The organism is Kiloniella sp., assembly GCF_965205715.1.
In the GTDB taxonomy this organism is placed as follows: domain Bacteria; phylum Pseudomonadota; class Alphaproteobacteria; order Kiloniellales; family Kiloniellaceae; genus Kiloniella.
In genome coordinates, this window is sequence record NZ_CBDBHW010000013.1 from 573,410 (window position 1) to 629,375 (window position 55,966).

Genomic DNA, 55,966 nt, shown 5'->3' on the forward strand with positions numbered 1-55,966 from the left:
GCGGGAGATCCTATCAATATCCCCAATGTAGAAAAATTAGAGCCTAACATTCATGCTGGTACTAAATATCTAGCCCATCTACGGGATCGTTATTTTGATGATCCGGAAATAGACGATCAGGATAGATTAGACTTTATGCTGGCGGCTTATAATGCCGGTCCTAACAAGGTTCAGTCTATGCGTAAAGAAGCTGCAAAAGAAGGCTTGGATCCCAACAAATGGTTTTCCAATGTCGAGCAAATTGCCCGCCGGGTTATCGGCCGGGAAACCGTCGACTATGTCGCCAATATCACCAAATATTACAGTGCCTATCGATTGGCTGTAGATTATCATCGTAATGATAAGACTTCGAAATAACTTATCAGACTACATCCGTTTGATCTTTAGATGATCGAGAGCCCGAGATTATTGGTAAAGTTGTGCATATTGATATTGTGTTGTGGTGAAATTTTAAGTGCCCAGTTTGTGAATTCTTCCAAAGCTTTAGTGTGGAGTGTAGTTGGAGGATGGACCAAGTAATAACCTCTTCCTGTTTTTAGGACAGGACCAAAGGGAACACAGAGCCTTTGTTTTTCAATTTCCTCTGTAATTAATGCAAGATCTCCCAGAGAAATACCAAACCCGTTTTCCGCAGCCCTTACCGCGAGATCAAGCGTTTCGAAAGCTGGTCCCGTAATGTCCATGACACCGGTGTGACCTGCTTCTTGTAACCATAATTTCCAATCTCTTTGATCGGCGGTGGTGTGTAAGAAAGTAAGAGTTTTAAATGCTATTTGAGGGGTAAGGCTATGAGCATTCTCTTGGTGTTGCGGAGGAAGGATTGGTGCCAAATATTCGTCAGAGAGTTTGGTTGAAATTAAATCTGGCCACTTTCCGTCGCCATAAATGATACCTGCATCAAAACTGTATCTGTCAAATTGATTGCCAAGTAGAGTTGTCGTCACCCGTACATCAAGAGAAGGTATGCTTTTGCGAAGTGCCTCTAGTCTGGGCATAAGCCATCGGATAGCAAAGCTTGGAGCGACTTGAAGTCTGATACGGGTGCGATTTTCTTGTGCTTGGGAAATTGTTTTATCTATCAAATCAAGTGCTGTGGAGAACTCTTTTGCGAGTTCGTCGCCAAGTAAGGTTGCTGATATGGCTTGGTGATCACGTCTAACAAGAGACAGTGATAGTACTTCTTCCAGCTTTTTTATCTGACGGCTGACGGCACCTTCTGTAACACAGAGTTCTGCCGCAGCGGCCTTCACGCTTCCAAGTCGAACCGTTGTTTCAAACGCTCTAATCGCATTGAGCTGGATTCGAGAGTTACGTGGCATTTATTACTCTCCCTTAAACTCTTAGTTAAGCTTGAGAAAAACTCAATTTATTCTGGAGAAATTCTAATTATCTAAAAAAATACAACTGATTAAAATGAAGAGGAAGTTATTTGTTTGAGAAAATATCAATAATATAAAATGTCTGAGAGTAGGAGCCATGATGAGTGACGGGATAAAACAAGATCATGAAAAAGTCATGGAGGCACTTTATTGGTGGGGAGTGCCGACTTTGTTTCGATGCCCTCATATTCCAGATCCAGAGGGGTGCGAGATAGCTTTGATTGGGGTGCCACATTCATCTGGCAATGGAACGACTGAAAAAGATCAGCACTTGGGCCCTCGGTCGGTTCGGGATGTCTCTCCAATAGGTCGGAGGGTCCACGCAAAATACAACTTGGACCCATGGGCAGAGAGTAAAATATTTGATCTGGGAGACGTACCGCTTCCTGAGGCCAATGATAATGAAGCCTCTATTCAAAGGATCACAGATTATTACGCCCGCTTAGCGCGCCAGGGAGTTTCAACAGTTTCTGTCGGGGGGGATCATTCTGTAACGGGGGGGATTTTACAGGGGTTAGCCTGCGAAGGCTCAAAATTAACGGAGGGCAGGAAAGTTGCCCTTCTTCATTTTGATGCCCACACGGATGCTTTTCACAATTTGGATCACTGGTTGGGTGCCAAAAAATCAGCTGCTCACTGGGCCAGTTACCTTGTTCAGCAAGGACAAGTAGATGCTGACTTGAGTTCGCAAATAGGTATTAGGGGAAACTTGAGGACGCTGGAATGGACTGAAACGAGTGATGAACTCGGGTATCAATTGATCACAAAGGATGAATTTGACGACATTGGGGTTGTAGAAACTATTCGTAGATTTCGAGAACGAATTGGTGACGATCCCGTTTATATTACCTTCGATCTCGATTGTCTTGATCCTTCAATCGCACCAGCCGTTTCCAATGTCGAAGCCGGATCGACAGGCTTTACAATGAATGAAGCCAATAAACTGTTGCAGGGAATTAGAGGATTAAATGTGATTGGAGGAGATGTCGTTTGTTTGATGCCAACCAAAGACAACCCCAACAAGATTACCTCTATGGTTGCGATGTCGATAATGTTTGAGTTGATTAGTCTGGTGTCTGATCGACAAAGAACGGACAGGCATAAAATGCGAGGTGGCAGCTCAAATTCACAAGGGGATAATTTGGTTTTTTAATCTCATTACTCTATATCAACACTAGTCGAGCACGTTGGGCCAATTAGCATCGCCGCGTTTTATATTACCAGAGATGTCTCTTTCCCAACGTCGCTGGATACCTGCGCTATAGTTGAGGTAAAGTTTGTTGTTTACGATTCTCCAGGCATAGGGATCAGCTGAAGCCGTGTCCCCTTGAGCAACGGCCCAAGAACAGTATCCCCCGTATTGTGGAGCATAACTTTCAGGATTTTCTTTGAAGGTCTCGAGGTTGCCTACTGAAGCGAAATGCCAACTTGCCCCCATCCATTCGTATGCGAATTTTTCAGAACCTTCGACCGGTTTGTTCTGGGTAAAGTAGGCAACGGGGTCATAACCATCTATCGCCACCGAAGAGAAAAATCCAGTATAGATTGGGTCTTGAGCAGCATAAGACGCCGTAGGTAAAGCTGAGGCAATTGTGCCTGTCGCAAGGGTGAAAAGTAATTGTCGGCGGCTGATTAACATAGGCATCTTTCTGAATGTTGTTCCTCTAATATAAGGGGGGGTATTGTAAACTGCATATCACATTCAGTTGAGCAGTTTGTGCTCTGGAATTCCCAACGACGTCTATCATACTAAATGTACTCTCTTGATCTTTGTGGGTAGATTAAGGCATTGTCATTATTGAAATTTTCCATGTTGTTAAAGGGTAAGGCATATGCCATCTCAGCGGGCGCGTCTTCGCGAACTCGGTCTCGAAATTGGTGATTTACCAACTGGTGAACACAATGCCATCACCGATGTGTCTGGAGTGCAAGTGGGGCACAGTACCATTATTCAAGAAAGCCCAAATGTCTTGCGAACTGGCGTTACAGCAATTCTGCCTTTAGGGCGTGAGAAACTGTGGAGCCATGGAGCTTTTGCCGGCTCCAGTGTCTTTAATGGCTATGGCGAAATGACTGGACGAGGTTGGTTGGAAGAGGCGGGGCAACTGTCTTCTCCAATTTTACTTACATCCTATTATGGCATTGGTGCCGTTCACCGGGGCATCAACCAACTTTGTGATGATATCGACATCCATAGCGGGACCCATCCAATCGTCGCAGAAGCATGGGATGGGTGGTTAAGTGATCCCAATGCGTTTGCTCTTGGAACCGAGCATGTGGAACACGCTCTTGAAGGTGCGAAGGGTGGCACCGTAAGCGAAGGCTGTGTCGGTGGTGGGACAGGGATGGTTTGCCACGATTTTAAAGCCGGAATCGGGACTTCTTCACGTAAGGTCGAGATTAATGGCGAGATCTATACTGTAGGGGTTCTGGTTCAGGCGAATTACGGGGATCGGGCGGACTTTAGAGTTAATGGGTCCAATGTGGGCGTAAAAAGGCACTTCTCCGCTTTGTTGAGTAGATTTAGGATTTCAAATAGAGCATAGATTGATTATCTGGAATGGATGATTGTCTAATTTTGAGTTTGAAGTATTCGGTATCCTTGATGCCTCTGGCTCGCTTACGGATCATTCCTATACTGACATTACCAGCCTCTATCCTGGCGCTTGTGAGCTTGTGTTTGGCGTAGTTGCAGATGCCCACACAATGTTTCCGTAGGGATTTCGCGAACTTTTTTAGATAGAGCATCTGTGACTGATCTGCTATCAGGCACCAACGTTCCAGTTGCTCCGCCATCGCCTCAAATGAAGCGGCACTCCACAGCAGCTGAAGCTGTTCTTTCAAGACGTAAAGTGCATTCAGGTTGCTATTGCTCTCCAGCAACCTTTGCAGCTTGTCACTTTGTTTTTCACTCAACTTATCCGCATTTTTGAGCAACAGATAATGTGTCCCTTTCATCAACTCTTTACCACTTGGATCGGCCTTTCTGAACTCAAGTCGACGCTGATTATGGATAGCTTTGCTGTAGTTTTTCATGACGTGGAAACGGTCAAATACTATGTCGGCCAACGGCAAGGACTCTCTGACAGCCTTTTGGTAGGCAGGCCCCATATCCATCGCTACGGCCTTTATTTTGCAGGCTGTATCTGGTTGCAGTTGTTTCAAAAACCTTGAAAAAACCTCGGCAGTTCGGCCTGCTTCAACCCAGATCAGATGACCGCCAACCATATCGTAGACCACCGTCATGTAGTCATGACCTTTCGCCCGGGCAACTTCATCTACACCAATATATTCCAAGCCAGTTAGCTCTGCAGGATCAAGCGTAGGGAGAGTTTCAATAAGGTATGCCCTGTCGATATTCTTGACCGTTTCCCATCGTATATCCAAATGTCTGGAAACCGCTTGAATAGACATATGCCGACATAATCCACTGATCAGTCGGCAAAATCGGTGAGTGAAACGGCACCCTTTATCAACAAAATCACACCCCTCAATGCGGCGTTCGCCCTTGTTAATATAAACCTGCGCCAGCTCAATCTCGACCACACAAGGATACCCAAAAAGGGGGATGTCGTTTACTTGTCGGCGGACATGCTGGTTGATGCTTCCCTTCTGGCCTGTAGCAGGGTCTATAGCCCTCCTACGCGCGTCTCGGCTGCAGTGAATGACAATCTTAACACCGCCGTCATCCAGTTTAATTTCATTTACACGTTGCCCTTTGAGGCCTAAAATATGCTGCGAGATGTTGATTGTCATATACCTGCTCTATGTAAAGTTATCAGAAACCATACATATCAACAGGTTACTTGGCGGTCGGCATCTTTTTCTACTCAACAAAGCGGAGAAGAGCCCGTAAAAATTCCGGGTTCAGAGGTACCTGTTCCTGATCGAAAAGCTGTACCTCACACGGAAGACGGCTCGATCATTATCGTGGTTGCAACCGATGCACCTTTGCTTTCGAAACAATGCGATCGCCTCGCGAGAAGAGCTGTGCTCGGGCTGGGCCGTACAGGAGGTTTCGGCCACAATGGCAGTGGTGATTATTCGATCGCTTTTTCTACGGGGAATGTTCTTAATCTCCGTGACGGCGATTTGCATCAAGGTATCAAGGCGCTGCCAGAAAAAGACATCAACCCACTGTTTCATGCCGCCGTTGAAGCAACAGAAGAGGCCATTGTAAATTCGATTTGTAAGGCGACGACGACGACAGGTTACAAAGGGCGTGTTGTTTATGAGCTTCCTTTGGAGACTCTTAAATCTGTTATGGCAGCAGATTGAATGTTGGCTTAAGTATCTAAAATTGAATCTTCATTTAGAAACAACGTAACGAATGCTTCTCTAAACCGTAATAATGAGCCGTTACCGATCACACTGTAAAAAACGATATTTGATCGCGTTAGTCACAGTGTGAGGTTTTAATGTTTGCGACGCTTAGATCCCGGATTGATTTCAAACTGATAATCGTTTTGATTTCTGTTCTTATCCCCTTGATGGCTGGTTTACTATTTGCCTTTGATTTTCTCTTAAAAGAAATAATGACAAAGCAGGATGATCGAACTCAGTTGCTTCGGGAAATGAACCAAACACTGCGGGCTGAAATTTCTGAATTACAAACTCAATACTTAGCTATTGGTTCTCACTTGGAAGTTGATGCGATCAAGGAAGTTGAAAGTTGGGCGATAGCCCAGGGTGGGGTTGTGGTTGTTCACGATGGACGAGCAGGGATCAAAACCCGGTATCGAAAACGAAGCCAGCGTAGAGATTTATCCAAACGCGGAGTTTTTGTGGTTGATGACGGTGCGGGTAAATCTGCAATTTCGCTAGGGGTCTTTGATGGAAATGATTTCAAAGATCAAATTAAAGAAATCAGGTTCGATAATAAGAAATTGCCTGAGCTGAGGAAGTCCGTATCCCAAATTACGGCTGAAAATACGGGCCCAGATGCCTTGGGGCATAAGGTCGCTTCGCTCAAAGGGATATTGGCAGATGCAACTCTTGATGCGGAACGCAAGCGCATAGCCATTCTTAATTATGTTGATGTGATAAAGCAAAAAGACGAAGAGGTTCAAAGTTTTGCTAACCGAGTTTTTGCTATTAATGGTGTTCTTGGTGGGGTCGCTGTTCTCCTTATTCTCAGTGTCGTTTATGGTGTGAGCCGCGGCTTAGTGACAAAGGCACTCGTCCGTCTTCAGAGCGCAACGCGAGAAGTTGCCGACGGCGGTTCTGTTGCGTTGGCTGAAGCCGATCGCCTAGATGAAATCGGTTCGCTAGCACGAGGAATCGAGCGGTTTCAGCAAGCAAGAGATGAAGCCGATATCCTTCGCGAAGAGAATGAAAAAGAGCGACTTCGTAATCAGAAGGCGGTAGAGAACCGTTTGGCCTCTGTTGCAACTCAATTGGAAGGCGGTATGAACTCGAGCGTAAAAAGTGTGTCGGAACACGCTGATCTTTTGGTGACGATGTCCGATCAACTTCAAGATTTTGCCGCCAATACCAATACTCAGGCTGGTGAGACAATTGAACTGGCGGACATTAACGCCGACATGGCCAAGGAAATTAAAGAGCTTTCAGAGAATCTGGTTTCTTGTAGTTCTGAGATGACAACGGCTGTGGATCAGCAGATTAAGCTCACGTCTCTTGCGGGTGAGGATAGCAAAAAGGCACATAAAACCGTTGAGCACTTGTATGGAACTGCCGACCAGGTCGGGGATATCATTGAGATGATCCAAAAGATTGCCGGGCAAACACATCTCCTTGCCTTGAATGCAACGATCGAAGCTTCAAGAGCAGGTGTTGCGGGAGCAGGTTTTGCGGTTGTGGCAGAAGAAGTGAAAAAGCTATCAGGAGAAACATCAGAAGCGGCGGACGCGATCGCTGTTCGGGTTAGATCAATCCGAGATGTTTCAGAAGAAGCCGCCCAGGGGATTACCTCAATCGAGGGGCGGATTGATGAAGTTGATCAATCAATGCGTGGCCTGGTTCAGTTGTTTGATGTTCAGGTTAAAGCATACCATAGCATTGCCAGCTTTGTTGAAAACTCCGTAGACAATGCCAACAAAGTTTCCGGCAGTAGCGCTGCTATGAGAGATGCTTCGAAGACGACGGGAGATGCAACAGCGCAGTTGATGAAAACATCGGGTCGAATCAAATCCGCATTGGTTCACATGCAAGAAGAACTCATGATGATTTTAAAATCAGCATCTGCCCCTGTTTGAGGGAGAATCTTTATATTGGGGTTTATTGGTCTGTGGCAATTAGACGGAACGCTGGACGTATTCTTCGATCATGGGGTGGGCAGCCCGTTTTGAATAACCGGGGTCAGTTATTCCCTTGAGGACAAAATCTGCCGTCGTTCTGTTACAGGCAACGGGTGTTTCATAAAGAGTGGAGATTCGAATTAGGGCTTTGACATCGACATCATGTGGCTGTGGTGTCATTGGGTCGACGAGGAAGAAAAGCGCATCCAGCTCATCGTTGGAAATCAAAGCGCCGATTTGAAGATCACCACCGAGGGGACCGCTTTTGAAAGCCTGAATTTCATGCTCGGGAAGGTTTTCTGAAAGGAGGCGGCCCGTTGTTCCCGTTGCAACGATTTTGAAATCTCTTAAGGCTTCTTTGTTTTCTTCGGCCCAATCCAAAAGAACTGGCTTCATTCGATCGTGTGCCACCATTGCTATCGTGCGCTTGGAACTCTCACTCATAAACTATCTCCCTGATTTGTTTTTATAATATCGCTTTAATATTGCGCTCTGTCCAAGGGTTCTTGATGTGAAATCAACCAATCTCGTACTTTTTGTGCTTGAGGACTAAGTGGCTTGTGGCTTGGCCAGAGCACCCAGAAATCGCCACCAAAGTGAACGGGTTCGTCGTCCAATAGTTCAAGAAGGCCATGATGAACAAGGTGATCAACGAGATGCCACCAGCCCAAGGCGATGCCACCGCCTGCAAGGGCAGCCTGGATTACGAGGGCATAATCATTGAGCCGAAGCCCGTCGCCATTATCTTGCCAATCCAATTCTTTAGCTCTGAACCAGGTATTCCAGTTGGGGCGGTCTCGATAGGGCTCTTCAAGGTGGAGAAGGCGACGTTGTGAAAGCTCTAGCGGGGTTTTGGGCATGCCAAAATCGGCAAGATATTTTGGGCTTGCGACGGGATAGACCACTTCTTTTGCAATCTGTATTGCTTCATGGCCGGGCCAACTGCCATTGCCGCGTCTAATCCCTAATGGAATTTCCTCAGCAGCTGGATCAACATCTTTGTCTGTTGTTTGTAATCGAATATCTACTTCGGGGTGGTGTTGGCTAAACGACGCCAGGCGCGGGACGAGCCAATAGTTTGCAAAGGCTGTGGAACACGAAAGGGTGACATGGCTGTCAGGTTCCGATCTTGATAATTCTTGAGCGGATCTATGGATATGCCCCAAACCCATGGTGACATCATTATGAAAGCGGACACCGGCCTCGGTGAGTTGAACTGATCGATGTCCTCGATAGAACAACTGGGTATTTAAGGCGGTTTCGAGTTGCTTAATCGCATAGCTTACCGCGGCTTGGCTGACGTTCAATTCCTCTGCTGCACGAGCAAAAGACAGGTGTCTTCCCGCGGCCTCAAAAGAGAAAAGGGCTGTGGGAGATTGAATCAGAGTTTTAAGTTTTCGCATAAATATAACTTAGGCAAAGAGTAAGAATTATAAGCAGTCACAACTCTATTGCATAAGTATACCATTTGCCTATCCCATTTTTAAGAAGGATGTTGGCATCATGGTCAGGGAAAACGGAAGCGTTATTGTTGAGCGCACACAATCGTCAGCGAAACCGCGAGGCCGCGCTGCACGACGGGCAAGTCGGCAAGGGGGCGCAGAGCAGAATAAACACCTCAAGGTCCCATATATTACCCGTAATATTCCGACCTATGATTTGTTGGATGAGGAAAGCTTGATCAAAATTGAACAGGCTGCAGATACAATTCTTGCCGAACTTGGGATCGAGTTTAGAGATGATCCCGAAACAGTTGATCTATTTAAAAAGGCAGGTGGCGATGTCACTCCGATATCTGATGGTGTCTGGAATATAAAGTTTGAGCCCGGCATGATCCGGGAAATTTTAAAGACGGCTCCTGAACGCTTTACCCAGCATGCGCGTAATCCAATCAACTCTGTCGACATTGGCGGGGATGCAATGGTTTTTGCCCCTGCTTATGGGTCACCTTTTGTTATGGATATGGATCGGGGACGGCGATACGGGACTCTCGATGATTTTGAAAATTTTGTGAAACTGGCTCAATCCAGTCCTTGGCTGCATCATTCCGGCGGAACGATCTGTGAGCCGACAGATATTCCGGTGAATAAACGTCACCTTGATATGGTGTTGGCCCACATGCGCTATTCTGATCGTGCTTTTCTTGGATCGGTTACGGCTCCTGAACGTGCGGTGGACAGTATCGAAATGTGCCGCGTTCTTTTCGGATCCGAGTTTGTCGATCAGAACTGCGTTATCATGGGGAACTTCAATTCTACCTCTCCTCTGGTTTGGGACGGGATTTCGACCCAGGGAATCCGGGCCTATGCAGAGGCCGGCCAGGGATCAATTTTGTTGCCTTTCTTACTCGGCGGCGCGGTTACTCCTGTGACGATGCCTGGGGCTGTTGCGCAAGGGCTTGCCGAATCCATGATTGGTTGCGCTTTGACACAGCTTGTGCGTCCTGGCGCTCCGGCAATCCTGGCTTCGTTCTTGTCTTCACTATCGTTGCGATCTGGAAGCCCAACATTTGGAACGCCGGAACCTGCGCTTGGCAGTCTTGTCATGGGACAGTTGGCGCGACGCTTAAAACTACCATTGAGGTGTGCGGGAAATTTTCCGACTTCCAAGTTACCAGATGCCCAGGCAACTACGCAGGGGATGATGTCGATGATGTCAGCGGTCCAAGGGGGCGCGAATTATATCCTCCATTCCGCAGGTTTCCTCGATGGTCTTCTGTCCATGTCTTATGAGAAATTCATCATGGATACGGATATTTGTGGGGCTCTTCATGCTTACCTTAAGGGGCTTGAAGTCAATGACGATACTCTCGGACTTGATTCCCTACGTGAAGGCGGACCGGGGCAACATATGTTTGGATCGGCCCACACTCTTAGGCACTATGAAACGGCTTATTGGGATACCGACTTTAACGATGATCAACCCTACGAGAGCTGGTTCGAGCAAGGTGGAGATGATGCGACGACGAGGGCCAATCGAAAATGGAAACAAATTCTAGCGAATTATCAGGCTCCACATATGGACGTGGATAAAGAAGAAGCCTTGCTGGATTTTGTTGCGCGGCGCAAAGCCGAGATGAAAGACGCCTGGTATTGATTCCTGAGTCTGATGGGAGATAGTTATGAAGATTACAGATGTTAAAATAACCCATGTAAATGTTCCTTTTGATGCCCCGTTTTGGTGGACCGCTGGGCTTTACCCTGGTGCTTCAAAATCGATCATTGAAGTCTTTACCGACGAAGGCGTGGTGGGTTTGGGCGAAGCGCCCTGGTGGCATTTCGGTGAGGTGATCAAGCAAGAAATTGCACCGCTTTTGATCGGAGCAGATCCCCTGGATCTCGCGGACTGTGAATCTCGCTGTGTGCCTCCGTGGCAAATTACCGCCAACACTGGGGAAAATGCGATTACAATTGCCTTTGGCGCGCTTGAGCTTGCACTGTGGGATATTCGCGGCAAAGTCATGAATATGCCGCTATACAAAGTCCTGGGTGGGGCTGTTAGAAAAGATATTCCTTTTACGGAGTACTTTGCCTTTCGTCCCGAAAACGATGGTGCGGGTGGCGAGATGACCCCGGAAGCCATTGTCGATTATTGCCTTCAAATGAAAGAAGAGCATGGCTCTTCATATTTTGAAGGCAAGCTCATTCAGGGCGATCCTCAGCTGGAAATTCGAACTGTTAGATTGCTTCGTGAAGCTTTGGGGCCGGAGGCGATGTTACGGCTTGATTCGAACATGCAGTGGTCCCTTACGACAGCGCGTTGGGTCCTGCGTGAGCTGGAACAATACAACATTCGAAATTACGAAGACCCGGTTGCAACTTTTGAAGAAATGGCTGAGCTGCGTAAGCATTCCATCATTCCTTTTTCCACACATATACCAGATTTGCGTCGTGCTGTTGCGCTTGGGGCTCCAGATTATTTTGTCTGCAATTTTGCCGCTCTTGGTGGTATTGCCAAGACAATGAAATTTGTTGCTGCGTGTGAGGCTATGGGCAAAGGGTTTTGGTGTTACTCAAACGATCTCGGCATTATGACTGCTGCCTACTTACACGTTGTTGCCGCCACGCCTTGGATAACCGAACCATCGCAATCCTTATTCCGTTGGCAAATCGGGGATGTCATTCAAAACGGCCCCTTCCGTCAAACAAATAACACAGTACGGGTTCCAGAAGCCCCCGGCTTGGGCGTGGAGTTGGATCAAGATTCCATGGTTCGCTGGCATCAACACTTTATCGATCATGGTCCCATGAGCCATTTCAATGATCCCAATAATCCGGGGCGCTTTCGTCAGTTGCCCCTGAATTGAGCCCAGAATTAACTCTGAACTGATGCCTGTTCTCAGGCATTATTGTATCGTTACTCAAAAGACCCGGACAGAGATCAATCCCGTACCGGGCGATGAAGAAAACAGGAGAGAATAAAATGGCCAGCAATGATCCTTTGTTGCAGCCTTACAAGCTGAAGCACCTCACGATTAAAAACCGGATCATGACCACAAGCCATGAGCCTGCCTACCCTGAAGACGGGATGCCGAAAGATCGTTATCGCGCCTATCATGAAGAGCGTGCAAAAGCGGGCGTTGGATTGACCATGACAGCTGGATCCGCCGCGGTATCTCGAGATAGTCCTCCAGTGTTTAACAATGTCCTGGCCTATAAGGACGAGGTCGTTCCCTGGATGAAAAAAGTCACCGATGCCTGCCATGAGCATGGCTGTGCGGTGATGATCCAACTGACCCACCTTGGGCGGCGTACAGGCTGGAATAAGGGCGATTGGCTACCAGCAGTATCCCCTTCTCATCATCGGGAGGCTTCGCATCGCGCCTTTCCTAAAAAACTTGAAGACTGGGATATCGAGCGGATCATACGGGATTACGCTGATGCGGCCGAGCGTATGCAAGCTGCAGGTCTGGATGGTATTGAACTGGAAGCCTATGGCCATTTGATGGATCAATTTTGGTCACAACGGACCAATACACTGGACGGAGAGTACGGTGGATCTTTGGAGAACCGGATGCGGTTTTCAATGGATGTCTTACAGGCCATTCGTAAACGGGTTGGTGAAGAGTTTATTGTTGGCATTCGTTACACTGCTGATGAAGCGGATAAAGAAGGGATCTCCGAAGACGAAGGGATTGAGATTTCCAGGCGTTTAAAAAACTCCGGTCTTGTGGACTTTTTGAACGTTATTCGCGGACACATTGATACCGACCCAGGGCTAACTGATGTTATTCCCGTACAGGGAATGAAGTCAGCGCCGCACCTTGATTTTGCCGGTCGGGTGAAAGAAGCGACAGGGATGCCGACATTTCATGCTGCACGCATCCCCGATGTGGCGACAGCTCGGTATGCCGTATCTGAGGGTTTGATCGATATGGTTGGTATGACACGTGCCCATATGGCTGATCCACATATCGTCAGGAAAATTGTTGAAGGGCGCGAGCACGATATTCGTCCCTGTGTCGGCGCGACCTATTGCTTGGATCGGATCTATCAGGGCGGTGATGCGCTTTGTATTCACAATGCTGCGACGGGGCGTGAGTTAACCATGCCGCATGATATTCCACGTGCCGAAACCCAAAAGAAGGTGGTGATCGTCGGTGCAGGACCTGCCGGTCTGGAAGCCGCCCGTGTCGCTGCTGAACGGGGACATTCTGTTAAAGTCTTTGAAGCAGCGTCAGAACCCGGAGGTCAAATTCGTCTAACCGCGCAAAGCCCACGGCGATCTGAAATGATATCTATCATCGATTGGAGAATGGCTCAGTGTACAGCAAAAGATGTGGAATTTCGCTTTAATACCTGGGCTGAGGCGAGTGATATCCAGTCCGAAAGTCCAGATGTGGTGATTATTGCCACAGGTGGTTTACCCCATACCGAAGTTCTTGAATCTGGAAACGACCTCGTTGTTTCAAGTTGGGATATTATCTCAGGAGATGTGAAGCCGGGTCAGGATGTGCTGGTTTATGATGACGCCGGGGATCATGCGGGGCTTCAGGCCGCGGAAATAGTTGCAGCGACAGGGGCAAAGGTGGAAATCATGACGCCAGATCGCAGTTTTGCCCCTGAAGTCATGGCGATGAACCTCGTGCCTTATATGAGATCAATGCAGGAAAAAGACGTTACCTTTACTGTAACTTACAGGCTTAAATCCGCTTCGAAAGAGGGCAACAGGCTTTCTGCCGTAATTGGCACTGATTATAGTGATCTGAAACAAGAACGAGACTTCGATCAGATCGTGGTTAACCACGGGACGCTTCCCATGGATGATATTTATTTTGACTTAAAGCCGCAGTCATCAAACTTCGGAGAGTTAGATCAGGCTGCCTTCATCGGGGGCTTCCCCCAAGAGATTAATTCTAATCCTGATGGAAGCTTTCAATTATTTCGCATTGGAGATGCCGTCGCGGCCCGGAATACGCATGCGGCGATTTACGATGCCTTGCGATTGATGAAAGAAATCTAGGTTGAGAAGGCCCGGTCTTACACAGCCGGGTCTCTCTTTTAGGGATCAACCGTTTTATCCTGTTGCAGTTTTTCATGGATGACGGCTTGGGCTGATTCCAGATGCTTTACAAGGATTGCTCTTGCGCCATCCATATCTCTACCCACACAGGCAGCAATAAGCTGTTGGTGTTCAGAATTACTTCGGGTTTGTGACTGAGGTTCTTTCAGGCTCAAGCGAAGATAGCGTTCAGAAGAAGTGAACAAGATGGTTTGAAAGCGATAGCCAATGGTTTCTCTAGCACCTGAAAGGATAGCTTCGTGAAACTTACGATTAAGTTCGCCGAGTTCCTGCTGATTTGTGCTTTTGGTTTCTTGCTCAACAAGAGATTGAGCCTGCTGTAGATCTAAGTCACTCAGGTTGGGGATAGATAATGTGAGGAGGTGTGGCTCAATAACTTTGCGGAGTTCAAAAATTTCCATCATTTCAGTGATCGAGCCCGGGAGAACCCTTGCGCCTCTGTTACGTTCGAAACTAATGAGATTCTCACCCTCTAAAGTACGAAGTGCTTCTCTTACCGGGATTTTGCTCACCCCCATGGAATCAGCAGCGGTATCCTGACGGACGAGGCTATGAGGTGGGAGAGTACCGGAAATAATGGCCTCCCGAAGAACATTGGCGACGAACACAGGTGTTGAGACTTGTTCATTGGTAAAACGTGAAACGATATTTTTGAGGTCGTTCGTCTTGCTTAAGTCTTCGGGTTCATTCGCCATTGGCCATTTGATCTTTCAATTAAATCACTACCTTCAACTTATCGAGTATAGAGCTGCGACCCAAGATATTTCGATTTTATGCGTGGGCGGAGAGCTTCCTTTTTATCAATCCCATGCCAATGAGACACCCAAGAATAATAACTCCAGCACCTGCGGTGGTCGTCCATTGGAGGGATTCTTCGAATATCAAAAATCCAATAACGGCAGAAAAGATAATAGAGCTGTACGTTAAGGGCGTCAGGAGGACGACGTTCGCTTTTCTAAAGGCAAAGAGATTGAGAGATTGCCCAAGGATGGCTATTGGCCCCATAAGAAGCACGGGCCACCACTCCAAAAGATTACCCCATTGCCCCCATAATAATGTTGGTATTGCTAAAAGTAATGACGCCAAGGAATTTACATAGAGAAGAGTGACAGGAATAGCCTCACGTTCGCTGACGTACTTAATCACGATGATCTCTACTGCCATGCAGCAAGCAGCAAGTAAGGCAATCAATGAGGCTGGGTGGAACAAATTGCTTCCAGCTTCTCCCTGGCTACCGTAGGCGACGATGATCGCACCCGAGATACTTAGGATTACAGCGAGCCAATGACGCGGAAGAACTCGTTCGCCTAAAACAATTCCTGCTAATATAAGAACGATTGCTCCGTTTGAAAAACTGATCGTTACCACATCAACGAGAGCGATTTGCGAGGCTGCAATTACCACACAGGCAACAGATCCTATTCCAGCAATGGAGCGTCCGATGTGGAGGAACCCTAAATCACTCCGAATGGCATTACCTTGTGCTTTCCATCGAATGATCGTGGGTAAGAGGAAAATCAAACCACCAAAATAACGAATGAAAACAATCTGAAACCAAGGAAGATCAATTCCTGCCCCTTTTGGTAAGGCGAACATGCTTGAGAAAAGGAATGCGGCTAGTAGTACAGCGAGTGCGGCTTTGAGGGTGGTGTTCTCTCGTATTTGTATGTACCGCATGGTGCTGCCTTTCTATTAAATTTCTTGCCAATGGAACTTTCCATTAGACTGATTCGAAGAATAAGCTTGTTCAATTTTGAATAACATCAATATAATTGCATTATTGGTATTCAAATTTGAATGGGCGTATTGTGCTAAAATCTCCATATGACTGGGATGACATCCGGGTATTTCTTGCTGTTTATGAAACGGGTTCGTTTTCAGGAGCCGCGAGAGATCTGGGATTGAGTCAACCAACCGTCGGCAGGCGTATCAAATCCTTAGAAGAAGCACTAAATAATCGCCTGTTTGAAAGGTTGTCAGAGGGGTTGTCGCCTACCGAATCTGGTGTGATGTTGGCCTCTAAAGCTTTTCCCATGGCTGAAGCCGCAGAGGACTTAAATCGTCAGAGTGCTTTATTGTCAGCTGAAACCGTTGGGACCGTCCGGGTTTCCATGAATGAGCAGGCTGGGATGTTGTTGTCCGGTCATATCGCCAAAATCAGAGCGGCTCTCCCGGGCATCGAACTGGAATTGATCACGACTCATCTCGAAGCGAGCCTTTCGCGTCGGGAAGCGGATTTACTCATTCGTTTTTGCAAACCAAAACAAGGCAATCTTTATGGTCAAAAGCTCACTGAAATGCCTTTTGCCGTGTTTTCCTCCATCGAGGGTACCGTGCCAGCTGTAAAACATGAAGAAGAACTGGGAGCATGGTTATGGAAAAAAGATCATCCCTGGATTGGTTGGGACGAAGAGCATTCATACCAACCTGATGCTGCGTGGATGAAGGCGACTTTAAAATCTGTTACCCCGGCTATTCGGATAAGCCATGCCATGATGATGCAGACACTGCTGCAAAAAAATCTAGGCATCGGCTTGTTGCCTTCGGCAGCAGGAGATGCCGACCCTCAACTGAAAAGATTAACCCCTGATATACCCGGGCTGCTGAATAATCTCTACCTGATCGTTCATGGGGATTTACGTTTCGTTCCAGCTATTCGTTCTGTTATGGGCGAGATGTTAAATGTTTTGGCGAAAACAACGTCATAAATTTGGCACTTCTCCGCTTTGTTGAGTAGATTTAGGATTTCAAATAGAGCATAGATTGATTATCTGGAATGGATGATTGTCTAATTTTGAGTTTGAAGTATTCGGTATCCTTGATGCCTCTGGCTCGCTTACGGATCATTCCTATACTGACATTACCAGCCTCTATCCTGGCGCTTGTGAGCTTGTGTTTGGCGTAGTTGCAGATGCCCACACAATGTTTCCGTAGGGATTTCGCGAACTTTTTTAGATAGAGCATCTGTGACTGATCTGCTATCAGGCACCAACGTTCCAGTTGCTCCGCCATCGCCTCAAATGAAGCGGCACTCCACAGCAGCTGAAGCTGTTCTTTCAAGACGTAAAGTGCATTCAGGTTGCTATTGCTCTCCAGCAACCTTTGCAGCTTGTCACTTTGTTTTTCACTCAACTTATCCGCATTTTTGAGCAACAGATAATGTGTCCCTTTCATCAACTCTTTACCACTTGGATCGGCCTTTCTGAACTCAAGTCGACGCTGATTATGGATAGCTTTGCTGTAGTTTTTCATGACGTGGAAACGGTCAAATACTATGTCGGCCAACGGCAAGGACTCTCTGACAGCCTTTTGGTAGGCAGGCCCCATATCCATCGCTACGGCCTTTATTTTGCAGGCTGTATCTGGTTGCAGTTGTTTCAAAAACCTTGAAAAAACCTCGGCAGTTCGGCCTGCTTCAACCCAGATCAGATGACCGCCAACCATATCGTAGACCACCGTCATGTAGTCATGACCTTTCGCCCGGGCAACTTCATCTACACCAATATATTCCAAGCCAGTTAGCTCTGCAGGATCAAGCGTAGGGAGAGTTTCAATAAGGTATGCCCTGTCGATATTCTTGACCGTTTCCCATCGTATATCCAAATGTCTGGAAACCGCTTGAATAGACATATGCCGACATAATCCACTGATCAGTCGGCAAAATCGGTGAGTGAAACGGCACCCTTTATCAACAAAATCACACCCCTCAATGCGGCGTTCGCCCTTGTTAATATAAACCTGCGCCAGCTCAATCTCGACCACACAAGGATACCCAAAAAGGGGGATGTCGTTTACTTGTCGGCGGACATGCTGGTTGATGCTTCCCTTCTGGCCTGTAGCAGGGTCTATAGCCCTCCTACGCGCGTCTCGGCTGCAGTGAATGACAATCTTAACACCGCCGTCATCCAGTTTAATTTCATTTACACGTTGCCCTTTGAGGCCTAAAATATGCTGCGAGATGTTGATTGTCATATACCTGCTCTATGTAAAGTTATCAGAAACCATACATATCAACAGGTTACTTGGCGGTCGGCATCTTTTTCTACTCAACAAAGCGGAGAAGTGCCATAAATTTATCACTTAGTTTTAATCCGGTTGCGATCTAAGGGCGCAATGTTCGACCAAGGATATTTGGTCTTCGTTGCTAACCTAGGAGTAACTCATGCAGTCGGCCCCAGTTCACGTCCTTTTTTTGAACACATCGAATACTGCCCGAAGTGTAATGGCAGAAGTTCTTTTACGCGACCTTGCAGGGGGGAGGGCGCGTTGCTTTAGCGCGGGGACGAGCCCTGTTGGTAAATTTTTACCCGAAGTGGAAAATTTACTGAGCCAAAAAGGCTTTGACACAGTCGGAGTGTTTTCTAAGTCGCTGCAATTGTTCTTGGAAGAGGGGGCGCCTCATATTGATCTCGTTGTGACAATTTGTGACTCAAACGAACGGATGCCCGTTCTTGGTCCCCTTGGGGCCCTTCGTGTGCACTGGGAATTACCTAATATTGTCGAAATTTCCTCTACGGAGGAACAAAGCTCTGCGATCAAGGCATCTTATTGCGCACTCGAAGATAGTCTTCGACAGGTGCTTCACCCTTCGTGGCAGGGATTGACGTTAAGAGAGATACAAAGATTGTTTGAAGTTGTCGCTCCTTTAACTCCCATTCTTACGCTTAAGAAAAACAGTGTTCCTGAGAGCTTTATATTTGAACTGGACGTGCCGATGACAGCCTACGCATAAAAAGTGACAAGGGTCCGGGCTCTAGTCAGATTACCGTCAGCCTTCTTCTTTAAAACAGCCTTCAACATGGATTAGTTTTTATCGAGGAATGAAATGCTCCGGCACTCAAGCGATCCCAAATATAGCTCGTACATTTTGAGTTATGTTTCAAATACAAACCATTATTTTGCCCTTGCCCTTAAAGCGATGAAAGTTACTTGTCTCATTGCTGCAGGTCTTTTCTTGTTGTTGCTTAGTGAGGCTGTTGCTGAAGAAACTGTTCAGGAGGAAGTTGAAGTCGGTACCAGAGATTTGGTTGATGCTGCCTTAAGTGACTGGGATTTCTCCCTAGGCGCGGGTGTCGGCATTGGTCCTGATTATGAAGGCTCTGATGATTACGATATCGGAATATTGCCCGTTCTTGAGGCTTCCTGGAGAGATGATACATTTTTCATATCTTCCGAGGCAGGGATTGGTGCGACTCTCTTAAGGTCAGAGCATTTTAGCGCAGGAGTGGCCTTCAATTACGGTGGTGGCCGGGAGGATGGGGATAATAGTGCCCTTCGTGGTCTTGGCGATATCGATAATGGTGTTGAAGTAACTGCCTTTGCAGGACTGGATTTTGATCAATATGCCTTTGGTGTCGATTTAACTCAGGATATTAGCGGGGATGCCAAAGGCACCTTGGCTACTTTTAATGCCGATTATCGCTTTTCATTCCTTGATGAGAGATTGATGTTAGAAGTTGGGCCAGATGTAAGTTGGGCATCCAGTGATTATATGAGCACTTACTTTGGTGTTGATGGAAAGCAGGCCTCCCGTAGCATTTACAATAAATACGATGCGGATGCTGGCCTCAAAGATGTCGGACTGCATTTAAATGCGATGTATGCCTTTGATGAGAATTGGGCTGTTATGGGCGGGGTTGGGTACTCTCGCCTTCTAGGCGATGCAGCTGATAGCCCGATTGTGGATAGCGAAAATCAATTTTTTAGCGCTCTATCCGTCAGTTATTCCTTTTAATCTAAATCCCAATTTGGCCTCCTAATAACGGATTATCCGTTCCGATCCGCCAACTATCCCGAGAGATGAAATGTTGAAGTTTTATTTCTCGGGAGATTTTCTCAATCGATTTGGCCAGTTTTATTAATCAAGAGTTAATAGATTAAATTCTTGTGCTATAGTTACGATCCAAAGCAGAACACGAGGAGGAACGAGAATGATGTTTTCCAGTGATTTCGGCACCGCACGTTACCAGAGTGATAGCGGTTCTGGCTCAGGAGAGACTGGGAATTCTATAGGGGCTTCTGGCGGAGCCGTTAAGGATATCCTTGCGGAGAAAGGCGGGGACATTCACACAATCAATACAAGCCATACCGTTTCAGAAGTGGTTGAGATGCTCAACTCTTTTAAAATTGGTGCACTTGTTGTTGCGGATGAAAATAATCGGCCGATTGGTATCGTTTCTGAACGTGACGTCGTTGTTGGCGTTGGTAAAGAAGGTCTGGCGATCTTTGATATGAAGATCACCGCGATTATGACAGCTGATCCAATTTGTTGTGGCCCTGATGCACGTGTTTACGAAGTTATGCAGAAAATGACCAATGGACGCTTCCGTCATATGCCTGTTGTTGATGATGGAAAGCTGTGTGGCATGATTTCCATTGGTGACGTCGTACGCAAACGTTTGATGGAACTCGAATTCGAAAACGAACAGATGATGGCTTATATGTCGGGATAAGCAAGACCTTTTAAATTGACCCTATTTGGGGAATTTAAGTGTAGCGGCGGAACTATTTAAGTCCCGCCGTTACACTTTTATAACCTACGATATCAAGGCATATCCTGGGCGTGAACCCAGATTAAACCACCTTCTTCTACCTGTGCATTTGTTCCGTCTGGAGCGGGAAGCAATTTTCCGTTGTCGACCAATGCGGCAAAACCCCACCAGCCAGCCTTGGGCATGGCATAATGAAAAACACCATTTTTATCGGCTCTGACTACTTGAGTTATGAAAGGCGATCCCGGTGTTGTAATCTTTCCTTGGCCCCTATACTCGACTTCGATAATGGCATTGGCTTCTGGTTTGCCGTTGTTGAGGACTTGTCCTGAGAAAAGGTTGTTGGTCCATAAGCCGTAAGGGCGACTGAGTGGCATGATTTCTACCGGTAAACCGACAGGTGTTTCCCATCCGTTTTCAAGTCCGTAGGCATTAACCAGGACCTTGGTGTAGTGGATAATCATGGTACGCTCTTCAGCTTCCCAATAGGGGGCTGGGATTAGAAAATAAGTGTAATCACCAGTACGTTTGACCTTATGAGTGGCTTTATAAGATGTGGCCTTAGCCGGGTTTTGCTTGCCTTCAATTTTGATGGCTTGCAGCTCGGATGTCAGGTCGTATTTAATCCCGGTAACTTGAACACCAAACTGTTCTGGAAACTCCATATCCATTAAGGGAGCGCCTTCCATCGGGTGTGTAAACCTGATGTCAAATGCCAGAGTGCTCTGTTTACTTTTTGTAATAAGAGGACGGGAAGGAATTATTTCGAGGAAATGTGCACTGACTGTTGTTGGTGCCATTGCCATTATCATTACACCCATGGAAATCATGAGAGATAGTCTTATTAATAACATGGTACGCGCCTTGTCAAAATAGTTATGACAATGTCAGAGCCTAGCTAATCTAGACTTTTGGCATCGTCGACAGGCACGCCACACGACGGAAAACCGCCCCAATGAAACACCCCGTTCATCAGACTGGTGACGTTATGGCGGCAGGTCTCCTGGCTTATGGCTTAAACAAAATCAAATACTATTAGCCATATACAGTTGCGGGGGCAGCCACGGCTTAAGATCCCCTGATGGGTAAATCTCTCCGTATTCCCTATTATTCCCAAGTCAAATTTGCACTTGGAAAACCGACACGGACGCAGTTTGTCGATCCGATGACCCAGGGTCAATCATGAAAATAACCCAAATAGAATTATTGTGATATTGCTAGAGAGAACCGCGTGTCCTTTTACTATCTGACAATAAGGCTCTGGTTTGCAGAGAGGCGAGATCTCTGGCCCAGCTATCAGGGGCATCCGGGAAGAGGCTATAGAATCCAATGTAACCGGAATAATCGATAACCGCGTAATTGCGAGCAGCTTCTGGGGAAAGATCCGAGGCTTTTTCGTACATTCCTGCAAGCAAGTCGAGACGGATGGAATCCACTCTTTGTACAGTTTCGCGTACGACCTCATCCGATTGAGCCCATGTCCGCATGGCAACATCGGCAGCGATATCTTTCTCAAACGCGAGGTTGAAGAGCATTTCATACTGTGCTTCAGGATCTTCCACATCTTTGATTTCAGCGAAAAGATCTTCCGTGAAATCTTTTTCCCAGAAAGCGAGCAGGGCAATTTTAAAGGAATTGAAGTCCTTGAAATGATGATAAAAGCTACCTTTTGTCAATCTGATTTCTCTGCAAAGCCGAGCAATATTAAGAGCTTGCGCACCCTCCTTTGCGAGAAGAGTCATTGCAGCCTGAAGCCAATTGATGTTCCCGGGTGAGCTTTTTTGTATCGACATAGTGGTCACTTTAAACAGATTAATTATCAAAATTAGGCGGCATACCTATCAGTATGGTTGTTTGGCGCAATTTTCCAAGCCCTAGTTATTGTTGCTTGCACTTTTTTTCTGTCTGCATAAACTGCGGCTATGCATGGTTCCCCAAGGGTGAAGTCGCCCGGGGATTAAAAGGGAACACGGATTAATCTGCCCATCAGGGGATTTCAAGCCGTGGCTGCCCCCGCAACTGTGAACGGTGAGTTCTTACCAATTACGATCACTGGCTTTATGCCGGGAAGGTCTGGTAATGGAGCAACGATCCGTGAGCCAGGAGACCTGCCGGCATAATGTCACTAAACCGTAGGGCGGGGAGTACCATCGGTGACGGACATCCGTTTGTGGCGTGCCTTTGAGCCGAGCTACTGGATATGATCAATCAGGATAAACCTGATGTTCGTGTAAACGGGATGTCTGTATTGCATTTTCCCGTATCCAATATGCTCCGTTAGGAACGTTGCCGTTAATAAGAATATTGACGGCTAGGAGATATGTGAACGAGATGAAAAAAGTTCTCTTTTGTGGTGTTGTCGCAGCTGGCCTCGCAGCCTTTGTTTCAGGTGCACAAGCGCACTTTCAATTGATTTTCACACCAGAATCAATGCTTGAGAAGGGTGGTAAGCTTACCCTTAAAATGCCATTTACCCACCCCTCAGAGTCTGGCCATGTTATGGATATGGGGACGCCGCAAGAATTCTATTCAATCCGGAAGGGTAAAAAGACAGATCTGATGGACAAGCTGAAGCCTATTGAATGGACCAGCAGCCAAAACACAGGTAAAGCCTACGAAGCTGAAGTAAAATTACGCGGTCTTGGCGATAATATTTTTGTCCTAAACCCAGCACCGTTTTATGAAGCAAGCGAAGATATTTTTATTCAGCAGATTACCAAATCCTACATAAATGTTGGTGACCTTCCAACTGACTGGCCAGAAGTACAGGCGCTCAAAACTGAGATTCGTCCTCTAACGAAACCCTATAATGTCATCGCAGGGGGTACTTTCTCTGGCATTGTTCTTTCTGAAGGAAAACCAGTTCCATTTGCCGAGATTGAAATTGAATACATCAATTTTGAACCGGATATGGAAAACAACAAATTTGCTGAAATGGGGAAGATCTCCTCCGCCGCACATGCTATCCGTTCAGATGCTTCTGGAACGTTCACCTTTGGTGTTCCTAAAGCAGGTATTTGGGGTATTGCCGCACTTGGTGCCGGGCCAGATACAGAATATGAAGGCAAAGAGCTTTCTCAGGATGCAGTTATCTGGATCCAGGCTCGCAACGTTGATTAGGGATTGGACGAGCGATGCATATCGTTGATGGTGCTTTGTCAAATCCGGTGTTGATTGGTGGTGGCATCCTTGCCGCCACCGGCGTCGCCTATAGTTTGAAAAAGCTAGAGCCTGAAGACCTTCCGCGTGTTGGTGTTCTCTCCGCGGTCTTTTTTGTCGTCTCTCTTATCCATGTCCCTCTTGGGTTTTCCTCCGTGCACCTGATCTTAAATGGTTTGCTTGGAATTATACTCGGATGGGCAGCTTTTCCTGCTTTGGCCGTGGCTTTGTTACTACAGGCAATCTTTTTTGGCTTTGGTGGTATCACGGTCCTGGGAGTGAATGCTGTCAATATTGCTTTCCCTGCGGTTATGGTTTTTTACCTCTGTCGCTGGGGGCTCAGTGCTGAGCGATATAAACTCGCAAAATTAGTTGCTGATGGTTTGTTCGCCGCTTTCTTCATTGTATCCGTATGGGCCGGGTATGCTCTATATGAGGCTTATCAAGTAGAGGGAGCTACATGGCGGGTTTCCGTTAATAGTATATCCTTGGCACTTTTTGCATTGGTCATGATTGGCGGTTACGTGTTGTATCGACGCGGAACGTTATCCGTCGCGGGGTTTTGGGGTTTCCTCGGGGGCTCTCTTTCGATTTTCTTTACCGCAATTATGGTTGCGATATCTCTGGCTCTATCCGGGGATGAGTTTGCCAAAGCAGCTGAGTTTGTCATCGTTGCTCACTTCCCCGTTATGGCGGTGGAAGGAATTTTAACCGCCGCAACCATTCAACTGATCACCAAAGTTAAACCGGAGCTCGTTCATGCAGTACGGTAAATCTACAATTTTCGGGTTGGTTTTTGCGGCTGTATTTACAGTTGGCACTATGACAAATGCCTGGGCACACAAAGTTATTTCGGCGGCCTATCCCGATGGCAATCTTATCGAAGGTGAAATCGGTTTTTCCAGTGGTGACATGGCAACGAATGTACCCATCGTGATTACGGACCCAGATGGAAACAAGTTGGGTGAAATAACAACTGATGATGAAGGTCTCTTTGCTTTTACCGCAACGCAGAGGGTCGATCATATTTTTCGTGCTGATTTAAGTGCGGGGCATGTTGCCACCTTTACGGTACTCGCAGATGAGTTGCCAGACGATCTTGCAGGTGGGGAAGCCAAGTCCTCAGTCACGTCGACGACGTCTAACGCCGTTGATGTCGTTAAAAATTCGGTTTCTGTTTCAGATAAGTCAGATTTGATTGTAATTGATCAAATTGCCTTGGAAAAATTGATCTCTAAGGCGACAAAGGAAACTCGGTCTCTACGTAAAGATCTGGTTCAGTACAAGGAAGAACGTCGCATGCAGGATATACTGGGCGGGATAGGGTATATCCTCGGGATCTTTGGTATTGCATCTTTCTTACTTGGGCGGCGGAAGCCAGCAAAGGAAGCTTAAAATGACACAGGTGTTGGGCGAAGTTTCTCAGTCGTGGACTGTGAAAAATGATCAAAGTAAGTCTGAAGCTTTTCTCAACAGCCTGGATCCACGGGTGCGTTTTGTCTCTTGTGTTCTTTTTGCTTTTTTAATTTCAGCTATGCACGATTTGGGAGCGCTCACCCTTGCCTTAAGTATTGGGGTGGGACTTTCTCTTTCGGCGCGCCTTCCTCTTTGGACGACGATGCGCAAGGTGATAGTTGTTGATTCTTTTATTGTCGTCCTGCTTCTGACTTTACCTTTTACGATGCCAGGAGAAACCGTATTCACCCTTTGGGGCTGGGATGCCAGCCGTGAGGGATTGTATCGCGCTGCAGAAGTCGGATTGAAAGCAAATGCTATTCTGTTCTCTTTGATGGGGCTGCTGGGCATTATGGAGCCATCGGTTCTTGGCCACGCCCTATATCGGCTTAAGGTTCCGGTGAAACTTGTACATCTGTTTCTTTTCACCGTGCGATACATTGATGTTTTTTACAAAGAATATAAAACAATGCGCATGGCCATGAAGGCGCGTGGGTTTCATCCCAAAACGGATTTGCATACCTTGCGATCAATTGGCTATCTCATTGGCATGATGTTGGTGCGAAGCCTGGAACGATCTGATCGAATTATGGAAGCCATGAAATGCAGAGGTTTTGATGGACGGTTTCATATCCTTAACGACATGAAAACAAACCAGAGAGATTTAGGTTTTGGTATTGCAGTGTTTATTACGATGATCGGCCTGTTGGTCGTGGAGTATCTTTAATGTCCTCTCTAATTTCTCTACGTGGTCTACACTTTTCTTACGCGAGTGGTCTCGATGTCTTAAGTGGCGTAGATTTTGACCTTCATGCTGGAGAACGCGTGGCTCTTACCGGGAGTAATGGTGCTGGGAAAAGTACCTTGTTGCGATTGATCAACGGTCTCGAGACACCAAAGAGCGGTGAAATTCATGCTTTTGGTTCTGTTCGGCAGCAAGAAAAAGATTTCCGCGAAGTAAGAGTCCGCGCTGGCTTGGTTTTTCAGGATCCAGACGATCAGCTTTTCTGCCCAACGGTTGCAGAAGACCTTGCATTTGGCCCTTTAAACCTTGGAAAGTCACGACAAGAAGTTGTCAGTATCGTTGGGAAGACTCTCGAAATGCTGAAGCTTGAACACCTCGCTGACAGGATTACTCATAAGCTGTCAGGTGGGCAAAAAAGATTGGTTGCCCTCGCGACGGTTATGGCGCTGGAGCCTGATGTTCTTTTACTGGATGAGCCCACAAATGATCTTGATCGTGATACCAAGCAACATTTAATAACGTTATTGTCCGAATTGCCGCAGGCTATGATTATAGTATCTCATAACCATCACTTCTTGAACAAGGTGGCAACGCGCCAGGTTGAGTTATCTAACGGTCGGTTACTCGAACAGGCTGCCTGACGAGGAATAAAAGCCTCTATCTCTTTTGAATTGCCATTTTTAAGTCACGGAAAGACCATCTTTCTTTGGAATATTACTCGCTAGAAGATTAAATCTCTAGCTGTTGGATGGGTCCTTAAGTGAATAAGAATCCTCATTTTCTTTGAAATAAAAAATATTTCCATAAGCCAAAGTTATAATTAACTTTTAACTTATTATGGCGTAGACTAAGAAAAGCTTCCCAGAGACTATTCTGTGATAAGAGAAAGGCAGTCGGTTGTCCGCGGCGTCCTCAGTATTTCGTACCCTTGTTAAAAAACCTCTTTTCGTTGCAATAACCATAATCCTGTTTGGGTTTTCAGGTGTATTGTATGCCCAAGACACTCCTATATTTCGAATAGGAACCGGCGCAACAATCGGAAATTATTTTCCTATTGGTGGGATCATTGCGAGCTCAATTAGTAAACCTGTTGGTTCTAGAGATTGTGATAAAGGCGGCAGTTGTGGCGTTGATGGACTTTTGTCAGTCAGTGTCTCTACCGAAGGATCTGTTGCAAACGTCCTGGGGATAGCTGATGGAACACTAGAAGGCGGGTTTGCCCAGGCCGATGTGGTCTACTGGGCTCTTCGCGGCGAGCATGTGTTTCGTACAAGAGGGGCCATTGGCAATCTAAGGAGTGTGGCCAACCTCTACCCAGAGGCGATGCATCTGGTCGTAAGTTTTCACAGCGGGATCAGAACCCTGGAAGATTTAGCGGACAAGAAATTGTCTATAGGTCCTGCTGGATCAGGAACAAATGCCGGTGCCCAGCTGGTTCTGGAAACCAGAAATATTCGCGTTCCAAAAGAGAACATGCTGACGTTATCCAATAGCGAGGCTTATGAGGCGATACTCACTGGCGAAATAGATGCCTTCTTTGTGATTGCGGGAACTCCTGCTCGGTTGGTAAGTGCGCTTACGGATCAGCATAAAGTTTCGCTTCTCTCTCTAAGCCAAACAGATGTCGATGTCTTGCACGATATTTATCCATTTTTCTCTGGGGGGACAATTGATGTCGGTACATATAATACAGTCCCAGATACTCTGGCCTTAATGGTCCCTGCTCAGTTTTTAGTTCGAGAGGATATGGACGAGAAACTGATTTACGGGATTACAAAAGCACTTTGGCATGAAACAACTGCGAGAAATCTTGAAAAAGGCCACACTCTGGGCCGCTTCATTACGCTTGATACCGCTCTTGACGGTTTAATTATGCCGCTTCATCCCGGTGCTGAAAGGTTTTATCGTGAAATCGGTCTGATTGGTGATCACGTTATTAAAAAAGAAGAACCAGAGGACGAGATCTCGGAAGAAACAACAGAAGAAACAACGGCCCTCGAACCGACGGTTACTGAAGAGAGTGAGCAGGAGCCTGCTTCCGTAGAGTAGACGGCCTATGGTGATGTTTGGGAATTTCCTTTAGATGATTTTTCTTATTTCTATCCGCTGAGCATTCCTTTGACACACCACGTGGGCGTCAAATTTCATGAATTTTCGTGCAGCTTTGATCTTAAGCCGTATAATCAGTGCATTCTTTTTTAAGGGATGTGTTCTTCCCATTTTAGCTAATTCATATACAGAAGGTAAGTTATGAGCTTCCAGTTGATCGAAGGTTCAGCCGAACAAACAATTCCATTGGTTTTTATTAATAAAAAACAGCTCGACGAACGCCTGCAGGAAAGCGGCCCTTCGGCACTATGGATGTCTGCGAATAACTTTAAAGCTGGTGAAGGCGAAATTTGCACACTGCCTGATCCTGACGGCGGGATCGCTTCCGTTGTGGTTGGCCTGGGTGATCGGGATACGCCTGGTATCTGGACGACCGCAGGGCTAAGTCATTCGCTCCCACAAGGGAATTATTACCTTAAAGATAACCAAGCGAGTGATGTCGCAACTGAGATTGCTCTGGGATGGGCAATAGGCAGTTATCAGTTTACCCGATACAAGCAGACAGATCGTATTCTTGCTTCGCTAGTTTGGCCTGAGAAGGCTGATAAGAAGCACGTCCTCTCGCTGGCAAGTGGGGTTCATCTCACAAGAGATCTTATTAATACGCCAAGTAACGATATGGGACCGGAAGAACTTGCTACAGCAGCTTCTCAATTGGCAGGTGAGTTTGAAGCCGACTGCAATGTTATTGTCGGAGACGATCTTCTTCAGGCTAATTACCCAGCTATTTATGAAGTGGGTAAAGCATCTGACCGTGCTCCCCGGCTGATCGATTTCAGATGGGGTGATAAAGGGCCAAAGGTTACGTTGGTTGGCAAGGGCGTTTGTTTCGATACTGGGGGACTGGATCTAAAATCAGCCGCTGGTATGCTGATGATGAAAAAAGACATGGGAGGTGCAGCTCATGTCCTTGGTATCGCCGCAGCCATCATGGAGAGTAATCTAACCTGTCAGTTGCGGGTTTTGATTCCGGCTGTTGAGAATGCAGTATCAGGAAATGCCTTCCGTCCTTCAGATGTGATTAAGACCAGAAAAGGTCTGACAGTTGAGGTCGGGAATACTGATGCTGAAGGGCGTTTGGTTCTTTGTGATGCCCTGGCCGAAGCGGTTCGCACCAAGCCTGATGTTATTATCGATTTTGCCACCCTTACGGGGGCGGCGCGTGTTGCCTTGGGCACAGACCTTCCTGCGATGTTCTGTAACGACGATGAAATTGCTGACAGCCTGCGCAGACATTCCGTCGAATGTGATGATCAAGTTTGGCGGATGCCGTTACACCAGCCTTATCGGAAGCTGCTGGATAGTAAAATTGCCGATCTTAATAACATATCTGGCGGCCCTTATGGTGGGGCGATTACTGCCGCACTCTATCTAGAAGAGTTTGTTGGAAAAGAGATCTCGTGGGCTCACTTTGATGTCATGGCCTATAACACTTCTTCACGTCCTGGCCGACCTGAAGGTGGCGAGGCAATGGGACTAAGAGCCGTTTATTCGATGATCAAGGAAATGGTAAGTTAGGGTGTGAATTTTTTGCATCTCTGGGTTGCCAATAGAGATTGGGAAGATTCTCTTATTTTGTGCTATTGTGCCTAGGAAATATGGTTTCTAAATTTGCTATCTTACATATGGAGTATGACAATGTTTGATAAGATCCTTTGTGCTGTTGATGGTTCTGACCACAGTATGCGTGCTGTTGAAAAAGCTTCTGCTTTGGCTATGAAATTTGAGGGTGAGTTGATTTTTCTTACCGTCGCAAAAGCAGTGAAAATGAACGAAGGGTTGCGCCGTTTTATGGAAGTTGAGCATGTATCCGGACAGGATGCGCAATATGTTTTGGACTCTTTCAGCCAGGAAGTTTTGACTGAAGCAAAAGAGATTGCCCAAAAAATTGGCGTTAAAAACATCAAAACAGAAGTCAAAGTAGGCCCACCTGCCCGGACAATTGTTGAATACGCGAATGAGAAAGATGTTAATGCAGTGGTGATGGGGAGCCGTGGTCACGGTGATCTAGAATCTCTCTTGCTTGGATCTGTTTCACATAAGGTGGCCAGTTTAAGTAAGGTTACCTGCGTAACCGTTCGATAAATACAGGATTAGCTTGAGCCGGACCTTACTTTCGTTCTAGAATCATTGCGAATGCGGAATGTTTGGAATCGATTGTGGATATACCAGCAAAACAGGCTCTTGAATTATGGCGAGGCGTTATGGTTGGTGCTCTTCAAAAAGGGCTGCCTGATCTTACGTCTCGCCAATTTACTTTGTTGTTGCATGTATATCTTAAAGATCAGGCCCATACTGTTCGTGGCCTTGCTGTCGAATTGAATATGTCAAAACCGGCTGTGACAAGGGCTTTGGATCGGCTCGGAAAGTTGGATTTTATCCGGCGTAAGACAGATGAAAATGACCGTCGTTCCATCCTTGTTCAACGAACAATTAAAGGTTCCGTATTCCTCCGTGAGTTTGGAGATATGGTCGAAAATTATGCCGGGGATGTATCCTAGATAAATACGTGAATTGATATGAGGCGATATGATTAGGCCTCTATTCCTCTAATTCGTATCGGCTAGTATCCGCGCTTCATATCCACGACATTAAGAAGTTCCTCACCACTTTCAAAACGTCTCATTCCCTCGGCGATTAACCGTACACTTGAGCTGGGGTGTGTGAAACTTGCTGCGTGAGGCGTTATGTTGACTTTTGGGTGCAACCAGAATGGATGATCTTTATCCAGGGGCTCTGATTTGAAGACATCAAGTGTCGCTTCCGATAGATGGCCGCTATCCAAGGCAATCAAGAGATCTTCTTCTACAAGATGACCTCCGCGGGCTGCATTAATAACGCTCGCTCCCTCGGGTAATTTAATGAAAAGATCTTTGTTTAAAATATCAGTGGTTTCATCCGTAAGCGGTAAGAGGCAAACCAGGATCTCTGTTTCACTAAGGAAATCATCAAGTTGATCCGTTCCTGCATAAGTTTTTATGCCAGGTCGTTCTCTGTGGGTTCTACTCCAGCCCGCGACATCAAATCCCAATGAACTTAATTTACCGGCAGCATCAGATCCCAGAACACCCATGCCCATAATGCCGACCCGGCGATCCCAGGTAACAGGGGGGATATGAGGGGTCCATTCCTTACGGCTTTGTTGTTCCCGATAAAGCCGCATGTTTTTGTGGTGGTTGAGGACGCTCATCACGACATATTCGGTCATCCCGGAAGTTAATGAAGGGTCAACCATGCGCACAATGGGAACATCTTCAGGCAGTTCCGGGTCTGAAGTCAGATGGTCAATTCCGGCACCGAGGGAGAATATAACTTTAAGGTTTGGCAGTGATTTCAAAAGCCCAGCTGGTGGTTGCCAGACCAGGGCGTATTCAATGTCTTCCTTGTTTCCAAAGTCCGGTAGCATGCGCAGATCAAGATCAGGCATTTCATCCTTGAGATAATTTTGCCATTCCTCGACACGATCGTTACCTGAAATGAAAAGTAGAGCCATTGAATTAACCTAATGAAATAAAATATATAGTTACAGTGTATGTGATGGTGGAAAGATCTGGCAATCCAGCAACAAAACTTTTTTATTTCACAACTCTCTAATGAAGCGCTTCGTTAAAATTTAGGCACTGACAGCCTCTTGGTTTACGACCTCCAGATCAAATGCAGCCTTTATCAATGCCTGGGTATAGGCAGTTTGAGGGTCCTCAAATATCTGCGCTGCAGTCCCGATTTCAACGGCCTCACCATTTCGCATGACAATAACATCATCGGCGAGGGTTCTTACAACCTTGAGATCATGGCTGATGAAGAGATAGGTGAGATTATGCCTAATCTGAAGCTCTCTCAGTAGATCGACTATTTGCGCCTGTACAGACATATCTAGGGCTGAAGTCGGTTCGTCTAATATTAGAAACCTTGGTTTAAGAACCATCACGCGGGCGATGGCAATGCGTTGGCGTTGCCCTCCAGAAAACTCGTGGGGATATCGATGACGGTTGTCCGGATCTAGTCCGACTTCGCGGAGTGCTTCAATGATCAATAGTTCGCGGGCTTTGGCATTGCCGCCAAGGCCGTGGACTTTCAGTCCTTCCTCTATAATCTCGCCGATAGAAAGCCGGGGGCTTAAAGAGCCGTAAGGGTCTTGAAACACAATTTGCATTTCCTGGCGAAGGGGTCTGAGCTTGCGACCACTGATACCATTGATGATCTTGTTGTCGTACTTGATATTCCCCTTACTGGAAATGAGCCGTAAGAGGGCTAGGCCTAGCGTGGTTTTCCCTGACCCTGATTCGCCGACGATGCCAAGGGTGTGTCCCTGTTTGATCGAAAGAGATATGCCATCAACGGCTTTGATGTGATCGACTGTCCGGCGCAGCACACCGCGTTTTACCGGGAAATGAACTTTCAAATTTTCGCACGACATAATTTCCGGAGCATTGAGGTCGGCGTCTACCGGATTTCCTTTTGGTTCGGCAGCAAGTAGGGACTGGGTATAGGGGTGTTGGGGATGGTCATAAACCTTCTTGGTTGGGCCTTGTTCAACGATTTGCCCCTTGGTCATGACGCAAACCCGATCAGCCATTTTTCTAACGATACCGAGATCATGCGTGATCAGCAGGATGGACATACCAAGCTTCTCTTGGAGTTCCTGCAGCAGTTCGAGAATTTGGGCCTGAATTGTAACATCCAAAGCCGTTGTCGGCTCATCCGCAATGAGAAGGTCGGGTTCGTTGGCTAAAGCCATGGCGATCATGACACGCTGACGTTGCCCACCGGAAAGTTCATGTGGGTAAGATTTTAGCCGACCAGCAGGGTCCTTAATGCCAACGAGATTGAGTAGCTCCAGAGTTCGCTTGCGAGCCTCTATTTTGGTGAAACCCTTATGAACCAGAAGAACTTCGTTGATCTGCTTTTCTATTGTGTGCAGCGGGTTCAAAGACGTCATCGGTTCTTGAAAGATGATCGAGATTTTGTTGCCGCGGATTTCCCTCATCGTTGCGTCATCTGCCCCGATGAGTTCTTGGCCTCTAAACTTAACAGAACTTCCCTGAGGGTGCTGTGCTACCGGATAGGGAAGCAGTTGTAGTATGGAGAGGGCGCTTACAGATTTACCCGACCCAGATTCGCCAACAAGAGCGACGGTTTGTCCCTCCATGATACGGTAAGTGATACCTGCGACGGCATCGGTAATTTCTTCTTCCCCGTGGAACTGAACAGAAAGACTGGTGATATCCAGAAGGGGTTGTTGTTCCTTAGCGGAATGATCGATCAACACACTCATGAGCGGTCTCCGTTAAAGAGCTTTCTGGGGTCAAAGGCATCACGTACGGCTTCCCCGATAAAGACGAGTAGGCTCAACATAAAGGCAAGGGATACAAAGGCTGTTGCACCTAGCCACGGAGCCTGAAGGTTGGCTTTGCCCTGTGCCAACAACTCGCCAAGGGAAGCAGATCCGGCAGGCAGTCCTAGGCCAAGAAAGTCGAGGGATGTCAAAGCTGTAATCGAGGCTGTCAGGGTGAAGGGTAGGAAGGTCATGGTCGCGACCATGGCATTTGGCAGGATGTGCCGATACATAATCACAGCATCACTGACGCCGAGCGCTTTGGCCGATCTAATGTAGTCGAAGTTTCTGACCTTGAGAAATTCAGCCCGAACTACACCGACAAAACCGACCCAGCTAAAGAGCATTAGGATGCCAAGCAAAGTCCAGAAACTCGGTACTAGGACGGAGCTGACAATGATGAGGATGTAGAGGCTTGGTAGACCACTCCATATTTCAATAAATCGCTGCGCGATCAGATCAAGAACTCCACCAAAATAGCCTTGGATAGCTCCTGCGGTAACCCCAACGACAGCGCTCATTGCTGTTAATAAAAGGCCGAAAATAATTGATATTCTCATGCCGTAAATGAGGCGGGCCACAACATCTCGTGCCTGATCATCTGTTCCAAGCCAATGGATGGAATCTGGGGGGGAGGGGGCAGGTGTAGGCAGGTTAAATGAAACTGTTCGATGATTATACTGAATAGGAGGCCATATCATCCAACCCTTTTCGGAGATTAGACTTTTCACAAAAGGATCATGATAGTCAGCTTCAGTTTCAAATTCGCCGCCAAAAGTTGTTTCAGGTAGGGCTTGAACAATGGGAAAGTAGGGTTGGTCATCAAAGAAGACAAAGATTGGCTTGTCATTGGCGATGCCTTCCGCAAAAAGGCTGAGACCAAACAAGAGCATGAAGATCTTGAGTGACCACAAACCCCGTCGATTTTTCCTGAAATTTTGCAGCCGACGTTGGTTCATCGGACCGAGTTTAAAACCAAAGAGAGTTTCGTTTTCCATAACCATACTCAACCCTCCCTGCTTTCGAAGTCGATACGGGGATCAACAAGCATGTAAGTGATATCACCGACAATATTCATGAGAAGACCAACGAGTGTGAAGAAATAGAGCGTGCCAAAGATGATGGGGTAATCGCGGTTGAAAACGGCCTCGAAACCCAGTCGACCCAAGCCGTCCAGAGAGAAAATGACCTCTATCAATACAGAGCCTGTAAAGAGAACGCCGATGAAGCTTGCCGGGAAAGCGGCGATAACGATGAGCATGGCGTTACGGAATACGTGGCCGTAGAGGATTCTTTTCTCTGTGAGTCCCTTTGCTTTTGCCGTTATGACGTATTGCTGACCAATTTGATCCAGGAAAGAATTTTTGGTCAACATGGTCAGGCTTGCAAATCCACCGATCACCATTGCGGTAACAGGTAGAATAATGTGTTTGAGATAATCGAGAACTTTATCCACCTGGGAAAGTTCATTCCAATTTTCTGATGTGAGGCCGCTTAAGGGGAGTATCGTCAGATAACTTCCGCCGGCAAAAAGGACGAGAAGGAGAACCGCAAAGATAAATCCTGGGATGGCGTAGCCGACAATAACAGCGCCACTTGTCCATATGTCAAAGGACGAGCCATCACGAATGGCTTTTTTGATTCCGAGAGGGATAGATATCAAATAGACAAGAAGCGTTGTCCAAATCCCAAGTGAGATGGATACGGGCATTTTGTCCAACACCAAATCCACAACTTTGCGATCACGGAAAAAACTCTCGCCAAAATCAAATGTGAGATAGTTTTTCATCATAATGAAAAACTGTTCATGCAATGGTTTGTCGAGACCAAACTGGATTTCAAGATCCTTGATAAGTTCAGGATCTAAGCCTTGAGCACCTTTGTACTTGCTGGTGTTTGCGGCCTGACTATCGATAGCAGGAGCTAAGTCGTCCTTATTTTGAGTAATACGTTCAGTAATTTCTGCGCCCTGCCCTGATAACTTAGCAAGAACCTGTTCAATTGGACCACCGGGCGCAAGTTGGATAATAGCAAAATTTAAAATCATAACCCCGATAAGAGTTGGGATCAGAAGCAGTAATCTTCGTACGATATAGGCCAGCATTATTCTTGCTCTCCTTGTCTGCGTCTCCGCCGGATTAAAAGCAATAGCAATGCTATGATTGAGAACCCAAACGCGTATGGTCTCCAGTTATCTTTTTGGAAGAATGCGACAGGATTTGAGAAAATTTGAAAGGTAAAAAATGATTTCACCTTTTTCGGATCGAGGCCAAGCTTTTCGAAATTTTCTAAAAAAGTATCGACAATAGCCGGATCAAAGAAAGATTCCTCATTGTTATCTATCGAGGAGGTGTCGCTGGGGTTAGTTTCAGAAGATGTCTCTTCTTCCGTTTGGTTCTTTGCCATAGAGGCGATTAAGGCTGCTTCTTTTTTACTGTCGAACCACCAATATGAAGTACTGCTTCCGCGCCAGGGTGTAACATCCGGTCGAGAGAATTTATCCCAGTAGAGAACACGATCATCCTCTGTATGGAACTGAGGAATAACATAGAAACCCCACAGCAGCACACGATCAAGGGCTCTAACCGTTGCAACGAGTTCCTTCCGATCCCGGGCATTCACGACAGCTTCTACGAGTTCATCAATGGCAGGGTCTTTAATGCCTGCAAAGTTACCACTGCCCTTTTTATCTGCAGTCGCACTCGTCCAAAATCCTCTTTGTTCTGTCCCGGGAGTTATACTTGCGGATAATTTAATAATGATCATGTCGTAATCAAAATCACGTATCCTGTTGTAATATTGAGACCTGTCAACAAGCCGGATGGTTACATCTACGCCCAGTTTCTTTAAACTTGTCGCAAAAGGAAGAACCGTCCGTTCCATGCCTTTTGATGCCACGAGCATTTCAAATGACATTTGTTTGCCTGTCATCTCGTTAACAAGCTTAAGGTCGCGCACAACCCACCCTGCCTCAGCGAGGAGTGCAAATGCTTTTCGGTAGTTATCCCTAGGCCATCCCTGACCGTCTGATGTGGGAATCGTAAAGGCTTCGGTATAAAGTCGATCAGTTATCCGGCCGCGGTATTTCTCAAGGATTTCTAGTTCTTTACCCTCTGGCAGGCCGGTTGAGGAAAGTTCTGAATTTCCGAAGAAGTTTGTCGAGCGGGTGAGTAACCCGTGAGAGAGGTTGGTGTTGGTCCATTCAAAATCATAGACATATCCAATGGCTTCTCGAACTCTCGGGTCTTTGAATAAATCTCTACGGGTATTGTAGAAAAATCCTTGAATTCCTTGGGGACGTTGATGAGGAATAGACTCTTTTTTGAGCCAACCCTTCTTTATGGCAGGAACATCATAGTCCTGTGCCCATGCACTTGAAGACCGTTCATTTCTATAATCAATTTCGCCAGATTTGATGGCTAGTTTGATAACATCACTATCGTGGTAGTAGGTTGTCCTAAGGGTATCGAAATTGTCTTGGCCTCGATTAACTGGGAGATCTTTACCCCAATAATCCTTTACTCGCTCCTGAACAACGTAACGTCCCGCTTCAAAGTCGGTAACTTTATAGGGGCCACTTCCCAGCGGAGGTTCTAGAGTGCTTTTAGAAAAATCCCTGGTTTCCCAATAATGCTTTGCAAAAATAGGGAGAGATCCTGCTCGAATAGGGAATTCTTTATTCCCGGGCTCAGCTGAATAAAATTTTACCCTTTGGCCGTCAATCTTTTCAACTTTTTCAAGGATCCGGTAATAATTTTTTACATAAGGGTCAGCATCTTTACGGATGGTATCCAAAGAGAAAATAACGTCATCAACTGTGATTGGTTTCCCATCATGCCAATGGGCTTCTGGTCTCAGGGTGAAAATTACCCAGGATCTGTCTTCGGGCCATTCGAGAGATTCAGCGATAAGCCCATATTCACTAGAGGCTTCATCCGCACTCGATGCCAATAGACTTTCCGGGTTGAAACCAGGCCCCGGGACGCCCTTAATAATATAGGGGTTAAAGCTATCAAAGGTGCCTTCACTAGCTATTCGTAGCTCTCCGCCTTTGGGGGCATCGGGGTTTACGTATTTGAAGTGGGTGAAATCGGCGGGATAGCTAGGTTCGCCGTGGATGGCGATGCCGTGAGATTTCGTGGTTTCAGCGGAGGTGGCGGCCGTTAATGTTAATAGTGGCAAGACGGTGCTTAAGACAAAGCTGACCTGAATGAGTGCGCGCATCTTGTTGGCTTAACCCCCGAAATGTCTTTTTTTGGTTCAGGGGTGGCAACCCCTCAATGATAGTCTGAGGGGTTTTTAAAATAGTATCAAGGCCTTGATACCCTCAAACACGTGGAATTGAGAGTTTCGCAGGGTTATGATGAAAAATGGTTAACGTATCAAAAATAATCCAACAATAACCTTCAAATTATTCGCTGAAGAGTATTTGCACTTCCTGGTGGACCCGTTTGTCGCCCGCCGCAATGACTTTGCCGTCAGAATGCATGCCCAAAGTATTGCCTTCCCAATCGGTCATGATGCCACCAGCTCCAGTAATGATTGGAACCTGCGCCAAGAAGTCATAGACACCCATGCCAGCTTCAATGGTCAGGTCGATGAGACCGCTGGTGACGAGGCCGTAATTGTAACAATCTCCACCGAATAATGGCATCTTGGTGGATTGCCGAACCCGATCAAATTTTGGAAACTCATCTTCTTTAAAAAGAAGCGGTGACGTCGTTGCTATCGTTGCCTGGGCCAAACTGGCGCACTCACGCACTCTCGCTTCATTGGTACCACGAAAATCTTTGAATAGGGTTGGGTGTCCAGTTGCACCGATCCAGCGTTCGTTGATCACCGGCATGGCCAGGATACCCATAACGGGCTCATTGTTTCTCAAAAGGGCAACAAGGGTCCCGAAGATAGCGTGGCCGGATATAAAACTGCGGGTTCCATCGATGGGATCGAGTGCCCAAACGAATTCAGCATCGGTATTTTCTGCGCCATGTTCCTCGCCGACAATACCGTGATCTGGATAGTGTTTATTGATTAGTACCCGCATGGCACTTTCAGCATTCCTATCCGCAATGGTAACAGGAGAATCGTCACTCTTGCCTTCTACCTCGAGAGGTTGACGAAAGTGTTTTAGGATAACTTCTTGGGCCGCATCACAGAGTTTTTCACCCAAGTCGATAAATTCAGTTGGGCAATGAAATGGAGTGTTCATTCCGCGGTTCCTTTAGAATGTCGTCAATTATTTAGGTCGTGCGCATAAAAAAGGCGACCCAGAAGGCCGCCTTATTTGTCTCGTCAAATCCAGATTACTCTGGGAGAGCGGCTGGGTTATCGCTCTGCTGACGTAAATAAGCGATTAGATTCGCACGCTGGCCAACTTTTTTGAGGCCACCGAAGCCCATTTTTGTGCCCGGAGCGTAAGCTTTTGGCTTGGCCAGAAACTCATTAAGAGCTTCGTAATCCCAAGTCTCACTGCTCATACCCTTAAGAACATCAGAATAAGCATAGCCATCAACGGTTGCGCGGTTGCGATCAACAATGCCCCAAAGAGCGGGACCAAGTTTGTTCGCGCCACCGCTATCAACGGTGTGGCAAGCAGCACATTTTTTGAAGCCTTTTTCACCAGCGGCGATATCCGCACTTGCGAGTAGTGCGCTGATTGGCTCAATAACAGGGCCAGCAGGAGCGGCAGATGCTACCTCTGCACCGCTGTCAGCGACTTCAATCTTAAAGGCATTCTCATCCAGGTCCGCTGGATGATAGAGCATTTTGGCTGCAAAGCCTGATGCCAATAGGATAATGCCGGCAGTTAGGACTGAGGCAAAGGCCTTGTTATTCTCTAGAGACATTCTTCCTGACCCTTTGGGCTTATTTTTTAAAAATTCCGGCCGACAATAACTCTCTCAGGCCAAGCATTCAATAGTCTCTATCGATTTTTGATGCCTTGGGATAGCTTTTTTGACACTTTCTTTCGAAATAATGCGTTATGGGCTTTGTTTACTGTGAGCTCTTTAAATATGGTATGGGCTAGAAAAGAGATTCTGAGGCCGATGATCCGTCGGTGTGTAGAGTTAATTTGCGTACTTTCTCCGTTGAGTGTTTCGAGGCTTTTATGTCCCTTCCAACAAATCCAGTTGTGCTAATTCCCGCTCGCATGGCGTCTTCTAGGCTGCCCAATAAACCATTGGCCGATATCTGTGGTCTGCCCATGATTGCCCAATGTTATAACCGGGCCATCGAAGCAAAGCTTGGCCCGGTGGTTATCGCATGCGCCGAACCGGAAATCGCCGAAGCTGTGGAGAAAATCGGGGGCATTGCTGTCTTGACTGATCCAAATCATCCGTCTGGATCGGATCGTATTCACGAAGCGCTGCAGATCTTTGATCCCACGGGTAAACATGACGCGATTATTAATGTTCAAGGAGATTTGCCAACCGTTGAACCTCGTCTCATAAGGCGTACCTTTGAGGTGCTTGAGGATCGTGATGTGGATATTGCTACTCTCGCCGTTGAAATCAGCGAACTGGACGAGCGCAACAATCCGAATGTCGTAAAGGCAGTCGCCGGGTTTGAAGAGGGGCAGGATGTTTCGCGTGCTTTGTATTTTAGCCGCAGCACTGCGCCATGGGATGATGGCGATAACACCAAGCCTCTGTATCATCACATTGGAATGTATGCTTATCGCCGTACAGCGCTGGAGCGTTTTGTTTCTCTCCCAGCTTCGCCTTTGGAAAAACGCGAGCGCCTGGAGCAGCTTAGAGCATTAGAAGCCGGGATGCGCATTGATGTCGCGCTCGTTGACACTATTCCTCTGGGGGTCGATACTCCCGCTGACCTTGAGAAAGCCAGAAAGATTCTCAAGAGATAAAAGACGCTAATAAATCACATTTAATTATAGGGCCACCCCAATGACTGACGTCGAAAACACTATCGCCTTTCAAGGTGTCAAAGGAGCAAACTCTGACATAGCCTGTCACGCTGTTTTTCCAGATATGGAAACACTGGCTTGTTACTCTTTTGAAGACACCTTTGCGGCGGTACGTGAGGGCAAGGCTCGCTTGGCAATGATTCCTATTGAGAATTCAAGTGCGGGTCGTGTGGCCGATAACCACCATCTGATGCCTGAATCCGGTCTGCATATCATTGGAGAGCATTACCAAAAAATCGAACACCAACTGTTGGCACCCAAAGGGGCAACACTGGAGGGGTTACGGCAGGTTCACTCCCACGTTCAGGCTCTGGCGCAATGTCGTGATTTTCTTAGAGAACATAATATCGAGCCCATCGTAGCTGCAGATACCGCGGGTGCCGCTGAACAAGTCGCGCTTTGGGATAACAAGGATGTGGGTGCGATCGCGACCTCTCTTGCTGGGGAAATCTATGGATTGGATACTCTTGGCACTGATGTAAATGACAACGAAGACAACACAACCCGTTTTCTTGTTATGGCGAAGGATCCAATCGATCCTGATCCTGCTGAATCCAAGGTGATGACCACTTTTGTCTTCAAGGTTCGTTCTGTCCCTGCGGCGCTTTATAAGGCCCTTGGTGGCTTTGCAACCAACGGGGTCAACCTGACAAAGCTTGAAAGCTATATCACGGATGGAAGTTTCTCCGTGGCGCAGTTCTATGCGGATGTCGAAGGACATCCTTCAGAGCGTCTTGTCCGGTTGGCGCTTGAAGAGCTGAGCTTCTTTTCCAAAGAGGTTAAAATTCTTGGCGTTTATCCTGCGAATGCTTTTCGTGATAAGGGAACAGCTGCCGAGTAAGTTTTTCTATACGGCAAAAATAAAAACCCGGGCTGATATTAGCCCGGGTTTTTATTTGGATCCAAATTCCCGCAAAGTGGGTTATTTTTCCTTCAGCCAGTCATCGACCAGAACCCGCGAGATCGAATCTTTTCGGGGAAGGTTGAAGGTTTCATCTTCGGGTGAGGCCAATAGCTCGTCACGGTGAAACCAACGTGCGGATTCTATTTCTTCGGTATCTAATACGAGGGGATCATGGCGTGAGCCCTCGGCTGTAAAACCAACCATGAGCGATGCCGGGAAGGGCCAGGGTTGTGAGGAGTGATACCGAACATTCTTCACATCGATACCGACTTCTTCCTTTGCTTCCCTGATGACGGTCTGTTCAAGACTCTCACCAATTTCAAGGAATCCCGCGAGGACCGAGTGCCCTCCAGGGCGCCATCCTGCATTACGGGCCAATAGGCACCAGTCACCATCCGTTACACGCATTATAACTGCAGGATCTGTACGCGGGTAATGCAAGCGTCCGCAGGTGTCACCCGTACACTGAAGGACATGGCCGCCTTCCGTGGATCTGGTCGGATTCCCGCAGTGTCCACAGAATCTGTGTTGTTTATGCCAGTGCACCAGCCCTCTGGCGTAAGCCATTATCGCCGCGTCGTCAGGGTTCAGTTGGCTCCAATGATCTCTTAGATCTAAAAAAGTACCTAGTGAAAGTACTGGAGGGTCTTCTGAATGGGGGAGCATTGCCGCCAAAACGGGGTGGTCATCTCTCATGCCGAGGAAAATAATTTCTTCAGCCAGTTCAAAGATCTCTGTTGCTTCACTCCCGGGTAAAAAAAGAGGATCTAGATCTTCTTGAGAGACAAAAAGGCCGTTATGGCGCCAAACCGTTGTGACAAGGCTATCTGGGGAGTGTTGATAACCTTGCAGAGTATCAGGCAGGATTCGCAGATGTGCTGCGCGTTCTAACTTTGATGTCGTATAGATATGTTGTCGGTAAGTCATGGTCAGAGGGTGTACCAGAGAAAGTGTTCTGTAAACATCCAGAGTATGCAATTTATAAAAGCTGTCAAAAAGGCTTGCGTTAAGGCGATAGAAGTCCGATATAGGGGGCGAGAGGTTGGCTATGGGCGTAGCGCTCGCCAACCCGGTCAGATCCGGAAGGAAGCAGCCGTAACGAGTTTGCCGCGGGTCGTGGTTCAGCCTCTCACCTTATCCTTCTTTTGTAAGTCTTTATAAACACGAGCTTTTAGCTCGTTTTTTTATTCGTGCTTTTTGCTTTTTAAAGAACTTTTCCGACTGTGATTGCCTTGAAGTTTCAATGGGGTAAAGTAGAGCGAAACAGGAAATAATTAGCAGTGGCATGAGCGATAATTTAACAGAACAACAGGACTCGGATACCGAATCCGGGGCTGCCTATCAGGTGCTGGCACGTAAGTATCGGCCAACCTCTTTTCGCGACCTTTATGGGCAAGATGCGCTGGTCCGAACAATTACCAACGCAATTGACAGCGACCGCTTGGCGCATGCCTTTATTTTAACTGGTGTGCGCGGTGTCGGTAAAACAACATCTGCAAGGATCATAGCCAAGGCGCTCAATTGTATCGGCACTGATGGTACAGGTGGACCTACGGCTGATCCGTGTGGTGTCTGTGAGAGTTGTGTGTCGGTTGCGCAAGATCGACATGTCGATGTTATGGAGATGGATGCTGCAAGCCGAACCGGGGTTGGCGATATTCGCGAACTCATCGAAGGGGTTCGCTACAGACCCGTTTCTGCCCGGAAAAAAGTCTATATCATCGATGAGGTTCACATGCTTTCCAACAGTGCGTTTAACGCGCTGTTGAAAACACTTGAAGAACCCCCTGAACACGTTGTTTTCATTTTTGCGACCACGGAAATTCGAAAAGTCCCGGTTACGGTTCTTTCCAGATGTCAGCGATTTGATCTTCGTCGCCTAGAACACGCAGAACTGGTGAAGCTCTTTACAATGGTATTGGGTAAAGAGCAGATCTCCTTCGAAGATGAGGCGTTGGCCCTTCTTGCCAGAGCCGCGGATGGCTCAGCGCGTGATGGTCTGTCTCTTCTGGATCAAGGCATTGCATTGGGAGGTGGTCAGTCCATTGATAGCGATCCGATACGTCACATGCTTGGGTTGGCGGATCGGACACGAATTTTTGATCTCTTTGACGCGATCATGAAGGGCGACTGTGCCCAGTCTCTTGAGATTTTAAGCGACCTTTATAACGGTGGGGCTGAACCCGTCGTCGTTATGAAAGACATGCTGGAGTTAAGTCACCTTCTGACCCGTGCAAAACTGGTTCCGCAAACTTTGGAATCGCCAGGTATCCCAGAAGCCGAACGTGTTCGAGGCGGGGAGATGAGCACTAAGCTCTCCATGGCAATACTTGCGCGCACCTGGCAGATGCTTTTGAAGGGGTTAGCTGAAATTCAAACGGCGCCACATCCGCTCCAAGCGGCAGAGATGGTGATTATACGTCTTGCTTATGCAAGTAACCTCCCCACACCGGGGGACATCATAAAAAAGCTCCAGGACGCGCCAGCGGGTAACGCCTCTGCTGGTCGCGTCCAAAATACTTCTGGCGGTTCTGGCTCGAATAATGGCTCCCATGCGAGTTCGAGAGGAAACTTATCAGTTGCAACTCAGGTATCAGCTGTTGCGTTAGCTTCCCCAGATCAGGAAGTTACAGCGTTAAAACCTGAACTCGTGGTCGACAATACGGCTCCACAGGTTGGTGAAATCTATGAAGAAGAATTCGCTTCGCCGCAGACATTTCGCGAAGTGATTGAACTTGCGCGGGATAAGGGGGACCGCATTCTTTCCGCTTACCTTGGAAATGATGTACACCTTTTGAGTTTTTCCCCTGGGGAAATTGAATACCAACCCGCCGGGCATGCGCCGAGAGACCTGTCTTCCAGAATTCAGAGAAATTTACGTGAATGGACGGGCAAAAACTGGAAAGTAACTGAAACCAGTAAGCAGGGTGTTGATACCATTAGGGCTCAGGAAAAGCAGATCAATCAGGTGTTAGATGATAACGCTATGGAAGATCCCTTGGTCAAAACCGTGTTGAAACTTTTCCCGGGAACGAAATTAATCAGCCGAAAAGGCTTGCTGCCTGATAACTTTGTAGTAGAAGGCATAGATGAAAAATCCTTGATTGAATCAATAAACGACCCAGATATGGAAGATCCTGATCTGGATGATGCGGAATTGATGCAACGGCTTAATAACGGAGACGAAATCTAATGAAGAACCTGGCCGGGCTAATGAAACAAGCTCAACAAATGCAGGGCAAAATGGCTGAGATGCAAGAAGCGCTTGCAGCTATGGAAATTGAAGGCGCTGCAGGCGCTGGAATGGTCAAGGTCGTTATGACAGGCAAGTTTAGCCTGAGCTCTATTAAAATTGATCCGACGCTAGTGAATTCTGATGATGTCGAAGTGCTTGAAGATTTGATTATGGCAGCTGTAAACGATGCCAGCTCAAAGATTGAAGCAGCAAAACAGGAAAAAATGCAAGATGTAACAGGCGGATTAAATCTACCTGCTGGCATGAAATTACCGTTTTAAAGGCTCTCAGCGTTTATGGCAAAAAATGAGCTTGATCGTTTAACACAACTGCTTTCTCGCCTACCAGGTCTAGGGCCGAGGTCGGCGAGAAGAGCTGTTCTGTATCTGATGAAAAAGCGGGAGAGCCTGATGCTCCCGCTAGCTAAAGCCATGACGGCAGCGGCATCAAGCATTACGAATTGTCGGGTGTGCGGTAACCTGGATACGGAAAACCCGTGTCATATCTGCCAAAATCCCAAGCGGGATATGAGCAAGATTTGTGTTGTAGAAGAAGTCGGCGACCTTTGGGCGCTTGAACGCAGTGGTGCTTTTAAAGGGCATTACCATGTGCTGGGCGGAACACTGTCAGCTCTGGATGGGCGGGGACCCGCTCAACTGAATGTCAATGGTTTACTGGATCGCGCTGGAGAGGAGCCCGTAAAGGAGATTATCCTCGCGCTCAGCGCAACGGTCGATGGTCAAACGACAGGCCACTATCTAAATGAATGTCTCGCCGGATATGAAGTTGAGGTCTCCAAACTTGCGCACGGTGTTCCCGTTGGTGGCAGCTTGGATTATCTTGACGATGGAACCCTTACGGCAGCTCTCAAAGCTCGGCGTTCAGCCGGGTAATTGTTTTTCCTTATGTTTCTGATTTGTAAGTATACTTATTTACAATTATTGATTGTGTCTCGGGTTTATTCTCCCTAAAAAAGATAGTTGCCAAGTTATCTTTTAAATCTGTGGGGTACTATGTCTAAAAGCGCTATTTCACTTTCAATAATTTCCTTACTCGTCCTAGCCGGATGCCAAACGACCAACAATGGCTGGAGTGACTGGGAGGGAATTCCCTATGATGAAGCCCTATTGGACTGGGAGTCCGCAAAACCAACAGATCTTTATGCTCGAAAAGTATCTTATAATGGCGACTATCAAGAACAATGGGATTGGGATAAGGGGCAAATATTCATATCAAAAGCGGGGCATGCGCGTTATTCTCGTATTGATATTAATCCACATGAATTTGGCGACCTGATGGCTGACTGGAAAATTTTCGAAACCAGTGGTTCCCTCGTGAAGGCCGCAGAGATCAAAGAAACAAGAAATAAATACGGAAAATTTTACTACGCAGGCCTCAAAACGAATGACGGGGAAGATTGCCTTGGGTTTATGCAAGCCCTTAAGGAGTTTACGCCTGCAGGATATGAAGATAACGGAAAGCCTGATGGATATTTGATGGGCTACGATTGTGGAAACAGTCGTTACACAGTTTCTGAGCTTCTCGAGTTTGCAAACAGTATTGTCTACCGTAAATGATCCAAGCTGTTGTCGTATTGCTGACACGGTTTTGTCTTATATCCGTTGCATCCTCCCTTGAGGCCGCTCCTGATTAAGAAAGAGAAGACATGACAAAATTATCAAACCTCCTCCGTACGAGTTGTTTAGCGAGTGCTGTTGTTGTGGCGTTTAGTTCTGGAACTCTCGGCTTCGCTCATGCGGAAGAGATTTCAATCGGGGCCGAAGCTAACCAGTCAACGGAGTTAGTTTTTTACAGCGGAAACCTAGGTCAGGTAAGCCAAAAACGTAGCAGTAGGCTATCACAGGGGACGAGTATTCTTGCCCTTGAAGACGTCAGTCCTCATCTCATTCTCGATAGCCTGTTTCTCGACGGCAAAGGCCTCCGTATCCGTGAACAGCGTCTCGATCAGGAAATTCTCTCCCCCCAAAGGTTGCTCGAAGCTTCTCTTGGGAAAACCATTACGGTTGTGAAAACCAATCCTGAAACAGGTGAAGAGACAAGCCTGAAAGCAGAAGTCCTCGCCGTACGTGAAGGCTTGGTGCTTCGTATTGGTAACCAAATCGAAACGTCGATCCCTGGAAGGCTTGTATATGATAGCGTGCCTAATGGTTTGAGATCCGGCCCAGCTTTACTGGCTGTTGTCGAAAGTAAGAAAGCAGGTGAGCAAGATCTTCAACTTACCTACTTAACGGGGGGGCTCGATTGGCGAGTGACATATGTTGCTGAACTCAATCCCAAAGGGACGAAGTTAGCTTTAAAAGCAATGGCGACGCTCACAAACCAAACCGGTGTGGACTTTGAACAGGCAAAAATTCGCCTCGTAGCTGGTGATGTTAAACGCGTAAGAGAATCCCCTGGACCAAGAGCCACAATGATGACGTTGGAACAGGACACAGGTTCTTATGCTAAATCGATGCCTCAACGTCGGTCTGTTTCTGACCGGGATGTCTATACGCTTCCAGAGAAAGTTAATATTGGCGGGGTGGAAACCAAACAGGTAACGTTGCTCGAGAATAATGCTGTTGACGTTCAAAAGCGTTTTCGGTTCCAGCAACTCGTACAACCTTATGGCGGAAACGATGATACTGGGCGGCAGCAGGCAGAAATCGTTCTTAAATCAACGAATACAAAAGCAAAAGGGCTTGGCCAAGCCCTCCCGGAAGGAACTTTGAGAGTTTATCAACAGGGTAAGGGCGAAGCCTCTTCGATCTTTATGGGTGAAGACGCCATGCAAGCCGTGCCTGTCGGAGAGGAGGTTGAATTGGTTATCGGTTCAGCCAATCAGGTCACTGGCCGTGGCAAGCAGATTTCCTACGAGAAGCTTTCGCGGACCAGCTATCAGTTAACACAGGCAATAACCCTGAGTAACAGCGGTGATAAATCTGTCAGTGTAGATGTGGTTGGTCATCTTCCAGGGAACTGGAAAATTCTTGAGGAAAGTGAAAATCACGTCAAAGAATCTTCCCGCAAGGTAGTCTGGACGATTGACGTTCCCGCAAAAGGGAAGAAAACCTTTGATTATAAATTACGGGTTTCGCACGAGTAATCGAACGTTTTCTTAAGTACGGGTCTCATCGGCAATGAGAGCCAGATCGTCAGCTTGATCTTCTTCGACACTGTCGCTATCCAAAAGCTCTGTCAGACTATCTGGCAGGGCTTTACTGGTTTTAGCACCCATTTTTTGCAATTGATCGACCTGTCGGACGATATTCCCTCGGCCGTTTGTGAGTTTTTTGAAGGCTTCATCGTGGCTGTGTTGAGCTTTGTTAAGAAAGTCACCGACTTTCGTGAGGTCGTCAGCAAAACCGACAAACTTGTCGTAGAGTTTACCTGCACGCTCGGCAATTTTTTGTGCATTTTGATTTTGATCTTCATAACGCCAAATATTTTCGACGGTTCTCAGGGCAAGTAAGAGTGTTGATGGCGTCACGATCACAACGTTTTTCTCTAGTGCCTGCCCGACGAGATCGGGTTGATGTTGAACCGCCGCGCTAAAGGCACCTTCGATGGGCATAAAGAGAAGAACGTAATCGAGTGACCTAATGGCTTCTAAATCTTGATAAGATTTTTTGGAAAGATCTCTCACGTGGTTTTGGATCGAGCTAACGTGTTCCGCCAGTGAGGCCGCAATAAGCGTCTCATCTTCGGAAGAATGAAAACGTTCATAGGCAGTAAGAGAGACTTTAGAATCAATGACGATGTCTTTGCCATTGGGAAGGTGGACGACAACATCCGGACGGTACCTCTTGCCTTCTTCCGTATTGAGCGACTGCTGCACGTCGTATTCTCGCCCTTTACTCAGACCAGATTTTTCCAAGACCATTTCCAGGATCATTTCTCCCCAGGCCCCCTGTGTCTGACTCTGTCCCTTGAGGGCCTTGGTCAGGTTATGAGTGTCCTCACTAACTTGTTTGTTAAGGTCAGAAAGTCGTTGTACTTCCTTGTGAAGAGAAAATCGTTCTTTAGATTCTTTGTCATAGGTTTCCTCGACCTTCTTTTGAAATACTTGGATATTTTCCTTTAGCGGATTAAGGAGGGTCTCGAGGCCTTGCTTATTTTGTTCTGTAAATTTCTTGGATTTTTCATCAAGAATTTTATTGGCGAGGTTTTCAAACTGTTCGGTAAGTTTTAAGCGGGCCTCATCCAGAATTTGTAACTTTTCAGCATGAGATTCGCGTTCCTTATCAAGGGTGGTTTTACTCTCCGTCGCATTAATTTCCAGTTGGACCTTCTGCTGGCGCAGCTCTTGAATCTCTTTTTCGAGTAGTTCTCTTTGTTCTACTAATTCAGGAACCCTTGTTGCCTTTTGCTCTTCAATGGCCGCGCGGGTTACAGCATCGGTGAGCGCTTCATGGAGTTCTTCACGGTCTCCGGATAGTTTCTGATAATCAATGCGGTGTTTTTCTAACTCTTGGACAAGTTCGTCCTTTCGTATGGAAAGGTTCTGATTAGTCACTTCGAGTTCTGAAAGCTGATTTCGGCTTCTGAAGTTGATAACCAATCCAATAATGGTTGCAATGACTAGGCCAGTGAAGCCACCAACGAGAAGAGCTGTAAGATCCATTAGAGGTCCTGTATTTTGGGCAAAATTTTGAAATCTGCGATTCGAATAGTACTCTAACACGAGCCTAAGTGGCGCGTCAGTAGTGAGGTTGAAGACAAGGCTTTGCTTGACCTTGGGCTCTCAAGACAATACCTAAGAGAAAAGGGCCGTAAATGTTGGCATCGTACCGAAATAGCCCACGATATTTAACAGTTAGATAATAGCGAGTAATCATGGCTATTCTAGAAATAGTTATTGCACCAGATCCTGTGTTGAAAACCGTTTGTGAACCCGTTTCAGAGGTTGATGATAACATTCGCACTCTTTTAAGCGACATGTTGGACACAATGTATAAGGCACCGGGGATTGGTTTGGCGGCCTGCCAAGTAGGTGTGACCAAACGGGTTATCGTGGTTGATGTCAGTGATGATAAGGAAGAAAACAAACCTTATTGTATGGTTAACCCTGAAGTTACCTGGGAATCAGATGAGTGGTCAGTCTATCAGGAAGGCTGTCTTTCTCTGCCAGAACAATACGCAGATGTAGAACGCCCTGCTGCAGTAAAGGTTAAATACCTTGATGAAAATGGCAAGAAGTTGGAGATCGAGGCAGATGGTTTGCTGGCTACCTGTATCCAACATGAAATAGATCATTTGGACGGTCTTCTTTTTGTCGATCATATCTCTAAACTTAAAAGGGGTATGATCATGAAAAAGCTCAAGAAGGTGGTTGCGGCTAAAGCTGCAAGCTGATTTCTCACGATCAACACTGAATTACGATATAAAACAGGGGATAAATACAAATGAATAAATTGCGGATTGCCTTTATGGGAACGCCCGATTTTTCTGTCCCTTGTTTAAAAGCACTCGCGAAGGCGGGGCACGAGATTGTCGCTGTTTACAGTCAACCTCCGCGCCCAGCAGGTCGAGGGCAAAAGGAAAAACTTTCTCCGGTTCACGCCTATGCTGCGACAGAAGGTTGGCCGGTATTCACGCCCAAGAGCTTTCGAAGCAAAGAAATTCAAGCCGAGTTCCGTGCACATGATGTCGATGTGGCTGTTGTTGTTGCTTATGGCCTGATCCTGCCTACGGAAGCCTTGGTCGCACCTAAAATGGGTTGTGTGAATATTCATGCCTCGCTATTGCCACGCTGGCGTGGAGCAGCACCTATTCAACGTGCCATCGAAGCAGGAGATGCTGAAAGCGGTGTTGCGATTATGCAAATGGTTGAGGAGCTTGATGCCGGAGATGTTATTCTTGAGGGCAGAGTTTCTATAACGGAGCATACAACTGCTTCCAGCTTACATGATGAACTCTCTATACTTGGTGGCAAGCTGATCGTAGAAGCCCTTGACGGTATGGTTGATGGTTCTGTTGTCCCAGTGGTGCAGCCTGAAGTGGGGGTAACCTATGCCAAAAAGCTCACACGTGATGAGAGTGAGCTGGATTGGTCGATGTCTGCACATGAAATCGAACGTAAAATTCGCGCTTTAACACCATGGCCGGGGGTGCACTTTACCCATGAGGGTGACCGAATAAAGGTTCAAGCTACGACTATTGTTGAAGAGGGAAACCGATCTTTAGGCGAACCTGGCACATTGCTTGATGACCTATTGCTGGTGGCCTGTGGTAAAGATGCCCTACGGATAGATCGCTTGCAACGACCGGGTAAGGGGAGCATGGATGCTAAAGCGTTCCTAAACGGTTATCCCTTACCAAAAGGTACCTGCCTCGGCGGATCTAAGTAATAATGCCGCGTTATAAACTCATCATTGAGTACGATGGCACCGATTTTTTTGGCTGGCAGCGGCAAAGAGAACATATTTCTGTACAAGAAGTTCTCGAAGACGCCATTTTCAAGTTTAGCAGTGAACGTGTGCAGGTCTTTGCTTCTGGGCGAACTGACAGTGGCGTGCACGCTCTCGGACAAGTAGCCTCTGTCGATTTAGAGACAAATTATCCTGCTTTTAAGGTACGTGAAGCCATTAACTTTCATATCCGTCCGGCTAAAGTTGCCGTTCTTGATGTCGAAGTTGTTGACGAAGAGTTTCACGCCCGCTTTTCTGCGACGGAGAGAAGCTACCTTTACCGGATTATTAATCGCAGGGCACACTTGGTTCTCGACCACAAACGCGCCTGGTTTATCCCGCAAAATTTAGATGCGGAAGCGATGAATGAAGCGGCTCAAGCTTTGGTTGGTATTCATGATTTTTCATCTTTTCGAGCGAAAGACTGCCAGGCTAAGTCTCCGGTGAAATCGATAAACGAAATTTCGGTGACGAGAATTGGGGAAGAAATTCGGATCGAACTCTCAGCCCGTTCATTCCTCTACCATCAGGTTAGAAATATTGCCGGGTCATTGAAAAAAGTCGGCTTGGGTAAGTGGACCAAGCAAGATATCGAACGCGTGCTGGAAGCAAAGGATCGTCGTCAGGCCGGGGAAATGGCACCAGCTTGGGGGCTATATTTTGTTGGCGTTAAATTTGATCCTCAAGAGGGTGATCTTGCTCACGATCCATCCGCAGGTACAGACGCAACTATCCAATAAGTTCTCCTAATAATCTCTTTAGGGTGCAATGATCTTATTGTTGAATTCGTAAATACTAAAAGCCAGTATGACATTGAATATCACAAAGGCTGTCGCTGAAAGCCAGTTTGTTTCGATGATGGTTTTAGTCATATAAGTTTGTGTTGCCAAAATATATAACATTCCGAAAAAACCCAAAAATTCAGCTAATTGTTGGTCTAGCAAGCCGCTGAGAATAATCGTATGCAGGCAGAGCCAAAAGGCTATCTGCCATACCTGCAGCCAATTATAGCCAATGATAAAAAGTCGGAAATTCTCTTCTTTGTTATGAAGAACGAGCAGAGCATGCATAAAGACGGGATAGACGAGCCAACTGATTACGTAGAATAAGGTGTAGATTAGTAAAGTGGCAAAAGGATCTATTGGCGATGCCGTTTCAGGTGTTTGTAAGGTGTCAAAAAAATATACCCCGGGGAAGCAAATTACAGCTGCGAAGAATGATTTCCAAAAACTCTCAACACTAACCTCTAGATTACCTTGGCCACTGCTCTTAAAAAGCATAAATGGAAGTGTGCCTTGTAAACTGCGTTTTATCTCTGCAATAGAGGGTATCAAGTTTTGAAATATCCTTTGAGCATGGACTCATAAATACGCGAGAGGTCTTCTAGTTCTTGAACAGCACAATATTCATCGACTTTATGGGCGGTATCATTAAGAAGACCGAACTCTGCTACTGTAGCATAATCTTTGATAAAGCGTGCGTCTGAAGTGCCGCCTGATGTACCGAGTTCAGTTGTTATTCCCGTAATTTCCTCAATAGATTGACTAATCAGTCCACTAAGGGGGCCAGGAGGACAAATGAAGGACTCGCCGGAAACTCTTATTTGAAGATCATAATCAAAATCAGCGCGATGAAGACGTTCACGAACCCAGGCTTCGACCTGATCGGATGAATAGAGATCGTTAAAGCGCACATTGAAATGGGCTTTGGTATCTGCTGGAATAACGTTCGTTGCGGTATTTCCTACATCAATAGTCGTCAATTGTAAGCTTGAGGGAGGAAAGTGTTCTGTTCCACTATCCAATGGTTCCTGAAGCAGGTTGTGCAACATTGTTACCAGTGGATGAATTGGATTGTTGGCCAGCTGAGGGTAAGCTGTATGGCCCTGGATACCACGAACTGTGAGGCTGAAGTTCATACTTCCACGGCGGCCAATTTTGACCATATCTCCTAGGATATCATTACTTGTTGGCTCTCCGATCAGGCAGACATCCATGGTCTCACCTTTATCGGCCATCCATTCGAGAACCTTTTTAGTACCGTTCTGTCCGATACCTTCTTCATCGCCCGTAATAATAAGGCTGAGTGATCCATCGATATTCTTGTGTTCAGGTGAACTGAGAAATCGAGTGAGAGCTGCAACATAGGCCCCAATTGAGCCTTTCATGTCGACAGCCCCGCGACCGATTAGTTTTCCATCTACAACAGAGCCACCAAAAGGGTCAACTCTCCAGGCCTGAAGGTCTCCGACAGGAACAACATCGGTGTGACCACCGTAGCCAAACACGGGGCCCCCGCTGCCTCTGCGGGCATAGAGATTGTCGACGTTATAGGTATCAGCGCAATGAAAGGGGAGGCGCTGACATTCGAACCCAAGTGGCTTTAACAGGGATTCCATGAGGTCGAGCGCCCCGCCTTCCTCTGGTGTTACAGAGGGGCAGCGTATCAAAGCCTGGCTGACTTCCAGGGCTGACGCGGGGTTCTCGACACTCATTTTAATGCTCCGGTTTAAATCTTAATCGCGCAATAGATCATTAATTGATGTTTTTGAACGTGTCCGTTCATCAACTCGCTTTACGATTACCGCGCAATAGAGGTTTGGTCCAGGTGTGCCATCTGGCAGCGGTTTACCAGGGAGCGTTCCTGATACAACAACTGAGTATGCAGGAACTCGGCCCATGAAAATTTCGCCAGTTGCACGATCAATAATTTTTGTTGAAGCGCCAATGTAAACGCCCATGGAAAGAACAGAGCCTTCCTCGACAATAACGCCTTCTGCAACTTCTGCACGGGCACCAATAAAGCAATTATCTTCAATAATCACGGGACCAGCTTGCAGAGGCTCGAGAACGCCACCAATACCTGTACCACCGGAAAGGTGCACATTCTTACCGATTTGGGCGCAAGAACCAACGGTGGCCCAAGTATCTACCATCGTACCACTGTCAACGTAGGCACCAAGGTTTACAAAGCTTGGCATCAATACGGCGCCAGGTGCAATGAAAGCAGAACGGCGGACGATACTTCCTGGAACGGCACGGAAGCCTGCAGAGGCAAACTGTTCGCCTGACCAGCCTTCAAATTTAGAAGGTACTTTGTCCCACCAGTTTGTGTTTTCGCCAGGGCCACCAGCAATCGTGGACATGTCGTTGAGGCGGAATGAAAGCAAGACGGCTTTTTTGAGCCATTGATTAACCATCCAGCCATCTGGACCTTTTTCTGCAACACGGCGCTGGCCTGAATCCATAAGGATTAGAGCTTCGTCAACGGCTTCCCGGACTTCGCCTGCTGTTGTTGCTGAAACCTGGTCCCGATTTTCCCAGGCTTTCTCAATGACATTTTGGATATCAGTATTCATGATGATCTATCCCATCGCTCAGTGTTAAACCGTCTTGGCGGTATGGCTGTTTGAAGGGACAATGCGTTAGGGGAGACGAACTTGTCAACGTCTCCCACGCCAATCTGCTGATGTTATACGATTTGAGGTGTTTCTTGCCTTAAAGGGCGTTGAGCCATCCCACGAGATCATCTGTTTCATGATGGATAAAGTCCACAGGGCTCCCGTCTTCATTCGTTGCGCCGATGGATGCCCAATCTGTGTCTGTTTTAACCCAAACCGTCGTCATTCCCATTTCTGCTGCGGGCTTAAGGTTCTTTGCAGAATCTTCAAAGAAAACCGATTTCGTTGGGTCAATTTTATGCTTTTTTACCAAATCATCATAGGGGAATTGAGCTGGCTTTGGTATGTAATCCGCGTTAGCTATATCATAAATCTCTTCGAAGTGGTGGGAGACGCCGAGCTTATCCATAACGTTTGCTGCGTGTACGTTAGAGGCATTGGTGAATATCAGTTTTCTGCCCGGTAGACGAGACAGGGCTTCACCAAGAGCATGGTTCGGACTGATTGCAGAAAAGTCGACATCGTGAACATATTCGAGATAAAGGTCAGGGTTTAAATCATGGTTTACCATGAGGCCCTTTAGCGTTGTACCGTATCTACGAAAATAATCCTTTTGGACCTTATGGGCTGCGGTGGGATCAAGATTAAGAAACTCTTGTATAAAGCTACCCATCCGCTTTTCAATTTGGCTGAATAAATTATTGGAAGCTGGGTATAGTGTGTTGTCCAGATCGAATAGCCAGATATCTTTTCCGTTTAATCGTGTCATTGAGTGTGATCCCACATCATCGGATTCATGCATAATAGATAGGCAATGCGTAACAGATTTTAAGCTATTGCCAAGAAAGAAGTATTTTATCAGATAAAAATGGTTGGATTTAAAAAGTTTAAGTACGTGTTAACTGGACTCCGATAGACTTGGTCCAGAATTGGTGTAAGAGGTTGTAATGTATGCTTCTCCAAGAAAAGAGAAATATAAACAAGAGTGGTACTTTGCCGGATAAAATTGATAAGGATCACTGGGGGTTAGCCGTGCCAGGCGGACCATTTTCTGATTTTCCAGGCGCTGTGGCTCTGGTGGAAAGCAATGGTGCTGTTTCCAGTGCGAATGAACAGGCCGAATTACTGTGCAAGTTCATAAAGCGAGGTGGCTCGGATGAATACAATGATGCTTTAAAGTCGGCACTAAATGGGATAGCTGCGCAAGTAAATCCTCTCTTGATTAGAGCGGAGAGAAAAGAAAGCAGCCGTGTTCTCGCTGCTTTTGATCTCGCAATCCTTCCTTGGAATGATGGAGAAGCTGCCTTACTTCTTGGCCGCAACATTTCTTTAGAGCGAAATTTACGCGCGGCATTGATTGAATCTCGGCAGCGTTACCGCGATCTCCTGGAAGCATCATGTGATTTTGCGTGGGAAACGGATGTTGATGGTAAGATCACTTTTATAACTCCGGAAGGTGGATTGGGGTACTCTTCGTCAGAACTTTCCGGATCTCAAGCCGATAATTTATTTTCCGACTTAGCTTCTGTTGTTACTAATCCCTTCTCGTGCAGGGTTCCCTGTACTGATGAAGAGGTTTGGGCCAAAGATATTTATGGCGATGAGCGATGTTTGTTAATCACATCTATGCCGTTGTGGAG

Annotated in this window: 56 protein-coding genes, 1 other RNA gene and 2 riboswitches (2 of these 59 cut by a window edge); of the genes, 34 read left to right on the forward strand and 23 right to left on the reverse strand. The window is 46.8% G+C overall.

Annotated elements, in window-relative coordinates; genetic code table 11:
- Positions 1–357 carry the final stretch of a transporter substrate-binding domain-containing protein gene (locus ACOGW3_RS13985; protein ID WP_419903538.1) on the forward strand. It extends 1,002 nt beyond the left edge of the window, so the window shows 357 of its 1,359 coding nt (coding positions 1,003–1,359); its start codon lies beyond the left edge, outside the window; it ends in the stop codon at positions 355–357.
- 26 nt (positions 358–383) lie between these two features.
- Here ACOGW3_RS13985 and ACOGW3_RS13990 read toward each other — a convergent pair whose 3' ends face one another.
- Complete coding sequence (locus ACOGW3_RS13990; RefSeq protein WP_419903539.1) at positions 384–1,319, reverse strand: LysR substrate-binding domain-containing protein; 936 nt, start codon at positions 1,317–1,319, stop codon at positions 384–386.
- 160 nt (positions 1,320–1,479) lie between these two features.
- Between ACOGW3_RS13990 and ACOGW3_RS13995 the strand changes: the two genes are divergently transcribed.
- Entirely contained in the window at positions 1,480–2,532 is a 1,053-nt protein-coding gene (locus tag ACOGW3_RS13995; RefSeq protein WP_419903540.1) for an arginase family protein, read from the forward strand.
- Positions 2,533–2,553: 21 nt separating this feature from the next.
- Here ACOGW3_RS13995 and ACOGW3_RS14000 read toward each other — a convergent pair whose 3' ends face one another.
- Entirely contained in the window at positions 2,554–3,018 is a 465-nt protein-coding gene (locus ACOGW3_RS14000) for a YHS domain-containing (seleno)protein (protein ID WP_419904057.1), read from the reverse strand.
- Between the two features lie 193 nt (positions 3,019–3,211).
- Between ACOGW3_RS14000 and ACOGW3_RS14005 the strand changes: the two genes are divergently transcribed.
- Entirely contained in the window at positions 3,212–3,925 is a 714-nt protein-coding gene (locus ACOGW3_RS14005) for a P1 family peptidase (RefSeq protein ID WP_419903541.1), read from the forward strand.
- Here the strand turns inward: ACOGW3_RS14005 and ACOGW3_RS14010 are convergent.
- On the reverse strand, positions 3,903–5,135 hold the full coding sequence (locus tag ACOGW3_RS14010) for an ISL3 family transposase (RefSeq protein ID WP_419901077.1): 1,233 nt from the start codon (positions 5,133–5,135) through the stop codon (positions 3,903–3,905). The two genes, ACOGW3_RS14005 and ACOGW3_RS14010, sit on opposite strands and share 23 nt — an antisense overlap.
- A 102-nt stretch (positions 5,136–5,237) precedes the next feature.
- Between ACOGW3_RS14010 and ACOGW3_RS14015 the strand changes: the two genes are divergently transcribed.
- Entirely contained in the window at positions 5,238–5,657 is a 420-nt protein-coding gene (locus tag ACOGW3_RS14015) for a P1 family peptidase (RefSeq protein WP_419904058.1), read from the forward strand.
- Positions 5,658–5,797: 140 nt separating this feature from the next.
- Positions 5,798–7,594 (forward strand): methyl-accepting chemotaxis protein, encoded by a 1,797-nt coding sequence (locus ACOGW3_RS14020; protein ID WP_419903542.1) that lies wholly within the window; start codon positions 5,798–5,800, stop codon positions 7,592–7,594.
- A gap of 39 nt (positions 7,595–7,633) precedes the next feature.
- On the opposite strand, the gene ACOGW3_RS14025 is transcribed toward ACOGW3_RS14020, so the two are convergent.
- Positions 7,634–8,080, reverse strand: coding sequence for a methylglyoxal synthase (locus ACOGW3_RS14025; protein WP_419903543.1), 447 nt, complete (start codon positions 8,078–8,080; stop codon positions 7,634–7,636).
- A gap of 35 nt (positions 8,081–8,115) precedes the next feature.
- Positions 8,116–9,039: a LysR substrate-binding domain-containing protein gene (locus tag ACOGW3_RS14030; RefSeq protein WP_419903544.1), complete on the reverse strand. Its 924-nt coding sequence runs from the start codon at positions 9,037–9,039 to the stop codon at positions 8,116–8,118.
- A 100-nt stretch (positions 9,040–9,139) separates the two neighbouring features.
- Between ACOGW3_RS14030 and ACOGW3_RS14035 the strand changes: the two genes are divergently transcribed.
- From ACOGW3_RS14035 to ACOGW3_RS14045, 3 genes are all read left to right on the forward strand, one after another.
- A complete protein-coding gene (locus ACOGW3_RS14035; RefSeq protein ID WP_419903545.1) occupies positions 9,140–10,732 on the forward strand; it encodes a trimethylamine methyltransferase family protein in 1,593 nt (530 codons plus the stop codon).
- Positions 10,733–10,757: 25 nt separating this feature from the next.
- Entirely contained in the window at positions 10,758–11,942 is a 1,185-nt protein-coding gene (locus ACOGW3_RS14040; RefSeq protein ID WP_419903546.1) for a mandelate racemase/muconate lactonizing enzyme family protein, read from the forward strand.
- Between the two features lie 116 nt (positions 11,943–12,058).
- Positions 12,059–14,098, forward strand: coding sequence for an FAD-dependent oxidoreductase (locus ACOGW3_RS14045; RefSeq protein ID WP_419903547.1), 2,040 nt, complete (start codon positions 12,059–12,061; stop codon positions 14,096–14,098).
- 38 nt (positions 14,099–14,136) lie between these two features.
- On the opposite strand, the gene ACOGW3_RS14050 is transcribed toward ACOGW3_RS14045, so the two are convergent.
- A complete protein-coding gene (locus tag ACOGW3_RS14050; RefSeq protein WP_419903548.1) occupies positions 14,137–14,853 on the reverse strand; it encodes a GntR family transcriptional regulator in 717 nt (238 codons plus the stop codon).
- A 76-nt stretch (positions 14,854–14,929) separates the two neighbouring features.
- Positions 14,930–15,835 carry a DMT family transporter gene (locus ACOGW3_RS14055; RefSeq protein ID WP_419903549.1) on the reverse strand — a complete coding sequence of 302 codons (906 nt, stop codon included), beginning with the start codon at positions 15,833–15,835 and terminating at the stop codon, positions 14,930–14,932.
- 131 nt (positions 15,836–15,966) lie between these two features.
- Between ACOGW3_RS14055 and ACOGW3_RS14060 the strand changes: the two genes are divergently transcribed.
- Entirely contained in the window at positions 15,967–16,866 is a 900-nt protein-coding gene (locus ACOGW3_RS14060; protein WP_419903550.1) for a LysR family transcriptional regulator, read from the forward strand.
- A 31-nt stretch (positions 16,867–16,897) separates the two neighbouring features.
- Here ACOGW3_RS14060 and ACOGW3_RS14065 read toward each other — a convergent pair whose 3' ends face one another.
- Positions 16,898–18,130 (reverse strand): ISL3 family transposase, encoded by a 1,233-nt coding sequence (locus tag ACOGW3_RS14065; protein WP_419901077.1) that lies wholly within the window; start codon positions 18,128–18,130, stop codon positions 16,898–16,900.
- On the opposite strand from ACOGW3_RS14065, the gene ACOGW3_RS14070 reads away from it, so the two are divergent.
- From ACOGW3_RS14070 to ACOGW3_RS14085, 4 genes are all read left to right on the forward strand, one after another.
- Positions 18,117–18,242, forward strand: a complete 126-nt coding sequence (locus tag ACOGW3_RS14070; protein ID WP_419903551.1) for a hypothetical protein — start codon at positions 18,117–18,119, stop codon at positions 18,240–18,242. The two genes, ACOGW3_RS14065 and ACOGW3_RS14070, sit on opposite strands and share 14 nt — an antisense overlap.
- Before the next feature lie 78 nt (positions 18,243–18,320).
- On the forward strand, positions 18,321–18,890 hold the full coding sequence (locus ACOGW3_RS14075) for a hypothetical protein (RefSeq protein WP_419903552.1): 570 nt from the start codon (positions 18,321–18,323) through the stop codon (positions 18,888–18,890).
- A 93-nt stretch (positions 18,891–18,983) separates the two neighbouring features.
- The gene (locus tag ACOGW3_RS14080; protein WP_419903553.1) at positions 18,984–19,892 is read left to right on the forward strand and encodes a MipA/OmpV family protein; all 909 of its coding nucleotides are present in this window, start codon (positions 18,984–18,986) and stop codon (positions 19,890–19,892) included.
- 196 nt (positions 19,893–20,088) lie between these two features.
- Positions 20,089–20,610: a CBS domain-containing protein gene (locus ACOGW3_RS14085; RefSeq protein ID WP_419903554.1), complete on the forward strand. Its 522-nt coding sequence runs from the start codon at positions 20,089–20,091 to the stop codon at positions 20,608–20,610.
- Positions 20,611–20,702: 92 nt separating this feature from the next.
- On the opposite strand, the gene ACOGW3_RS14090 is transcribed toward ACOGW3_RS14085, so the two are convergent.
- Both ACOGW3_RS14090 and ACOGW3_RS14095 read right to left on the reverse strand, forming a co-directional pair.
- On the reverse strand, positions 20,703–21,503 hold the full coding sequence (locus ACOGW3_RS14090; protein ID WP_419903555.1) for a DUF4198 domain-containing protein: 801 nt from the start codon (positions 21,501–21,503) through the stop codon (positions 20,703–20,705).
- 121 nt (positions 21,504–21,624) lie between these two features.
- A riboswitch (cobalamin riboswitch) is annotated at positions 21,625–21,807 on the reverse strand.
- Positions 21,808–21,866: 59 nt separating this feature from the next.
- On the reverse strand, positions 21,867–22,442 hold the full coding sequence (locus ACOGW3_RS14095; protein WP_419903556.1) for a TetR/AcrR family transcriptional regulator: 576 nt from the start codon (positions 22,440–22,442) through the stop codon (positions 21,867–21,869).
- Between the two features lie 117 nt (positions 22,443–22,559).
- Positions 22,560–22,780, forward strand: a riboswitch (cobalamin riboswitch).
- Between the two features lie 200 nt (positions 22,781–22,980).
- On the opposite strand from ACOGW3_RS14095, the gene ACOGW3_RS14100 reads away from it, so the two are divergent.
- From ACOGW3_RS14100 to ACOGW3_RS14140, 9 genes are all read left to right on the forward strand, one after another.
- Positions 22,981–23,769 carry a DUF4198 domain-containing protein gene (locus tag ACOGW3_RS14100; protein ID WP_419903557.1) on the forward strand — a complete coding sequence of 263 codons (789 nt, stop codon included), beginning with the start codon at positions 22,981–22,983 and terminating at the stop codon, positions 23,767–23,769.
- Between the two features lie 14 nt (positions 23,770–23,783).
- Positions 23,784–24,581, forward strand: a complete 798-nt coding sequence (gene cbiM, locus ACOGW3_RS14105; RefSeq protein WP_419903558.1) for a cobalt transporter CbiM — start codon at positions 23,784–23,786, stop codon at positions 24,579–24,581.
- Positions 24,568–25,203 carry a cobalt ABC transporter permease gene (locus ACOGW3_RS14110; protein ID WP_419903559.1) on the forward strand — a complete coding sequence of 212 codons (636 nt, stop codon included), beginning with the start codon at positions 24,568–24,570 and terminating at the stop codon, positions 25,201–25,203. Before cbiM ends, ACOGW3_RS14110 begins: the two co-directional genes overlap by 14 nt.
- 1 nt (position 25,204) lies before the next feature.
- Positions 25,205–25,990 (forward strand): cobalt ECF transporter T component CbiQ, encoded by a 786-nt coding sequence (cbiQ, locus tag ACOGW3_RS14115; protein WP_419903560.1) that lies wholly within the window; start codon positions 25,205–25,207, stop codon positions 25,988–25,990.
- Positions 25,990–26,649, forward strand: coding sequence for an energy-coupling factor ABC transporter ATP-binding protein (locus tag ACOGW3_RS14120; protein WP_419903561.1), 660 nt, complete (start codon positions 25,990–25,992; stop codon positions 26,647–26,649). Before cbiQ ends, ACOGW3_RS14120 begins: the two co-directional genes overlap by 1 nt.
- 256 nt (positions 26,650–26,905) lie before the next feature.
- On the forward strand, positions 26,906–28,057 hold the full coding sequence (locus tag ACOGW3_RS14125; RefSeq protein ID WP_419903562.1) for a TAXI family TRAP transporter solute-binding subunit: 1,152 nt from the start codon (positions 26,906–26,908) through the stop codon (positions 28,055–28,057).
- Between the two features lie 201 nt (positions 28,058–28,258).
- Entirely contained in the window at positions 28,259–29,635 is a 1,377-nt protein-coding gene (locus tag ACOGW3_RS14130; RefSeq protein WP_419903563.1) for a leucyl aminopeptidase family protein, read from the forward strand.
- Between the two features lie 120 nt (positions 29,636–29,755).
- Positions 29,756–30,202, forward strand: coding sequence for a universal stress protein (locus tag ACOGW3_RS14135; protein WP_419903564.1), 447 nt, complete (start codon positions 29,756–29,758; stop codon positions 30,200–30,202).
- 74 nt (positions 30,203–30,276) lie between these two features.
- The gene (locus ACOGW3_RS14140; RefSeq protein ID WP_419903565.1) at positions 30,277–30,618 is read left to right on the forward strand and encodes a MarR family transcriptional regulator; all 342 of its coding nucleotides are present in this window, start codon (positions 30,277–30,279) and stop codon (positions 30,616–30,618) included.
- A 62-nt stretch (positions 30,619–30,680) separates the two neighbouring features.
- Here the strand turns inward: ACOGW3_RS14140 and ACOGW3_RS14145 are convergent, their stop codons facing one another.
- From ACOGW3_RS14145 to ACOGW3_RS14175, 7 genes are all read right to left on the reverse strand, one after another.
- A complete protein-coding gene (locus tag ACOGW3_RS14145) occupies positions 30,681–31,610 on the reverse strand; it encodes a 2-hydroxyacid dehydrogenase (protein ID WP_419903566.1) in 930 nt (309 codons plus the stop codon).
- Positions 31,611–31,730: 120 nt separating this feature from the next.
- On the reverse strand, positions 31,731–33,392 hold the full coding sequence (locus ACOGW3_RS14150; RefSeq protein ID WP_419903567.1) for an ABC transporter ATP-binding protein: 1,662 nt from the start codon (positions 33,390–33,392) through the stop codon (positions 31,731–31,733).
- Positions 33,389–34,456 (reverse strand): ABC transporter permease, encoded by a 1,068-nt coding sequence (locus ACOGW3_RS14155; protein ID WP_419903568.1) that lies wholly within the window; start codon positions 34,454–34,456, stop codon positions 33,389–33,391. The genes ACOGW3_RS14150 and ACOGW3_RS14155 overlap by 4 nt, the downstream gene beginning before the upstream one ends.
- A gap of 2 nt (positions 34,457–34,458) precedes the next feature.
- Positions 34,459–35,556 carry a microcin C ABC transporter permease YejB gene (locus ACOGW3_RS14160; RefSeq protein WP_419903569.1) on the reverse strand — a complete coding sequence of 366 codons (1,098 nt, stop codon included), beginning with the start codon at positions 35,554–35,556 and terminating at the stop codon, positions 34,459–34,461.
- Positions 35,556–37,676 carry an extracellular solute-binding protein gene (locus tag ACOGW3_RS14165; protein WP_419903570.1) on the reverse strand — a complete coding sequence of 707 codons (2,121 nt, stop codon included), beginning with the start codon at positions 37,674–37,676 and terminating at the stop codon, positions 35,556–35,558. Before ACOGW3_RS14165 ends, ACOGW3_RS14160 begins: the two co-directional genes overlap by 1 nt.
- 187 nt (positions 37,677–37,863) lie before the next feature.
- Complete coding sequence (gene hisN / locus ACOGW3_RS14170) at positions 37,864–38,661, reverse strand: histidinol-phosphatase (RefSeq protein ID WP_419903571.1); 798 nt, start codon at positions 38,659–38,661, stop codon at positions 37,864–37,866.
- 94 nt (positions 38,662–38,755) lie between these two features.
- Positions 38,756–39,298, reverse strand: coding sequence for a c-type cytochrome (locus ACOGW3_RS14175; protein WP_419903572.1), 543 nt, complete (start codon positions 39,296–39,298; stop codon positions 38,756–38,758).
- Between the two features lie 263 nt (positions 39,299–39,561).
- On the opposite strand from ACOGW3_RS14175, the gene ACOGW3_RS14180 reads away from it, so the two are divergent.
- Positions 39,562–40,317, forward strand: a complete 756-nt coding sequence (locus tag ACOGW3_RS14180; protein ID WP_419903573.1) for a 3-deoxy-manno-octulosonate cytidylyltransferase — start codon at positions 39,562–39,564, stop codon at positions 40,315–40,317.
- A gap of 40 nt (positions 40,318–40,357) precedes the next feature.
- Positions 40,358–41,218 carry a prephenate dehydratase gene (locus ACOGW3_RS14185; RefSeq protein WP_419903574.1) on the forward strand — a complete coding sequence of 287 codons (861 nt, stop codon included), beginning with the start codon at positions 40,358–40,360 and terminating at the stop codon, positions 41,216–41,218.
- Positions 41,219–41,299: 81 nt separating this feature from the next.
- Here ACOGW3_RS14185 and nudC read toward each other — a convergent pair whose 3' ends face one another.
- On the reverse strand, positions 41,300–42,208 hold the full coding sequence (gene nudC / locus ACOGW3_RS14190; protein ID WP_419903575.1) for an NAD(+) diphosphatase: 909 nt from the start codon (positions 42,206–42,208) through the stop codon (positions 41,300–41,302).
- A gap of 109 nt (positions 42,209–42,317) precedes the next feature.
- Here nudC and ffs point away from each other — a divergent pair.
- From ffs to ACOGW3_RS14220, 6 genes are all read left to right on the forward strand, one after another.
- Positions 42,318–42,415, forward strand: an RNA gene (gene ffs / locus ACOGW3_RS14195) — signal recognition particle sRNA small type.
- 151 nt (positions 42,416–42,566) lie between these two features.
- Positions 42,567–44,474, forward strand: coding sequence for a DNA polymerase III subunit gamma/tau (locus ACOGW3_RS14200; RefSeq protein ID WP_419903576.1), 1,908 nt, complete (start codon positions 42,567–42,569; stop codon positions 44,472–44,474).
- Positions 44,474–44,797: a YbaB/EbfC family nucleoid-associated protein gene (locus ACOGW3_RS14205; RefSeq protein WP_419903577.1), complete on the forward strand. Its 324-nt coding sequence runs from the start codon at positions 44,474–44,476 to the stop codon at positions 44,795–44,797. The genes ACOGW3_RS14200 and ACOGW3_RS14205 overlap by 1 nt, the downstream gene beginning before the upstream one ends.
- A gap of 15 nt (positions 44,798–44,812) precedes the next feature.
- The gene (gene recR, locus ACOGW3_RS14210; RefSeq protein ID WP_419903578.1) at positions 44,813–45,409 is read left to right on the forward strand and encodes a recombination mediator RecR; all 597 of its coding nucleotides are present in this window, start codon (positions 44,813–44,815) and stop codon (positions 45,407–45,409) included.
- 120 nt (positions 45,410–45,529) lie between these two features.
- The gene (locus tag ACOGW3_RS14215) at positions 45,530–46,093 is read left to right on the forward strand and encodes a hypothetical protein (protein ID WP_419903579.1); all 564 of its coding nucleotides are present in this window, start codon (positions 45,530–45,532) and stop codon (positions 46,091–46,093) included.
- 89 nt (positions 46,094–46,182) lie between these two features.
- Entirely contained in the window at positions 46,183–47,622 is a 1,440-nt protein-coding gene (locus tag ACOGW3_RS14220; RefSeq protein ID WP_419903580.1) for a DUF4139 domain-containing protein, read from the forward strand.
- A 12-nt stretch (positions 47,623–47,634) separates the two neighbouring features.
- Here ACOGW3_RS14220 and rmuC read toward each other — a convergent pair whose 3' ends face one another.
- Positions 47,635–49,140, reverse strand: a complete 1,506-nt coding sequence (gene rmuC, locus ACOGW3_RS14225; protein WP_419903581.1) for a DNA recombination protein RmuC — start codon at positions 49,138–49,140, stop codon at positions 47,635–47,637.
- 212 nt (positions 49,141–49,352) lie between these two features.
- On the opposite strand from rmuC, the gene def reads away from it, so the two are divergent.
- The 3 genes from def to truA are packed head-to-tail and all read left to right on the forward strand — an operon-like array spanning position 49,353 to position 51,666.
- Positions 49,353–49,871 (forward strand): peptide deformylase, encoded by a 519-nt coding sequence (def, locus tag ACOGW3_RS14230; RefSeq protein WP_419903582.1) that lies wholly within the window; start codon positions 49,353–49,355, stop codon positions 49,869–49,871.
- Between the two features lie 50 nt (positions 49,872–49,921).
- Entirely contained in the window at positions 49,922–50,866 is a 945-nt protein-coding gene (fmt, locus tag ACOGW3_RS14235; protein ID WP_419903583.1) for a methionyl-tRNA formyltransferase, read from the forward strand.
- 2 nt (positions 50,867–50,868) lie between these two features.
- The gene (gene truA, locus ACOGW3_RS14240) at positions 50,869–51,666 is read left to right on the forward strand and encodes a tRNA pseudouridine(38-40) synthase TruA (RefSeq protein WP_419903584.1); all 798 of its coding nucleotides are present in this window, start codon (positions 50,869–50,871) and stop codon (positions 51,664–51,666) included.
- Between the two features lie 18 nt (positions 51,667–51,684).
- Here truA and ACOGW3_RS14245 read toward each other — a convergent pair whose 3' ends face one another.
- The 4 genes from ACOGW3_RS14245 to ACOGW3_RS14260 all read right to left on the reverse strand — a co-directional run bounded on the left by ACOGW3_RS14245 (position 51,685) and on the right by ACOGW3_RS14260 (position 55,095).
- Positions 51,685–52,260, reverse strand: a complete 576-nt coding sequence (locus ACOGW3_RS14245; RefSeq protein ID WP_419903585.1) for a hypothetical protein — start codon at positions 52,258–52,260, stop codon at positions 51,685–51,687.
- Positions 52,257–53,420 (reverse strand): succinyl-diaminopimelate desuccinylase, encoded by a 1,164-nt coding sequence (dapE, locus tag ACOGW3_RS14250; protein WP_419903586.1) that lies wholly within the window; start codon positions 53,418–53,420, stop codon positions 52,257–52,259. Before dapE ends, ACOGW3_RS14245 begins: the two co-directional genes overlap by 4 nt.
- A gap of 21 nt (positions 53,421–53,441) precedes the next feature.
- Complete coding sequence (gene dapD, locus ACOGW3_RS14255; RefSeq protein ID WP_419903587.1) at positions 53,442–54,284, reverse strand: 2,3,4,5-tetrahydropyridine-2,6-dicarboxylate N-succinyltransferase; 843 nt, start codon at positions 54,282–54,284, stop codon at positions 53,442–53,444.
- Between the two features lie 139 nt (positions 54,285–54,423).
- Positions 54,424–55,095, reverse strand: a complete 672-nt coding sequence (locus ACOGW3_RS14260; RefSeq protein WP_419903588.1) for a pyrimidine 5'-nucleotidase — start codon at positions 55,093–55,095, stop codon at positions 54,424–54,426.
- 224 nt (positions 55,096–55,319) lie between these two features.
- On the opposite strand from ACOGW3_RS14260, the gene ACOGW3_RS14265 reads away from it, so the two are divergent.
- On the forward strand, positions 55,320–55,966 hold the 5' portion of the coding sequence (locus ACOGW3_RS14265; protein WP_419903589.1) for a PAS domain S-box protein. The gene runs 445 nt beyond the window's last position; only the first 647 of its 1,092 coding nucleotides appear in the window; it begins with the start codon at positions 55,320–55,322; its stop codon lies beyond the right edge, outside the window.

What these genes read in the sequence shown, in the direction of transcription:
- ACOGW3_RS13990 (WP_419903539.1), bottom strand. Translation starts at nt 1,319, where the DNA reads ATGCCACGTAACTCTCGAATCCAGCTCAATGCGATTAGAGCGTTTGAA.
- ACOGW3_RS13995 (WP_419903540.1), top strand. Translation starts at nt 1,480, where the DNA reads ATGAGTGACGGGATAAAACAAGATCATGAAAAAGTCATGGAGGCACTT.
- ACOGW3_RS14000 (WP_419904057.1), bottom strand. Translation starts at nt 3,018, where the DNA reads ATGTTAATCAGCCGCCGACAATTACTTTTCACCCTTGCGACAGGCACA.
- ACOGW3_RS14005 (WP_419903541.1), top strand. Translation starts at nt 3,212, where the DNA reads ATGCCATCTCAGCGGGCGCGTCTTCGCGAACTCGGTCTCGAAATTGGT.
- ACOGW3_RS14010 (WP_419901077.1), bottom strand. Translation starts at nt 5,135, where the DNA reads ATGACAATCAACATCTCGCAGCATATTTTAGGCCTCAAAGGGCAACGT.
- ACOGW3_RS14020 (WP_419903542.1), top strand. Translation starts at nt 5,798, where the DNA reads ATGTTTGCGACGCTTAGATCCCGGATTGATTTCAAACTGATAATCGTT.
- ACOGW3_RS14025 (WP_419903543.1), bottom strand. Translation starts at nt 8,080, where the DNA reads ATGAGTGAGAGTTCCAAGCGCACGATAGCAATGGTGGCACACGATCGA.
- ACOGW3_RS14030 (WP_419903544.1), bottom strand. Translation starts at nt 9,039, where the DNA reads ATGCGAAAACTTAAAACTCTGATTCAATCTCCCACAGCCCTTTTCTCT.
- ACOGW3_RS14035 (WP_419903545.1), top strand. Translation starts at nt 9,140, where the DNA reads ATGGTCAGGGAAAACGGAAGCGTTATTGTTGAGCGCACACAATCGTCA.
- ACOGW3_RS14040 (WP_419903546.1), top strand. Translation starts at nt 10,758, where the DNA reads ATGAAGATTACAGATGTTAAAATAACCCATGTAAATGTTCCTTTTGAT.
- ACOGW3_RS14045 (WP_419903547.1), top strand. Translation starts at nt 12,059, where the DNA reads ATGGCCAGCAATGATCCTTTGTTGCAGCCTTACAAGCTGAAGCACCTC.
- ACOGW3_RS14050 (WP_419903548.1), bottom strand. Translation starts at nt 14,853, where the DNA reads ATGGCGAATGAACCCGAAGACTTAAGCAAGACGAACGACCTCAAAAAT.
- ACOGW3_RS14055 (WP_419903549.1), bottom strand. Translation starts at nt 15,835, where the DNA reads ATGCGGTACATACAAATACGAGAGAACACCACCCTCAAAGCCGCACTC.
- ACOGW3_RS14070 (WP_419903551.1), top strand. Translation starts at nt 18,117, where the DNA reads ATGTTGATTGTCATATACCTGCTCTATGTAAAGTTATCAGAAACCATA.
- ACOGW3_RS14065 (WP_419901077.1), bottom strand. Translation starts at nt 18,130, where the DNA reads ATGACAATCAACATCTCGCAGCATATTTTAGGCCTCAAAGGGCAACGT.
- ACOGW3_RS14075 (WP_419903552.1), top strand. Translation starts at nt 18,321, where the DNA reads ATGCAGTCGGCCCCAGTTCACGTCCTTTTTTTGAACACATCGAATACT.
- ACOGW3_RS14080 (WP_419903553.1), top strand. Translation starts at nt 18,984, where the DNA reads ATGCTCCGGCACTCAAGCGATCCCAAATATAGCTCGTACATTTTGAGT.
- ACOGW3_RS14085 (WP_419903554.1), top strand. Translation starts at nt 20,089, where the DNA reads ATGATGTTTTCCAGTGATTTCGGCACCGCACGTTACCAGAGTGATAGC.
- ACOGW3_RS14090 (WP_419903555.1), bottom strand. Translation starts at nt 21,503, where the DNA reads ATGTTATTAATAAGACTATCTCTCATGATTTCCATGGGTGTAATGATA.
- ACOGW3_RS14095 (WP_419903556.1), bottom strand. Translation starts at nt 22,442, where the DNA reads ATGTCGATACAAAAAAGCTCACCCGGGAACATCAATTGGCTTCAGGCT.
- ACOGW3_RS14100 (WP_419903557.1), top strand. Translation starts at nt 22,981, where the DNA reads ATGAAAAAAGTTCTCTTTTGTGGTGTTGTCGCAGCTGGCCTCGCAGCC.
- cbiM (WP_419903558.1), top strand. Translation starts at nt 23,784, where the DNA reads ATGCATATCGTTGATGGTGCTTTGTCAAATCCGGTGTTGATTGGTGGT.
- ACOGW3_RS14110 (WP_419903559.1), top strand. Translation starts at nt 24,568, where the DNA reads ATGCAGTACGGTAAATCTACAATTTTCGGGTTGGTTTTTGCGGCTGTA.
- cbiQ (WP_419903560.1), top strand. Translation starts at nt 25,205, where the DNA reads ATGACACAGGTGTTGGGCGAAGTTTCTCAGTCGTGGACTGTGAAAAAT.
- ACOGW3_RS14120 (WP_419903561.1), top strand. Translation starts at nt 25,990, where the DNA reads ATGTCCTCTCTAATTTCTCTACGTGGTCTACACTTTTCTTACGCGAGT.
- ACOGW3_RS14130 (WP_419903563.1), top strand. Translation starts at nt 28,259, where the DNA reads ATGAGCTTCCAGTTGATCGAAGGTTCAGCCGAACAAACAATTCCATTG.
- ACOGW3_RS14135 (WP_419903564.1), top strand. Translation starts at nt 29,756, where the DNA reads ATGTTTGATAAGATCCTTTGTGCTGTTGATGGTTCTGACCACAGTATG.
- ACOGW3_RS14145 (WP_419903566.1), bottom strand. Translation starts at nt 31,610, where the DNA reads ATGGCTCTACTTTTCATTTCAGGTAACGATCGTGTCGAGGAATGGCAA.
- ACOGW3_RS14150 (WP_419903567.1), bottom strand. Translation starts at nt 33,392, where the DNA reads ATGAGTGTGTTGATCGATCATTCCGCTAAGGAACAACAACCCCTTCTG.
- ACOGW3_RS14155 (WP_419903568.1), bottom strand. Translation starts at nt 34,456, where the DNA reads ATGGTTATGGAAAACGAAACTCTCTTTGGTTTTAAACTCGGTCCGATG.
- ACOGW3_RS14160 (WP_419903569.1), bottom strand. Translation starts at nt 35,556, where the DNA reads ATGCTGGCCTATATCGTACGAAGATTACTGCTTCTGATCCCAACTCTT.
- ACOGW3_RS14165 (WP_419903570.1), bottom strand. Translation starts at nt 37,676, where the DNA reads ATGCGCGCACTCATTCAGGTCAGCTTTGTCTTAAGCACCGTCTTGCCA.
- hisN (WP_419903571.1), bottom strand. Translation starts at nt 38,661, where the DNA reads ATGAACACTCCATTTCATTGCCCAACTGAATTTATCGACTTGGGTGAA.
- ACOGW3_RS14175 (WP_419903572.1), bottom strand. Translation starts at nt 39,298, where the DNA reads ATGTCTCTAGAGAATAACAAGGCCTTTGCCTCAGTCCTAACTGCCGGC.
- ACOGW3_RS14180 (WP_419903573.1), top strand. Translation starts at nt 39,562, where the DNA reads ATGTCCCTTCCAACAAATCCAGTTGTGCTAATTCCCGCTCGCATGGCG.
- ACOGW3_RS14185 (WP_419903574.1), top strand. Translation starts at nt 40,358, where the DNA reads ATGACTGACGTCGAAAACACTATCGCCTTTCAAGGTGTCAAAGGAGCA.
- nudC (WP_419903575.1), bottom strand. Translation starts at nt 42,208, where the DNA reads ATGACTTACCGACAACATATCTATACGACATCAAAGTTAGAACGCGCA.
- ACOGW3_RS14200 (WP_419903576.1), top strand. Translation starts at nt 42,567, where the DNA reads ATGAGCGATAATTTAACAGAACAACAGGACTCGGATACCGAATCCGGG.
- ACOGW3_RS14205 (WP_419903577.1), top strand. Translation starts at nt 44,474, where the DNA reads ATGAAGAACCTGGCCGGGCTAATGAAACAAGCTCAACAAATGCAGGGC.
- recR (WP_419903578.1), top strand. Translation starts at nt 44,813, where the DNA reads ATGGCAAAAAATGAGCTTGATCGTTTAACACAACTGCTTTCTCGCCTA.
- ACOGW3_RS14215 (WP_419903579.1), top strand. Translation starts at nt 45,530, where the DNA reads ATGTCTAAAAGCGCTATTTCACTTTCAATAATTTCCTTACTCGTCCTA.
- ACOGW3_RS14220 (WP_419903580.1), top strand. Translation starts at nt 46,183, where the DNA reads ATGACAAAATTATCAAACCTCCTCCGTACGAGTTGTTTAGCGAGTGCT.
- rmuC (WP_419903581.1), bottom strand. Translation starts at nt 49,140, where the DNA reads ATGGATCTTACAGCTCTTCTCGTTGGTGGCTTCACTGGCCTAGTCATT.
- def (WP_419903582.1), top strand. Translation starts at nt 49,353, where the DNA reads ATGGCTATTCTAGAAATAGTTATTGCACCAGATCCTGTGTTGAAAACC.
- fmt (WP_419903583.1), top strand. Translation starts at nt 49,922, where the DNA reads ATGAATAAATTGCGGATTGCCTTTATGGGAACGCCCGATTTTTCTGTC.
- truA (WP_419903584.1), top strand. Translation starts at nt 50,869, where the DNA reads ATGCCGCGTTATAAACTCATCATTGAGTACGATGGCACCGATTTTTTT.
- dapE (WP_419903586.1), bottom strand. Translation starts at nt 53,420, where the DNA reads ATGAGTGTCGAGAACCCCGCGTCAGCCCTGGAAGTCAGCCAGGCTTTG.
- dapD (WP_419903587.1), bottom strand. Translation starts at nt 54,284, where the DNA reads ATGAATACTGATATCCAAAATGTCATTGAGAAAGCCTGGGAAAATCGG.
- ACOGW3_RS14260 (WP_419903588.1), bottom strand. Translation starts at nt 55,095, where the DNA reads ATGACACGATTAAACGGAAAAGATATCTGGCTATTCGATCTGGACAAC.